The organism is Comamonas halotolerans, from assembly GCF_030162935.1.
GTDB lineage: Bacteria > Pseudomonadota > Gammaproteobacteria > Burkholderiales > Burkholderiaceae_C > Comamonas > Comamonas halotolerans.
In genome coordinates this window covers 113,509-164,851 of sequence record NZ_JASAUZ010000073.1, presented here as the reverse complement: position 1 = coordinate 164,851, position 51,343 = coordinate 113,509, and the positions used below count along the sequence as shown (strand labels likewise).

The 51,343-nt window shown below is 55.9% G+C and carries 47 protein-coding genes, 5 tRNA genes and 1 riboswitch (1 of these 53 cut by a window edge); of the genes, 26 read left to right on the top strand and 26 right to left on the bottom strand.

Going from position 1 to position 51,343, the window contains the following annotated elements; all coding sequences use genetic code 11:
- The 7 genes from QEP11_RS18365 to QEP11_RS18335 form a co-directional block, all read right to left on the bottom strand.
- On the bottom strand, window positions 1-838 hold an 838-nt coding region (locus QEP11_RS18365), incomplete at its 3' end, for a type VI secretion system Vgr family protein (RefSeq protein WP_284338081.1).
- A gap of 583 nt (window positions 839-1,421) precedes the next feature.
- A complete protein-coding gene (locus QEP11_RS18360; protein ID WP_284338080.1) occupies window positions 1,422-2,117 on the bottom strand; it encodes an ABC transporter ATP-binding protein in 696 nt (231 codons plus the stop codon).
- Window positions 2,118-2,131: 14 nt separating this feature from the next.
- A complete protein-coding gene (locus tag QEP11_RS18355) occupies window positions 2,132-2,911 on the bottom strand; it encodes an ABC transporter ATP-binding protein (RefSeq protein ID WP_284338079.1) in 780 nt (259 codons plus the stop codon).
- Window positions 2,911-4,176 (bottom strand): branched-chain amino acid ABC transporter permease, encoded by a 1,266-nt coding sequence (locus QEP11_RS18350; RefSeq protein WP_284338096.1) that lies wholly within the window; start codon window positions 4,174-4,176, stop codon window positions 2,911-2,913. Before QEP11_RS18350 ends, QEP11_RS18355 begins: the two co-directional genes overlap by 1 nt.
- A gap of 99 nt (window positions 4,177-4,275) precedes the next feature.
- Window positions 4,276-5,229, bottom strand: coding sequence for a branched-chain amino acid ABC transporter permease (locus tag QEP11_RS18345; protein WP_284338078.1), 954 nt, complete (start codon window positions 5,227-5,229; stop codon window positions 4,276-4,278).
- Window positions 5,230-5,330: 101 nt separating this feature from the next.
- Window positions 5,331-6,566, bottom strand: a complete 1,236-nt coding sequence (locus QEP11_RS18340; RefSeq protein WP_284338077.1) for a branched-chain amino acid ABC transporter substrate-binding protein — start codon at window positions 6,564-6,566, stop codon at window positions 5,331-5,333.
- Between the two features lie 244 nt (window positions 6,567-6,810).
- Window positions 6,811-8,457 (bottom strand): 3-(methylthio)propionyl-CoA ligase, encoded by a 1,647-nt coding sequence (locus QEP11_RS18335; RefSeq protein WP_284338076.1) that lies wholly within the window; start codon window positions 8,455-8,457, stop codon window positions 6,811-6,813.
- Window positions 8,458-8,662: 205 nt separating this feature from the next.
- Between QEP11_RS18335 and QEP11_RS18330 the strand changes: the two genes are divergently transcribed.
- From QEP11_RS18330 to QEP11_RS18310, 5 genes are all read left to right on the top strand, one after another.
- Window positions 8,663-10,156, top strand: a complete 1,494-nt coding sequence (locus tag QEP11_RS18330; RefSeq protein WP_284338075.1) for a protein adenylyltransferase SelO — start codon at window positions 8,663-8,665, stop codon at window positions 10,154-10,156.
- Window positions 10,153-10,572 carry a peptide-methionine (R)-S-oxide reductase MsrB gene (msrB, locus tag QEP11_RS18325; RefSeq protein ID WP_284338074.1) on the top strand — a complete coding sequence of 140 codons (420 nt, stop codon included), beginning with the start codon at window positions 10,153-10,155 and terminating at the stop codon, window positions 10,570-10,572. The genes QEP11_RS18330 and msrB overlap by 4 nt, the downstream gene beginning before the upstream one ends.
- 135 nt (window positions 10,573-10,707) lie before the next feature.
- Window positions 10,708-11,271, top strand: a complete 564-nt coding sequence (locus tag QEP11_RS18320; RefSeq protein ID WP_284338073.1) for a septation protein A — start codon at window positions 10,708-10,710, stop codon at window positions 11,269-11,271.
- Window positions 11,264-11,530 (top strand): BolA family protein, encoded by a 267-nt coding sequence (locus tag QEP11_RS18315; RefSeq protein WP_284338072.1) that lies wholly within the window; start codon window positions 11,264-11,266, stop codon window positions 11,528-11,530. Before QEP11_RS18320 ends, QEP11_RS18315 begins: the two co-directional genes overlap by 8 nt.
- 79 nt (window positions 11,531-11,609) lie before the next feature.
- On the top strand, window positions 11,610-12,395 hold the full coding sequence (locus QEP11_RS18310) for a peptidylprolyl isomerase (protein WP_284338071.1): 786 nt from the start codon (window positions 11,610-11,612) through the stop codon (window positions 12,393-12,395).
- Between the two features lie 93 nt (window positions 12,396-12,488).
- Here the strand turns inward: QEP11_RS18310 and QEP11_RS18305 are convergent, their stop codons facing one another.
- The 4 genes from QEP11_RS18305 to QEP11_RS18290 form a co-directional block, all read right to left on the bottom strand.
- On the bottom strand, window positions 12,489-13,763 hold the full coding sequence (locus tag QEP11_RS18305) for an acyl-CoA dehydrogenase family protein (RefSeq protein WP_284338070.1): 1,275 nt from the start codon (window positions 13,761-13,763) through the stop codon (window positions 12,489-12,491).
- Window positions 13,764-13,854: 91 nt separating this feature from the next.
- Window positions 13,855-14,955 (bottom strand): phosphotransferase, encoded by a 1,101-nt coding sequence (locus QEP11_RS18300; protein ID WP_284338069.1) that lies wholly within the window; start codon window positions 14,953-14,955, stop codon window positions 13,855-13,857.
- 6 nt (window positions 14,956-14,961) lie between these two features.
- Complete coding sequence (locus QEP11_RS18295) at window positions 14,962-15,681, bottom strand: Crp/Fnr family transcriptional regulator (RefSeq protein WP_284338068.1); 720 nt, start codon at window positions 15,679-15,681, stop codon at window positions 14,962-14,964.
- 431 nt (window positions 15,682-16,112) lie between these two features.
- Window positions 16,113-16,403 carry a hypothetical protein gene (locus tag QEP11_RS18290; RefSeq protein ID WP_284338067.1) on the bottom strand — a complete coding sequence of 97 codons (291 nt, stop codon included), beginning with the start codon at window positions 16,401-16,403 and terminating at the stop codon, window positions 16,113-16,115.
- Between the two features lie 663 nt (window positions 16,404-17,066).
- On the opposite strand from QEP11_RS18290, the gene QEP11_RS18285 reads away from it, so the two are divergent.
- The 3 genes from QEP11_RS18285 (at window position 17,067) to QEP11_RS18275 (ending at window position 20,329) form a co-directional block, all read left to right on the top strand.
- Complete coding sequence (locus QEP11_RS18285; protein WP_284338066.1) at window positions 17,067-17,909, top strand: DUF4184 family protein; 843 nt, start codon at window positions 17,067-17,069, stop codon at window positions 17,907-17,909.
- Between the two features lie 248 nt (window positions 17,910-18,157).
- A riboswitch (TPP riboswitch) is annotated at window positions 18,158-18,260 on the top strand.
- 76 nt (window positions 18,261-18,336) lie between these two features.
- Complete coding sequence (locus QEP11_RS18280) at window positions 18,337-19,635, top strand: purine-cytosine permease family protein (protein ID WP_284338065.1); 1,299 nt, start codon at window positions 18,337-18,339, stop codon at window positions 19,633-19,635.
- A 208-nt stretch (window positions 19,636-19,843) separates the two neighbouring features.
- Window positions 19,844-20,329: an SH3 domain-containing protein gene (locus QEP11_RS18275; RefSeq protein ID WP_284338064.1), complete on the top strand. Its 486-nt coding sequence runs from the start codon at window positions 19,844-19,846 to the stop codon at window positions 20,327-20,329.
- Window positions 20,330-20,394: 65 nt separating this feature from the next.
- Here QEP11_RS18275 and thiD read toward each other — a convergent pair whose 3' ends face one another.
- Window positions 20,395-21,273 carry a bifunctional hydroxymethylpyrimidine kinase/phosphomethylpyrimidine kinase gene (thiD, locus tag QEP11_RS18270; RefSeq protein WP_284338063.1) on the bottom strand — a complete coding sequence of 293 codons (879 nt, stop codon included), beginning with the start codon at window positions 21,271-21,273 and terminating at the stop codon, window positions 20,395-20,397.
- A 291-nt stretch (window positions 21,274-21,564) separates the two neighbouring features.
- Here thiD and QEP11_RS18265 point away from each other — a divergent pair, with 291 nt between their 5' ends.
- The 5 genes from QEP11_RS18265 (at window position 21,565) to QEP11_RS18245 (ending at window position 26,101) form a co-directional block, all read left to right on the top strand.
- Entirely contained in the window at window positions 21,565-22,668 is a 1,104-nt protein-coding gene (locus QEP11_RS18265) for an FAD-dependent oxidoreductase (protein ID WP_284338062.1), read from the top strand.
- 58 nt (window positions 22,669-22,726) lie between these two features.
- Window positions 22,727-22,924: a sulfur carrier protein ThiS gene (gene thiS / locus QEP11_RS18260; protein ID WP_284338061.1), complete on the top strand. Its 198-nt coding sequence runs from the start codon at window positions 22,727-22,729 to the stop codon at window positions 22,922-22,924.
- Between the two features lie 71 nt (window positions 22,925-22,995).
- On the top strand, window positions 22,996-23,802 hold the full coding sequence (locus QEP11_RS18255) for a thiazole synthase (protein ID WP_284338060.1): 807 nt from the start codon (window positions 22,996-22,998) through the stop codon (window positions 23,800-23,802).
- 8 nt (window positions 23,803-23,810) lie between these two features.
- Window positions 23,811-24,722 (top strand): thiamine phosphate synthase, encoded by a 912-nt coding sequence (thiE, locus tag QEP11_RS18250; RefSeq protein WP_284338059.1) that lies wholly within the window; start codon window positions 23,811-23,813, stop codon window positions 24,720-24,722.
- 326 nt (window positions 24,723-25,048) lie between these two features.
- Entirely contained in the window at window positions 25,049-26,101 is a 1,053-nt protein-coding gene (locus QEP11_RS18245) for a porin (RefSeq protein WP_284338058.1), read from the top strand.
- Window positions 26,102-26,194: 93 nt separating this feature from the next.
- Here QEP11_RS18245 and QEP11_RS18240 read toward each other — a convergent pair whose 3' ends face one another.
- The 12 genes from QEP11_RS18240 to uvrC form a co-directional block, all read right to left on the bottom strand.
- Window positions 26,195-26,887, bottom strand: a complete 693-nt coding sequence (locus QEP11_RS18240) for a hypothetical protein (RefSeq protein WP_284338057.1) — start codon at window positions 26,885-26,887, stop codon at window positions 26,195-26,197.
- Entirely contained in the window at window positions 26,884-27,876 is a 993-nt protein-coding gene (locus QEP11_RS18235; RefSeq protein WP_413788753.1) for an MlaD family protein, read from the bottom strand. The genes QEP11_RS18240 and QEP11_RS18235 overlap by 4 nt, the downstream gene beginning before the upstream one ends.
- 29 nt (window positions 27,877-27,905) lie before the next feature.
- A complete protein-coding gene (locus QEP11_RS18230) occupies window positions 27,906-28,730 on the bottom strand; it encodes an MlaE family ABC transporter permease (RefSeq protein WP_413788752.1) in 825 nt (274 codons plus the stop codon).
- 185 nt (window positions 28,731-28,915) lie between these two features.
- Window positions 28,916-28,991: transfer RNA gene (locus QEP11_RS18225), tRNA-His, on the bottom strand.
- A gap of 40 nt (window positions 28,992-29,031) precedes the next feature.
- Window positions 29,032-29,107 (bottom strand) — tRNA-His (locus QEP11_RS18220).
- Between the two features lie 65 nt (window positions 29,108-29,172).
- On the bottom strand, window positions 29,173-31,074 hold the full coding sequence (locus tag QEP11_RS18215) for a SurA N-terminal domain-containing protein (RefSeq protein WP_284338056.1): 1,902 nt from the start codon (window positions 31,072-31,074) through the stop codon (window positions 29,173-29,175).
- A gap of 240 nt (window positions 31,075-31,314) precedes the next feature.
- Window positions 31,315-31,390, bottom strand: a tRNA-Val gene (locus QEP11_RS18210).
- 50 nt (window positions 31,391-31,440) lie between these two features.
- A tRNA-Val gene (locus QEP11_RS18205) sits at window positions 31,441-31,516 on the bottom strand.
- A gap of 55 nt (window positions 31,517-31,571) precedes the next feature.
- Window positions 31,572-31,647, bottom strand: a tRNA-Val gene (locus QEP11_RS18200).
- A 17-nt stretch (window positions 31,648-31,664) separates the two neighbouring features.
- Window positions 31,665-31,937, bottom strand: coding sequence for an HU family DNA-binding protein (locus QEP11_RS18195; protein WP_043387285.1), 273 nt, complete (start codon window positions 31,935-31,937; stop codon window positions 31,665-31,667).
- 301 nt (window positions 31,938-32,238) lie between these two features.
- On the bottom strand, window positions 32,239-32,808 hold the full coding sequence (pgsA, locus tag QEP11_RS18190; protein ID WP_284338055.1) for a CDP-diacylglycerol--glycerol-3-phosphate 3-phosphatidyltransferase: 570 nt from the start codon (window positions 32,806-32,808) through the stop codon (window positions 32,239-32,241).
- Between the two features lie 75 nt (window positions 32,809-32,883).
- Window positions 32,884-34,827, bottom strand: a complete 1,944-nt coding sequence (gene uvrC / locus QEP11_RS18185) for an excinuclease ABC subunit UvrC (RefSeq protein ID WP_284338054.1) — start codon at window positions 34,825-34,827, stop codon at window positions 32,884-32,886.
- Between the two features lie 189 nt (window positions 34,828-35,016).
- On the opposite strand from uvrC, the gene earP reads away from it, so the two are divergent.
- The 10 genes from earP to QEP11_RS18135 all read left to right on the top strand — a co-directional run bounded on the left by earP (window position 35,017) and on the right by QEP11_RS18135 (window position 46,789).
- Window positions 35,017-36,108 (top strand): elongation factor P maturation arginine rhamnosyltransferase EarP, encoded by a 1,092-nt coding sequence (gene earP / locus QEP11_RS18180; RefSeq protein ID WP_284338053.1) that lies wholly within the window; start codon window positions 35,017-35,019, stop codon window positions 36,106-36,108.
- Window positions 36,109-36,263: 155 nt separating this feature from the next.
- Entirely contained in the window at window positions 36,264-36,818 is a 555-nt protein-coding gene (efp, locus tag QEP11_RS18175) for an elongation factor P (RefSeq protein ID WP_284338052.1), read from the top strand.
- A gap of 323 nt (window positions 36,819-37,141) precedes the next feature.
- Window positions 37,142-40,978 carry a trifunctional transcriptional regulator/proline dehydrogenase/L-glutamate gamma-semialdehyde dehydrogenase gene (gene putA, locus QEP11_RS18170; protein ID WP_284338051.1) on the top strand — a complete coding sequence of 1,279 codons (3,837 nt, stop codon included), beginning with the start codon at window positions 37,142-37,144 and terminating at the stop codon, window positions 40,976-40,978.
- A 71-nt stretch (window positions 40,979-41,049) separates the two neighbouring features.
- Window positions 41,050-42,210: a branched-chain amino acid ABC transporter substrate-binding protein gene (locus tag QEP11_RS18165; RefSeq protein ID WP_284338050.1), complete on the top strand. Its 1,161-nt coding sequence runs from the start codon at window positions 41,050-41,052 to the stop codon at window positions 42,208-42,210.
- 146 nt (window positions 42,211-42,356) lie between these two features.
- A complete protein-coding gene (locus QEP11_RS18160; protein ID WP_284338049.1) occupies window positions 42,357-43,286 on the top strand; it encodes a branched-chain amino acid ABC transporter permease in 930 nt (309 codons plus the stop codon).
- Window positions 43,283-44,377 (top strand): ABC transporter permease subunit, encoded by a 1,095-nt coding sequence (locus QEP11_RS18155; RefSeq protein WP_284338048.1) that lies wholly within the window; start codon window positions 43,283-43,285, stop codon window positions 44,375-44,377. Before QEP11_RS18160 ends, QEP11_RS18155 begins: the two co-directional genes overlap by 4 nt.
- Entirely contained in the window at window positions 44,374-45,231 is an 858-nt protein-coding gene (locus tag QEP11_RS18150; RefSeq protein WP_284338047.1) for an ABC transporter ATP-binding protein, read from the top strand. Before QEP11_RS18155 ends, QEP11_RS18150 begins: the two co-directional genes overlap by 4 nt.
- Window positions 45,224-45,955, top strand: coding sequence for an ABC transporter ATP-binding protein (locus QEP11_RS18145; RefSeq protein WP_284338046.1), 732 nt, complete (start codon window positions 45,224-45,226; stop codon window positions 45,953-45,955). The genes QEP11_RS18150 and QEP11_RS18145 overlap by 8 nt, the downstream gene beginning before the upstream one ends.
- Window positions 45,956-46,100: 145 nt before the next feature.
- Window positions 46,101-46,655, top strand: coding sequence for a DUF4124 domain-containing protein (locus QEP11_RS18140; protein ID WP_284338045.1), 555 nt, complete (start codon window positions 46,101-46,103; stop codon window positions 46,653-46,655).
- Between the two features lie 5 nt (window positions 46,656-46,660).
- Window positions 46,661-46,789, top strand: a complete 129-nt coding sequence (locus QEP11_RS18135; protein ID WP_284338044.1) for a hypothetical protein — start codon at window positions 46,661-46,663, stop codon at window positions 46,787-46,789.
- Window positions 46,790-47,195: 406 nt separating this feature from the next.
- On the opposite strand, the gene QEP11_RS18130 is transcribed toward QEP11_RS18135, so the two are convergent.
- On the bottom strand, window positions 47,196-47,744 hold the full coding sequence (locus tag QEP11_RS18130; RefSeq protein ID WP_284338043.1) for an HdeD family acid-resistance protein: 549 nt from the start codon (window positions 47,742-47,744) through the stop codon (window positions 47,196-47,198).
- Between the two features lie 462 nt (window positions 47,745-48,206).
- Here QEP11_RS18130 and QEP11_RS18125 point away from each other — a divergent pair, with 462 nt between their 5' ends.
- The 3 genes from QEP11_RS18125 (at window position 48,207) to QEP11_RS18115 (ending at window position 51,040) form a co-directional block, all read left to right on the top strand.
- Window positions 48,207-49,454, top strand: a complete 1,248-nt coding sequence (locus QEP11_RS18125; protein WP_284338093.1) for a CaiB/BaiF CoA transferase family protein — start codon at window positions 48,207-48,209, stop codon at window positions 49,452-49,454.
- Window positions 49,441-49,938, top strand: a complete 498-nt coding sequence (locus QEP11_RS18120) for a MaoC family dehydratase (RefSeq protein ID WP_284338092.1) — start codon at window positions 49,441-49,443, stop codon at window positions 49,936-49,938. The genes QEP11_RS18125 and QEP11_RS18120 overlap by 14 nt, the downstream gene beginning before the upstream one ends.
- 64 nt (window positions 49,939-50,002) lie before the next feature.
- On the top strand, window positions 50,003-51,040 hold the full coding sequence (locus tag QEP11_RS18115) for a Bug family tripartite tricarboxylate transporter substrate binding protein (protein ID WP_284338042.1): 1,038 nt from the start codon (window positions 50,003-50,005) through the stop codon (window positions 51,038-51,040).
- A gap of 230 nt (window positions 51,041-51,270) precedes the next feature.
- On the opposite strand, the gene rimO is transcribed toward QEP11_RS18115, so the two are convergent.
- Window positions 51,271-51,343, bottom strand: partial view of a 30S ribosomal protein S12 methylthiotransferase RimO gene (gene rimO / locus QEP11_RS18110; RefSeq protein ID WP_284338041.1) — the 3' portion only. It continues 1,313 nt past the right edge of the window; 73 of the gene's 1,386 nt are visible here — the last part of the coding sequence; its start codon lies off the right edge, out of view — the gene reads right to left on this strand; the stop codon is at window positions 51,271-51,273.

The window sequence follows — 51,343 nt, the reverse complement described above, 5'->3', positions numbered from 1 at the left end:
GGCCGAGCTCCAGCACCGAGCGCACTTGCGCGCTGGGGGCATGCAAGCGGGCGTGGTTCCACGAGGCTACGCTGATGCTGGAGGCAATTGTTTGGCGCTGAGCCTCCAGGTGGCTGATGCTGTCGCTGCTTTCTGTGGCATCGATGCGGTGAAAACGGATGGGGCTGTGTGCATAGCTGGGCAGCTCATTGCGCGCATCAAAAATGACCAGCCGGTGGCGAGAGGGGGCTTGTGGCGCATCGCCTGTGCTTGTCTGCTCTTGCTCGTGTTCAAAGCGCAAGCTCAGACCTTCATCGGCCAGCAGGCGCAGCACGAAGTCAAGGTCGCTCTCGTGGTACTGCACGCGTGTGGGATAGGGCTTGAAGGCTTGCTGGGCCTGTATCTGAAAGCAGGCGTTGGGGTAATTCGCAAAAATGTCCGCCAGGATGTCTGGCAGCGTTTGCTGGCCCCAGACATAGCTGTCACGGCGCAGTGCGAGTGCCGCAAGCCAGGGCCTCAGATACAGCCGGTGGCAGGCAAGGCCGCCGTCGCCTCCCAGGGCATCGCAACCTGTCAGCATGCCGTGCCAGGCCCGATAGCTGCCATCGGCTTTAAGCACGCGCAGTGTCAGCTCCTGGCCAATGAGGGTGCCCGGGTCAAAGCTTGCATCGGCGCACAGGGTGTCAATCTCGAATGCAAACAGTGCATTGATGCCTTCGCGACCACTCATGCGCTCAACAACCAGGGCCGGAGCTTGTGCACCATCAGGAAGCTGCAGCTGCAGCAATCGAGCGTGCTGGCGGGGCAGTGTGGCGCTAAGGTTGCTGTGGCTCCATAAGGTCTCGGTGATGCTGGGCATGGGCGATCTGAATCAGGCTAGGGAAGAGGGATCGTCGGATTGGCTGTGCTGCCTTTGGCTTGATGCGTTCACGCAACCGAGCTTGCAGACAGGCAGCAATCGCCTTTTGTAGCAGCCAGAACCAACAAGCTTGTGCGCTAGCGCAATAGATGGACAGTTGCCTGGCAATACGAGTGAGCACTTGCTGCCTGAGCGCTACAGTGAGGGCACTTTCTGGCTGGGCCCCTGCTCTGGCGCGCCATGCATTGCGCCTGAGGCTATGCAGCTGGTTCGACTCGCGGACTCCTGCGAGACGACGGGTTTGCTGCCAGCAAGTGCCGCCAAAGCAGCCTAATCAGCAGCCCAAACCTCATATAGACATACCGTCTACCACCCTGCGCCCAGATCCCCGCCCCCTATTGCGCATTCAGGCTGATAGGAGCCAAGGCGGTTCCAGCTGACCAATCTGCAGCTGGTAGGTATGGGGAATCATTGGCATCGTTATGTTGAACGGCAGCAAGCAGTGGCGAATTCAAGCGTTAGGTGCCACCTTCAAACGGCTCTACGCTGTACTGCTGCTCCGCCCACCCGATCTACACTGCCCCTAAACTTCCAGCCATTCCTTGCGAATGCGCTGATTGGCGCTGAGTGACGTGGGCGTGCCGTCAAACACCACTGTGCCGTGCCCCATGACCAGCGCACGATCAGAGATGCGCATGGCAATCGTGAGTTTTTGCTCAATGAGCAGCACGGACACACCGCGCTCCTTGATCTTTTTCAGGTATTCGCCCACCAGTTCCACAATTTTGGGGGCCAGCCCTTCGGTGGGTTCATCGATGATGATGAGATCCGGGTCGCCCATCAGGGTACGGCACAGGGTCAGCATTTGCTGCTCACCGCCTGACATCACACCGGCTTCGGTGTGCTGACGCTCCTTGAGGCGCGGAAACATGGCATACATATCGTCAAAGCCCCAGCGACTGCCTTTGCCCCTGCCCTTTTGACCCAGCAACAGATTCTGGTGCACCGTGAGGTTGGGAAACACATCGCGGCTTTCAGGCACATAGCCCAGGCCCAGATGCGCAATCTCGAATGCCTTTTTGCCGTCCAGGCGCTGCTGCTTCCACTCGATATCGCCCTCCCAGTCCACCAGGCCCATGATGGCTTTGGCCGTGGTGGAGCGGCCCGAGCCGTTGCGCCCCAGCAAGGCCACGATTTCACCGGCCTGGACGGCAAAGTCCACTCCGTGCAGCACATGGCTTTTGCCGTAGTAGGCGTGCAGATTATTGACCTTCAACATGGCGCATTTCCCTCTCAATGCAGCGCTGCCTGCTCATCGGCCACAGAAGAGCCCAGATATGCTTCTTGCACGCGTGGGTCAGCACGCACTTTCTCGGGCGTGTCAAACGCAATCACCTCGCCATAGACCACCACGGCAATCTTGTCAGCCAGTCCAAAAACCACCCCCATGTCATGCTCCACGGTCAGCAGCGTTTTGCCGATGGTGACTTCACGAATCAGCTCGATGAAACGCGCAGTTTCACTGTTGCTCATGCCAGCGGTGGGCTCATCGAGCAGCACCACACTGGCACCTCCTGCAATGGTGATGCCGATCTCCAGTGCACGTTGCTCGGCATAGGTCAGATTCACGGCCAGTACGTCGCATTTTTTCTGCAGGCCGATTTGCTCCATCAATTGTTTGGCACGTTCATTGACGGCATCCATGCGCGAGAGAAAGCGCAAAAAGGTGTAGCGGTAGCCCATGCTCCACAAGACGCCACAGCGCAGGTTTTCAAACACGCTGAGCTTGGGAAAGATGTTGGTGATCTGAAAGCTGCGCGAAAGCCCTGCGCGATTAATTTCGTAGGCCTGCTTGCCGTCAATACGCTGGCCGTGCAGCAGCACCTCACCACTGCTAGGCGCAAAACGCCCGCTGATCAGATTGAACAAGGTACTTTTGCCTGCGCCATTGGGGCCGATGATGGCCACACGCTCTCCGGCCTGCACTGCCAGATTCGCGCCCCGAATGATTTCGGTCTTGCCAAAGCTTTTGTACAGATCGCGCAGCTCCAGTGCATAAGGTGTTGTCTGCATCACATGCCCTCCGCGCGCTGAATATCGTGCTCGATCTCTTCCTGAATCTGCCCCCACTGGCGCACATACTCTCGGCGCACCAGCTCGAACAGCCCCAAACCAGTCAGAAAAATCAGGCCAGCGCCCAGCCAGCTTTCCAGATGATGGACATTGAGGGTGCTGCCCATGAATTGCAGCTCACTGCCCATGGCGCTGTTGAGCTGCAGGTGATAGAGCATCTCCACCAGCGCCGCCAGTCCCACCAGCATGGCGATGCCGGTGCCCGCCAGCGCCAGATAGGCACCCACCATGCGGCCCAGCTTGCCGTATTTGGCCAGACGTAGATTCATCATGATCAGGCTGGCAATCCCGCCGGGCGCGTACATCACCATGAACAGGAAGACCAGCCCCAGATAGAGCATCCATGCCTTGGTGATTTCAGACAGAAACACCGTGGCAATCACCATCAGCACGCCACCAATGATGGGGCCAAAGAAGAAGGTGGCTCCACCGAGAAAAGTGAAGAGCAAATACGTGCCTGAGCGAATGATGCTCACGCTGTCCATGGCCGTCACGATCTCGAAATTGATGGCTGCCAGTCCCCCGCCCACACCTGCAAAAAAGCCTGCAATGATGAACCCGAAGTAGCGTACGCGCTGCGGGTTGTAGCCCACAAAAGCGACGCGCTCCGGGTTGTCGCGCACCGCGTTGAGCATGCGCCCCAGGGGCGTGGTGGTGAAGGCAAACATCAAGGCCGTGCAAATAAAGCAGTACACCGCAATCAGGTAGTACACCTGAATGCCCGGGCCAAAGTCCCAGCCCAGCAAGGGCGTGCCGTAGACACGGTCGGTGGTGATACCGCCCTCCCCACCAAAAAAGCCCGGAAACATCAGCGCCATGGAGGCAACAAGCTCTCCCACCCCCAGCGTGATCATGGCAAAGGTGGTGCCAGACTTTTTGGTCGTCACCCAGCCCAGCAGCGCGGCAAAGAACATGCCTGCCACGCCACCCACAATGGGAATGAGCCACACAGGAATGGGCAAACTGCCATCTGCGGCGCGGTTCATGGCGTGGATGGCAATGAACGACCCCAGCCCGGTATAGACCGCATGTCCAAAGCTGAGCATGCCGCCTTGCCCCAGCAAGATGTTGTAGGACAGACAAATGATGATGGCGTAGCCCATCTGGCTGAGCATGGTCAACCCCAATGAACTGGTGAACACCAGAGGTGCAATGATCAGCAACAGCGCAAACACGCTCCACACCACAATACGCCCCACATTCATGGGTTTGAACCGGTAGTAGCGGGGCACTTCATGGCTGGATGGCGCTGCGGGCAGTGTGGCTTGCGGCCTGACCTGCGAGAGTGGAATGGCAGACATGGCTTAACCCTCGCGCGTACCCATCAAGCCCTTGGGGCGAAAGATGAGCATGAGTACCAGGAACAGATATGGCAGGATGGGCGCCATCTGCGAGATCGTGAGGCTGAGTACGGGCCAGCCAAAGCTATCGGGGGTAATGTGCATACCGAGCGCGTTGAACATCGAGGCCCACGAATAATCCAGCGCCACCGCGAAGGTCTGCACAATGCCGATCAGAAGCGACGCCAGGAAAGCACCTGCCAGGGATCCCAGGCCACCCACGACCACCACTACAAAAATGATGGAGCCGACCGACATGGCCATGGACGGCTCCGTCATATAGGTGTTGCCGCCGATCACGCCTGCCAACCCGGCCAGTGCGCAGCCACCACCAAACACCAGCATGAACACCCGGGGCACGTTGTGCCCCAGCGCTTCCACCATTTCAGGATTCTTCAACGCAGCCTGAATCACCAGGCCAATGCGCGTGCGCGTCAGCAACAACCACACGGCCAGCAACATGAGCAAGGCCACCAGCATGATGAATGAGCGTGATTTGGGAAACTGCGTGCCGTACAGCGTGAACAGCGGACCTTGTAGCGCTGTCGGCAGGCCGTAAGGCACGGCACTGCGGCCCCACACCAGTTGCACCACTTCCAATATCAGATAAGACAAGCCAAAGGTGACCAGCAACTCTGGTACATGGCCGTATTTGTGCACCTTGCGCAGACTGTAGCGCTCAAACACCGCGCCCAGCATGCCAACCAGCAAAGGCGCAATCACCAGTGCAGCCCAAAAGCCAATCACACCGGAAAGCATGTAGCCAAAATACGCGCCCAGCATGTAAAAGCTGGTGTGCGCGAAATTGAGCACCCCCATCATGCTGAAGATAAGTGTGAGACCCGAACTCAACATGAACAGCAACAAGCCGTAGCTGATGCCGTTGAGCATGGAGATAACAAAGAATTCAAGATTCATCGATCCTGCCCGTGCAAAGAAAGAACGTGGTGACTGGCAGCGCCACGGCGCAAGAAGCGGGTTGCGCATCAGATGGGCTGCAACCCGCTGGCTCTCAGTGCTCAGGAGGGGCGTTTCATGACGCACGATGTGGGCGTGCTGGCCACATACGGCTCAAAGTACTTCACCTGTTTGAAGGTATAGCCCGTGTTTTCGTGGTCCAGCGGATTCTCGGCATCGGTTTTTTCCCAGCGGCTGATGTACAAGCCTTGCTGCAACTGGTGGTCACTCTTGCGCATTTCCACTTCGCCGTTGAAGCTCTTGAACTTCATGCCTTCCATCACGGCGGCCACCTTCACCGGGTCGGTGCTCTTTGCACGCTGGAAGGCCTCGGTCAACATGGCATAGCCGTGATACACGGCTGCGGTGTACATGTCATCGTTGACCTTGGCCTTGAACCCTTTAATGATGTTGTTGATCGGCCCAGGCATATTGGTGTAGGAGTAACCCACCACGTACACCTTGCCTGCTGCCGATGCCCCCATGGCGGTGGGCGCGCCGGTCGCAACGCCGTAGTAGGTATAGAACTTGACGTTGTTCAGACCCGCATCGTTGGCAGCCTTGATCAGCAGTGCCAGATCCGAACCCCAGTTGCCGGTGATCACACTGTCCGCCCCAGACTGCTTGATCTTGGCAATATAGGGAGCAAAGTCACGCACCTGCGCCAAGGGTGCCATATCGTCCCCAACGATTTCCACGTCGGGACGTTTGCGCTTGAGCATCTCCTTGGCGTACTTGCTGACCTGATGACCGTGCGCGTAGTTCTGATTGATCAGATAGACCTTCTTCACATCTGGAAGGTCTTTCATATAGGTGGTCAGTGCCTCCATCTTCATGGATGTGTCAGCATCCAGACGGAAATGCCAGTAACTGCATTTGCTGTTGGTCAGATCTGGGTCAACCGCAGCATAGTTCAGGTACAGCACTTCCTTGCCCTTGTTGCGAGCATTGTGCTTTTCCAGCGCATCGATGATGGCCAGCGCAGGACCCGAGCCGTTACCCTGCACCACATAGCGCACGCCCTGGTCCATGGCGGAGCGCAGTGCGCTGGTGGTTTCCTGGGGACTGAGTTTGTTGTCGATCGGAATGATTTCAAACTTCACTCCCGCCGCATTGTTTTTACTGAACTCCTCGGCCAGATACTGCCAGCTCTTCATTTGATTCGTGCCAAGTGCCGCCATCAGCCCTGACAAAGGATCCAGCCAGGCAATCTTGACGGTCTCACCTTGTTGCGCCAGCGAGGCACCTGCGCCACTGAGCAATACGGAAGCGGCCACGGTCTTCAACACAAACTGCATGCTTGTCTCCTGATTCGTAGGAATGAGGTGGGTTGGAACTTCACCGGAACACCCTGCAAGCGTAGTGAGCCCGGGGAAAAAACCGCATGGTGGTTTCACTCTCGGGAATATCCCCCTCCGTAAGAACACGCATCAAAAAAGAGCACCCATCGCTAGACCGCTCAAGACTGGAGATGCTTCTCCTGTCTCAAGTCGGGCCATCGCTTGGTGCTCTGCGAAGCAGGCGAAGCGGCGGTTTGCGTGATCAAGCTGCTGTCAGAGATGGCAGCTTGTAGTCCTTGAGCTGCTCACGCAGCTTGGTTTTGAGCATCTTTCCTGTAGCGCCCAAGGGAATCGCGTCCATGAATACCACATCATCTGGAATCTGCCATTTCGCAGTTTTGCCTTCATAGAAGGCCAGCAGTTCTTCACGAGTCACTTCTGCCCCAGCTTTTTTGGTCACGGCAATGATGGGGCGCTCATCCCACTTGGGGTGCGGCATGCCAATGCACGCAGCCATGGCTACAGCGGGATGGCCCATGGCAATGTTTTCAATGTCGATTGAACTGATCCATTCCCCACCAGACTTGATGACGTCTTTGGTGCGATCGGTGATCTGCATAAACCCATCTTCATCGATGGTGGCCACGTCGCCAGTGGGGAACCAGCCCAGCCCTTGCTCGTCTTTCACCAGTGGGCTGTCGCCCTTGAAGTAGCGCTCCAGAATCCATGGGCCGCGCACCAGCAGGTCACCATAGGTTTTGCCATCCCAGGGTTGCTCCTTGCCCTCACTGTCGACAATCTTCATCTCCACGCCATAAATGGCACGGCCTTGCTTCTGGTTGAGTCTGAACTGCTCTTCCTTGGACAAATTCAAGTGCTTGTTCTTGAGCGTGCACAACGTGCCCAGCGGGCTCATTTCAGTCATGCCCCAGGCATGCAGCACCTTCACATCCAGACCCTCTTCAAAAGCAGTGATCATGGCGGGCGGGCAGGCTGCGCCACCAATTACCGTGCGGCGCAGCGTGCTGAATTTGAGGCCGTTGGGCTGCACATGCCCCAGCAGCATTTGCCACACTGTAGGCACGCCAGCGGCATAGGTGACGCCTTCGGATTCGATCAGTTCGTACAGGGATTTGCCATCCAGGGCTGGCCCGGGAAAGACCACCTTGGCACCTGTCAAAGCCGCCGAGTAAGGAATGCCCCATGCGTTGACGTGGAACATGGGCACCACAGGCAGTACGGCATCACGTGCCGAAAGTCCCATCACATCCGGCAGTGCCGCCGCGTAGGCATGCAGCACGGTAGAGCGGTGGCTGTACAGCGCTGCTTTCGGATTGCCCGTAGTGCCACTGGTGTAGCACATGCTGGAGGCCGTGTTTTCATCAAGCTGAGGCCAACGGTAGTTTTTGCTCTGATCGGCAATCCATGCCTCATAGCTGATCAGGCCCGGGATGCCGCTGTCTACGGGCAGTTTTTCTGCATCGCACAGTGCCACCCACTGGCGTACCATAGGGCACTTTGCATGCACGGCCTGCACCAAAGGCAGAAAAGTCATATCAAAGCACAGCACCTGATCTTCGGCATGGTTGACAATCCACGCGACCTGATCCGGATGCAGTCGAGGATTGATGGTGTGCAACACCCGGCCAGAACCACTGACACCAAAGTACATCTCCATGTGCCGGTAGCCGTTCCAGGCAATCGATGCCACACGGTCACCGTGCGCCAGCTTCATCTCGTCCAGGGCATTGGCCAGTTGTTTGGCACGACCTGCCAGATCTGCGTAGGTATAGCGATGGATGTCGCCTTCCACGCGGCGCGAGACGATTTCTGCATCACGATGGTGGCGCCCGGCAAACTCTATCAACGACGAGATCAGCAATTGCTGGTTCTGCATCAATCCTTGCATGGATATGCTCCTTTTATGTTGTGAAGTGCCGCCATGCGCGCCCAGGCGCCAGCCAGCACTTTTGTGCACACATCCTAAGCGCAGGTTTTGCCAAGCAGAACACGGGCTTTCCTGTAGGCATATGTCGCCCATGTGCCAGTTGGGCGGCTTTTCAGGCAGATTGCCTAAAACCCAAAGGGATTCGTGACTTGGACACAATGACCAAATGCATTCCACCGCCGGATCCCCCGCCATCACATGGCAACCAGGCTTTGCCCGCCTGGGAACAGCCTTTGTTACCCACCTGCAGCCAACACCGCTGCCCAACGCCCAGTGGGTCGCCCGAAGCCCGGACGTTGCTGCACTGGCGGGTTTGCCCGACGGCTTTCTAGAATCCGATCTGGCTTTGCAGGCTTTCACAGGCAATGCCGTGCTGCCAGGCAGTCAGCCTTATGCCAGTGTCTACAGCGGCCACCAGTTTGGTGTATGGGCCGGACAGCTGGGCGATGGCCGGGCCATCCATCTCGGAGAGACTGCTTCAGGCTGGGAGCTGCAGCTCAAAGGCGCAGGACGCACACCCTACTCTCGTGGAGGCGATGGACGCGCCGTGTTGCGCTCAAGCATCCGTGAATTTTTATGCAGCGAAGCCATGCACGCACTGGGTATACCCAGCACACGCGCCTTATGCCTGACCGCTTCAGACGCTCCGGTATATAGGGAAACAGCGGAGACAGCGGCCGTTGTCACCCGTGCCGCCCCGAGTTTTGTGCGCTTTGGGCATTTTGAGCACTTTGCCGCACGCGATATGCAAGATGAACTGCGCGAGCTGGCTGACTACGTCATTGAGCGCTACTACCCTGAATGCAAGCACGGCTGGGCCAACACAGGCGGCTCCAGTCAGGGCAATGCCTATGCCGCGTTGCTTTACGCAGTGGGGCAGCGTACGGCCCAGATGCTGGCCCACTGGCAGGCCGTAGGCTTTTGCCACGGTGTGATGAACACTGACAATATGAGCATTCTGGGGCTGACCATCGACTATGGGCCGTTTCAGTTTCTCGATGCCTTTGACCCTGCGCATATCTGCAACCACAGCGACCATCAAGGCCGCTACGCCTTTCACAAGCAGCCACAGGTGGCGTACTGGAATCTGTTCTGTCTGGGGCAGGCATTGCTGCCGCTGATTGACGATGAAGAAATCACCGTGCAGGCCCTGGAAGCATACCGCCCCACATTCAGCAACGCATTTCGCCAACGCATGTGCGCCAAACTGGGGCTGCCGCTGACCGCAGACTCCCAGGATGCTGCAAGCACTCCGGTGATTGGTCAGTTGCTGGAAATCCTGGCAGCCAACCGCATTGACCACACCATCTTCTGGCGCCGCCTATCTCATTCCGCGCAGGACGGCAACTTTGAAAGCACCCGTGAGCTATTTCTGGACACAGAGGCTTTTGATCGCTGGCTGCTCAGCTATCAAGCGCTGGCTACGCAGTCAGGGCAGCATATTGATACCGATCTGATGCTTCGCACCAACCCTGCTTTTGTCTTGCGCAACCACGTCGGCGAATTGGCCATTCGCGCTGCGCAAGCAGGTGATTACAGCGTGGTGCAATCATTGCACCATGTGCTCAGCCAGCCATTCAGTGATCACCCTGCGCACAGCGCCTGGGCTGATTTCCCGCCCGACTGGGCTTCGTCCATTGCAATCAGTTGTTCCTCATGACCTACCCTATCCAGAAAACCGATGCTCAATGGCTTGAAGCCTTGCAGGCCCAAGGCGCCGAGCCCGTCGCCTACCAGGTCACGCGTCACGCAGCCACGGAGCGTCCTTTCACCGGCAAATACGAACAGTTCTGGGCTGACGGCAGCTACCACTGCATCTGCTGTGGTGCCAAGCTGTTTGACTCGGTGACCAAATTTGACGCAGGCTGCGGCTGGCCCAGCTTCTACCAGGCCGTGCCCGGTGCCATCAAGGAAATTGTGGACCACAGCCACAATATGGTCCGCACCGAAACAGTGTGCAGCCAATGTGGCGCCCACCTGGGCCATGTATTTGAAGACGGGCCACAGCCAACAGGTCTGCGTTACTGCATGAATTCAGCTTCGCTCAACTTCCAGGCACCGCCTGATAGCGAGTAAGCCAGACGCTCAACAGAGACCTGCTGCACTAAATCCTGCAAGCTGCAGGTTTTAGTGTCAGCACCACGCCTGCGCTATGGCATGCTTGACCCTTTTCCGCATGACTGAGGGCTGTGCACAGCCCCACCGTTTTTCATGAAACTGCTGATCGATTTCTTCCCCATCATTTTATTTTTTGCAGCCTTCAAGGTCTGGGGTATCTACGCCGCAACAGCGGTGGCCATTGTGGCCACCATTGTGCAAATTGCCTACCTGCGCTTCAAGCACGGCAAAGTGGAAACCATGCAGTGGGTCAGCCTGGGCGTGATTGTGCTGTTCGGTGGCGCCACCTTGCTGGCCCATGATGAAAACTTCATCAAATGGAAACCCACTGTGCTGTACTGGTTGATGGGCGGTGTCTTGCTTATCGGTCTGGTGTTGTTCAGAAAGAATTTCATCAAGAGCTTGATGGGCGCTCAGATGCAGCTTCCCGAGCCCGTGTGGAACACCCTTAACTGGGCATGGACAGGCTTTTTTGCTGTCATGGGCGTGCTCAATCTGTGGGTGGCCTTCAACTTTGACACCGACACCTGGGTAAACTTCAAGATGTTTGGTGGCATCGGACTGATGCTGGTGTTTGTGGTGGGCCAAGCCCTATACCTGGGGCGTTACCTGAAAGAGCCAGAGCACACCAGCAGCAAGGAGCCCAGCAATGACTGAAACCATCACTGCTGCTGCCATCGAGCAGGCTCTACGTGACAAGCTCGCGCCCAGCCAGCTGGAAGTCATTGACGAAAGTGCGGCCCACGCCGGCCACGCTGGCGCAAACGGAACAGGATTCGGTACGCACTTTCGCGTGCGCATAGCCGCTCCGGTTTTTGAAGGCAAGCGCCGCGTTGCACAGCATCGGCTTGTGTATGATGCATTGCAACACTTTATCGACCAGGGCCTGCATGCCCTGGCAATTGAAGTGCTCTGAGCATACGATTGAAAGTCTTCAAGACTTGCCAACGGTCGTTGGTAAGCACCAACCTCTAATCTTTTTCTTGGATTTCCGCATGAAAAAACAGCTTTTGCCCAGCCTCGTGGCTGTCGCTGTGTTGGGCACAGCCGCCCTTTCGGCTTCTGCGCAAAACTTGGCCATTGTTAATGGCAAGGCCGTTCCCATGGAGCGTGTCACAGCTCTGAAGCAGCAAATCGAGCGCTCGGGCCGCCAGGTTCCTGCTGAGATGGATGAGCAGATCAAGGAAGAAATCATTGCGCGTGAAGTCTTCATGCAAGAAGCTGCCAAGCGCGGCTTGGATGCAACCCCAGACTTCAAACAGCAAATGCAACTGGCGCGCGAGACCATCCTGATCCGCGAACTGTTCACGGACTACCAGAAGAAGAACCCTGTCTCTGACGCCGAAATCAAGGCTGAATACGACAAGTTCATCACAGCCAACGCTGGCAAGGAATACCGTGCTCGCCACATTCTGGTCGAATCGGAAGATCGCGCCAAGGCCATCATTGCAGAACTCAAGGCTGGCAAAAAGTTTGAAGACATCGCCAAGAAAGAGTCCAAGGATCCTGGATCGGGCGCCCAAGGTGGTGATCTGGGCTGGGCCAGCCCTGCCAACTATGTGCCTGAATTCACGGAAGCCATGCTCAAGCTGAAAAAAGGCGGCCTCAGCGATGCGCCTGTGAAGAGCCAGTTCGGCTGGCACATCATCCGCGTGGATGATATGCGCGATGCGCAAATGCCAGCTCTGGACGATGTCAAGCCTCAGATTGCAGAACAGCTGCAACAGCAGAAGATGATGCAGTTCCAGGAAGAGCTGCGGGCCAAGGCCAAGGTTGAATAAGCCGCACCCGGCTTCAGCTAAAAAAAGCGACCCGCTGGGTCGCTTTTTTTGTGGCCTGAACTGCTATTTCAGTCAAAGCAGATCAGGCATCACTCAGGCACCGCGCGTGATTGGAACTTGGGCATCACGACCGTAATTGCCGTACTTGCCCAGCTCCCATTTAGCAATCGCATTGCGGTGCACCTCGTCCGGGCCATCAGCAAAACGCAGTGTGCGCGAATTGGCATACGCGTGCGCCAGCGGAAAATCCTGGCTCATGCCACCGCCACCGTGCACTTGCATGGCCCAGTCAATCACATCGCAGGCGAGCTTGGGCGCCACCACCTTGATCATGGCAATTTCAGTGCGAGCAACCTTGTTGCCAACGGTATCCATCATCCAGGCGGCCTTGAGTGTCAGCAGACGCGCCATGTCGATGCGGCAGCGAGCTTCGGCAATGCGCTCCTGGGTTACGGTTTGCTGCGCAATCGTCTTGCCAAATGCCACACGGCTGGATGCGCGCTTGCACATCAACTCCAGCGCACGTTCTGCCTGCCCGATCAGGCGCATGCAGTGGTGGATGCGACCAGGGCCCAAACGGCCCTGAGCAATCTCAAAGCCTCGGCCCTCACCCAGCAGCACATTACTGGCTGGCACCCGTACATTGTCGAAATACATTTCCATATGACCATGGGGTGCATCGTCATAGCCCAGCACACTCAAGGGGCGCACCACACGCACACCGGGCGTGTTTGCGGGCACCAGCACCATGCTTTGCTGCGAGTGCCTGGCTGCCTCGGGATCGGTCTTGCCCATGGTGATGTAGATGGCGCAGCGTGGGTCACCCGCACCAGAAATCCACCACTTGTGACCATTGATCACATATTCATCTCCCTGGCGCTCAATGCGCGTGCAGATATTTGTGGCATCGCTGGAGGCCACCTCGGGCTCCGTCATGGCAAATGCAGACCGGATCTCGCCATTGAGCAGAGGTTTGAGCCATTGCTCACGATGTTCTGCAGTGCCATATCGCGCGATGGTCTCCATATTGCCGGTATCTGGTGCTGAACAGTTGAACACCTCCGATGCCCAGCCCACACGCCCCATGATTTCGGCCAACGGCGCGTACTCCTGATTTGTCAGACCTGCACCCTGCACCCCTGCGATCTCGGCAGAATCTTTTGGCAAAAACAGGTTCCACAAGCCCTGCTCTTTGGCCTTGTCTTTCAACCCCTCGATCAGCTGCAGTGGTGTCCAGCGCTTGCCTGCCTGGGTGTTGGCTTCCAGTTCTTGATGAAATGCCTCCTCGTTGGGATAGATGTGCTCATCCATGAATCGCAGCAAACGTGCCTGCAATTCCTTGGTTTTTGGGGAGTAATCAAAGTCCATGGAGCGCTCCTTTTGGTTTAACTAGCCAACATGGGCGTGCACTGCCCCCGGCAGTTGCAGCCGACTTACACATAAGGGAAAGACTTGCAATTCAGCGCTGGCTGGCGCTGTGTTTTTGCGCATAGGACCAAGCCAGCTGGGCCATCGGACGTGCCGTGTCACCTGATGCTTTGGCCTGCGCGCTGGAGGCCGTACCTGCCTCCACACGTTTGGCAATGCCCTGCAAAATGGCCGCGATGCGGAACATGTTGTAGGCCAGATAAAAATTCCAGTCCGCCTGGAGCTGCTCCGGCGTCGCCAGACCCGTGCGCTCGCAATATAGGCGCATGTACTGTGCCTCTGAGGGAATACCCAGGGCTTCAATATCCACGCCACCAATGCCACGCCCCAGACTGGCAGGGATATGCCAGGCCATGCAGTGGTAGCTGAAGTCCGCCAGCGGGTGCCCCAGCGTGGACAGCTCCCAGTCCAGAACCGCAATCACCTTTGCTGCATCTGGCGCGAACATGACGTTGTCGAGGCGGTAGTCCCCATGCACGATGGAGACCTTGCGTTCATCTTTGGCGCTCTCGGGCAAATTGGCTGGCAGCCAGGCCATCAGCTTGTCCATTTCCTCAATGGGCTGCGTGATGGAGGCCACGTACTGCTTGCTCCAGCGGCTGATCTGGCGCTCAAAGTAATTGCCGGGCTTGCCATAGTCCGCCAGACCTTGCTGGTGCACATCCACAGTGTGCAAAGCAGCAATTACACGGTTCATCTCGTTGTAGATGGCTGCACGCTCCGTGTTGCTCATGTCTGGCAGGGATTGGTCCCACAACACGCGGCCATCCTTGAACTCCATGATGTAGAAGGCGCGGCCAATGATGGCCTCATCTTCACACAGCGCGTACATGTGCGGCACCGGCACATCGGTGCCCGCCAGACCACGCATGACCTTGAACTCGCGCTCAATCGCATGCGCAGAAGGCAGCAATCTGGCCACTGGCCCTGGTTTGGAGCGCATGACATAACTGCGCCCCGGCGTGACCAGTTTGTAGGTCGGGTTGGATTGCCCACCCTTGAACATCTCCACCGTCACCGGCCCTTCAAAGCCAGCCACGTGCTGCGCCATCCATTGGCTCAGTGCTGTCACATCAAAAGCATGTGTTTCAGAGACGGGTTTGGTACCTACAAAATGATCAAAGTTGCTCATATGTCTTTAAAGGTCAGTTTCCACGATGCGCAGCAGCCCATCGCGGTCGCGCACCACCAATCCGCCCGGTTCGATGCGGATGATGTTTTCGCGCTCCATTCCCTTGAGCTCCTGGTTCACGCGCTGGCGTGATGCCCCGAGCAGCTGGGCCAACTCTTCCTGCGCAAGCTGCAGGCCGATTCGAATTTCCTCGCCATTGGCAAGACTGGGAATACCGTAGCTGCGCGCCAGGTGCAGCAACTGCTTGGCCAGCCGTGCACGCAACGGCAAAGTATTGAGGTCTTCCACCAAACCGTACAGCTGGCGAATGCGACGTGCTGCCAGCCACAACATGGCTTCGTAAAACTCGGTATGCGTCGCCAGGATGCGTTTGAAGTCGGCCTTGGCCACGCACAGCAACGTGGTCGGCCCGTGTGCATACGCATCGTGTGTCCGTCTGTCTCCGTCGAAAATCGAGGTATCGCCAAACCACAGCCCCGGCTCTACGTAGGTCAGCGTGATTTGCTTGCCCGTGATCGATGTGGAACTCACCCGCACCGCGCCCTTGGCGCACGCAAACCATTCCTCCGGCACTTCGCCGCGGGCACACAAGAGTGCACCATCTTTGAATCGTTTGACGTAAGCGCATCGCAGGATGTCGTGCCTTAGTGAAGGGGAGAGTGAAGAAAACCAGCGACCTGAGTTGATCGCTTCACGTTCTTCGATAGTAAGAATCGGGTCGTCCATGGTCTGTCGTTTCTGTGACTGAATACCGAACCATTGTCGCGTCAGAGACCGGCGCATTTCACACTCCGACGACTTCACATCCCCCAAGTTGTCCAAAAAGTGACAGCCTTTGCTTTACCGATGGAAAATCCCTAGGGTTAACCCTTTGGCGTTTGCAAACAAATGCTCGTCAGGTCCTCTCCAGCGAATTACTGTCTCCACGTCTTCTGCTTTTTCTCAACGAGTTTTCTGCCCTGCGGAATATGAAAGGCAGCAGCCTGCAATTGCTTGATTGACCAAGCACGCATCACACCTTCGGAGCTTCACCGCCAATCCGGCAATGCAGCCCATGTGGAAATAAAAAAGCGGCAGCGCCTGAACCATCTCTGGCCCGGCGATACCGCTTTGCTGCATCACACGCCAACACCTGTAAGTCGGTGCTGGATAGCAACTTACTCCGGCTTGTTCTCTGACACCTCGGGGCTGCCCAATGTCACCGGAATACGCTGACCGTTCACATCCACCATGCAACTCACATCCGCTTGCTGCACCACAGCGCCATGAAAGCTTTGCTCCCAGCCTGGCGTTAACTTGAAATTCATGGTGTCGTTGACCAGCTTGCGCTCGGCCATCAACGCTTGGAAATCATTGGCACTCAACTCAATGCGTTGAGGGTAGGCATTGTTGTGACTCTTCCAATGCTCACGCAAAAGACCGATCAGAGCTTCATAAAGATTTGGCATGACCTGAAGTTTAGAGTCTTTGAACCAGCGTCTTGCCGCAACAGCGTCAAGGCAACATTTCTGACCTGCTAATCCCTATCGCACAAGCAACCTCCAAGAGGCATCAACCAAGGACTTGATTGCGAAAATGTACAGATCGGTGACCTTAACCGTTACACGGCACGCACCTGTGCACTCCGCAAATGCTCAATCAGTTCGTCAAGCCTGCATGTTCAACCTGCTGCAAACGAATCACTGGAATTGTTCAAACGGGCAACTTCCCTACAAGCGGTCAGACACCTCAGCCATAGCACCTTGTCGGTTACTGCTCAGACCAGCACAAAGTGAGCTTTGCGCACACGCAGGCTGCAGTTACCTGGCCCAGGCTGCTCATTTTTTAGCCTCGATGTTCCCCTCGCAAATGTCCTCCATAGATGACAAGGATCAGACTGTAAAAAACGCAAACTCTCCTTCAACGCCGGGTCGATTCATGCATCACACACTGAAGTCATAGAGCGCTACAGCCTTCCCTGACCCTCGTACGGCAGGTGTTTTGACAACAAACCCAGTCCGTAATTCAGGCTATTTGTTCATCACGGTCAAACTTCACGATTCCCTCAAGCAACTACTTGACGAGCAATCACAAAGCCTCGAACAACAAGCTGTGTCTGCTAGGCTTGCAAGATGCCCTGGACCTTTGCCCACCCCGCTGCCATCCTGCCTCTTCGTTGTCTGGGATGGGGCCGTATACCGCTTTGTGCCTTGGTGATCGGCAGCCTGTCTCCAGACTTTGCGTACTACTTGAATCAGTTGCCATGGGCTAGGCTTTCACATTCCTGGCTCGGTCTTTTCGTCTTCTGTTTGCCACTGGGCGGATTGGTGCTGCTACTGTTGAACCTGTCACGCGACGCATTGATTAACCTGCTACCCGAGCCACATCGCAGCGCAATTGCATACGCTTCCCCACCAGCTGCACATGGGAAGAATGCAGCCACAACCGTGGCGGCTTGGCCATGGATCGCGCTAGGATTAATGCTGGGCGCGGCAAGCCATATTGCATGGGATTCGCTCACCCACGCGTCAAGTGCTGTCGTCAAAGCACTTCCCATCCTGCAAGCCCCAGTATTCCAAATAGGTGCGCGACAATGGCATGTCTATCATCTGCTCCAGCATGCCAGCTCCCTGCTCGGCGTAACAGCTCTATTGCTGGTGTATCGGCGCTGGCTGGCAAAGAGCTTGCCTCTTCTGGATACCAGCCCTGGCAAACAGGCCACTGCAATGCGGCGAGCATCCACCGCATCCCAACCCAATCCGATTCGCTATGTGCTCCTCGCAGCAAGCATTTTTGCTGCCTGCACCATCGGATACTTGTTTGAGCGACATGGCAAACCCTGGGTTCTGCAGCCTCAGGATTTGAATCTCTTTCGCATCGCCGTAATCTCAACCAATGCCTTTGCGCTATTCATACTCGCCAGCGCCTATGGTCTGCGCATGTGGGAGCAGCGCAATACAACGGGCAAATCGTGAGAATTGGGCACTGCGGCGTACTTGTTTTGTTACATGCGCAAAACACTGCTGGTGATGGGAATTTGAAGGCAAAGCTGTACGACCTAACAACCATTTCCGGGTGAGATAGCCGAGAGCCCCTCGAAGCTCACGTCTAAGCTTCGGTGCCATCTGCAAGAAAACCAACAACATCAGGAAAACAGGTCAACCCAGCCAAAGCGCTGGCCTTTTTTCTTGGCCCCAGGCAAAATCCGCCCGCCACTTTGGTGGCAATTCGCTAGGGGTGCCCTTGCTGTCACAGCAGCGGGCTGAGAGAGTCCCTTTGAACCTGATTGAGATCATCCTCGCGCAGGGAAGCTGTAGTTGGTTACCGGTAGCTGCATGCACGTATGCTGCGTGTGGTTGCACGTCAGTCACGGCCCCTGCTTCGTAGGCTTACGGAGCACACATGCATTCCTCTTCTTCAGCGTCTGCCAACCAGGCGCTTTCACCCACCTCCCCATCAGAGCGCGTTTTTTCCACCCGTGACCATGCAGCGTTGTGGTTCAGCTTGGGCGTTGGCCTGCTGGTCATGCAGGTGGGGGCATATCTTCTACCTGCACTATCCACCCAGCAAGCAGTTCTGGCGATCTGCCTGGGATCATTGTTGGGTGCCGGCCTGCTTGGCTGGATGGCCAAAATCGCATGTGATACCGGTCTGTCCAGCGCTGCGCTAATGACCCACGTCTATGGCCGTCAGTTTGCCAAATTACCGATTCTGCTGAACCTGGTGCAGCTCATTGGATGGGGCACGTTCGAGTTGGTGGTGATGCGCGACGCCAGCGTGGCCATTGCCCGTCAGGCAGGCACCATGACCGCTGATTTCTGGCCCATCGCCATGACGTTGCTGTGGGGCGGAGTCATTGCCTTGCTGATCAGTGGTTCCATGCTCAAGCTTGTGCGCCAGTTGATTGCACGCATTGCACTGCCGCTGGTGGTGCTGTCCTTGCTGTGGTTAAGCTGGCACTTTGTGAGCCTGTCCATTACACAAGGCTGGCAAAGTCTGTGGCAGCGCGAAGGCACGGGCGGCATGGGCTGGCTGCCCGCCATGGACTTGGTGATTGCCATGCCCATTTCCTGGCTCCCGCTGGTTGCAGACTACGCACGTCATGGGCGAGATGGCCACAGTGCCATGCGCGGCACATGGCTGGGTTTTGCGGTTGCGAACATATGGTGCTACGGGTTGGGTGTGCTGGTCACCCTCACACTGCCCAGCCAGGATCTGGTGACTGCTTTGCTGCTGGCGCAGGGTGGCTTGATTGCTCTGACTCTGATTCTGATTGATGAGGTGGACAATGCTTATGGTGACACCTATTCCGGCGCTATGGCTGCCCACAGCATTGCACCGCGCTGGAGCCTGCGCCGCTGGGGCTTGTTGCTGACCGTGGTCTGCGTTTTGCTGGCCCTGGTGCTGCCCATGCACAGTATCGAGCCTTTCCTGCTGATGCTGAGCTCCGTGTTTGTACCACTGTTTGGCGTGATTCTTGGTCGCTTGGCGTGGCAGCCCGCTGCACAGCGTCTGGTTCAGGCTCCAAACTGGATGGCACATGCACAACCTGTGCAATGGCCTTACGTCGCCTTGTGGCTTGCCGGTATTGCGCTTTATCACTGCATGCCTTTGGTTTTTGCCAATGCAGGCAGCGCACTTCCTACCTTGCTGATGTGTTTCGTATTGGCACGCAGCTTTCCAAGCAAGCACACTTCTTAGGACAGATCAATACTCTGAGGGGTGTAAGTTGTGCCAACTCGTATCGGTGACTAATATCGCTCACAACGCAAAAATGTCGGGGTTTGATTCATTGTTTTGCGGGCTTAGACCGTAGCCCACGGTTTAACCCAGGCATGATGCAGCCCTTTGTTGGCACTGCGTTTTTCATGTGAGTGCCCTCACATTCATTCACAGGAGTTATCGCCGCGTGTTGTCCGCTTATGCCCATCACTTCTCTCGCCACCTACGTCGTGGCGGCTTTGCTGCCCTTTTGTTCACAGGTGCATTTGTCTGCACAGCTACATTGGCTCATGCACAAGAGTTTCTGAGCATCAAGGGCAATACAGTCAACGTCCGAGCAAAGCCATCCACCCAGGCTGTCATTGCCTGGGAGCTGATCAACGGCTACCCCGTGCAGGTGGTATCTCGACAAGATGACTGGGTACAGGTCAAGGATTTTGAAGGTCCTCTGGGCTGGGTGCATAAACCACTTACATCGACACAGCCACATTTTCTGGTGAAGAGCAACAACGTCAATCTGCGCTCTGGCCCAGGAACGAACCACAGTGTGGTGACCAAACTGAGCAAGTACGACATCCTCCAGACGCTGGAAAAGAAGAACGGCTGGGCCAAGGTCAAGACCCCTGATGGCATGGAGGGCTGGCTGCTGGAACAACTGGCCTGGGGTTGGTAAATAGCCCTTATTCATCAACAAAAAAGCGCCTGAAGGCGCTTTTTTGCTTTCTGACAGTAGCCCAATTACTGCATGACTTCGTTGGTGAGAATGACCTGTGCCAGTGGTGCAAAACCATGATTCAAAGGCCCGTGCCCATGCCCTGTGTGCACTTGTGCACCGGAAGCAATGGCTCCCAAGATATAGGTTCGCGCGCTCTCCACGGCTGCCTCCAGATCGAAGCCCAGGGCCAGATGCGCAGCAATCGCAGACGACAGCGTACACCCTGTGCCATGGCCGTTGTGCGTTTGAATCCGTTGGGAACCCAGCTCCTTGCGCAAACCATCTTTCCCCGCAAGCAAGTCCACCACCCAGTCACCAGGCAAATGTCCACCTTTGAGCAACACGCGCTGCGCCCCCATCTTGAGCAACGCTTGCACAGCAGGCTCCATCTCTGAGACATTGACAATTTTGCGCCCAATCAACCAACCGGCCTCATCTAGGTTCGGCGTGATGACCGAAGCCAGCGGAAATAGCTCGCGCACCAGCACATCGACTGTTTCGTCGTGAATGAGCTTGTCACCACTGGTAGCCACCATCACCGGGTCCAGCACCACGTGTCCAATCCCGTATTCACGAATCGCCTGTGCCACCACCTGCACTACGTCTGGTGCATGCAGCATGCCGATCTTGACGGCATCCACACCGATGTCCTGAACAACGGCATCAATCTGCGCTTTGAGCATATCGGCTGGTATGCCGTGAATACCTCTAACACCCAAAGTGTTCTGGGCCGTAATCGCCGTAATGGCGGTCATGCCATAACAGCCAAGTGCACTGAACGTTTTCAGGTCTGCCTGAATACCTGCACCACCGCCGCTGTCAGAGCCGGCAATGGAAAGCACGCGCGCATAGCGCGGCAAGGAAGATGTGGCACTGCATCGGGGCAGTTGTTGCATAGTCATGGCAAAAATTATGACCCAAGCCAAGGCTTGTTCACATGTTGGCACCACTGTTGTCCCCGCTATGCTGTAATTGTGGCTTGCGGACGAAACAGGGGTGTCCCGCTGGCAGTGCCTTCACTGCGCAGCGTGCGGCTGAGAAAAACCCTGGGGCAACCACCACAGTCATGTGTGCCCCGCTACCCGATCCAGATCATGCTGGCGTGGGGAGTTTCACCAGAGCGGCAGCTTGTCACAGGCTGTGATGCCCGTTTTGTCCATCGGCGACACTTACAAACGGACGAAATACTGACCATGATCGCTCTCACCGCACCTTCACACATTGCCATTCTGGGCGCTGGCTTGATGGGCCGTTTACTGGCTTTGGAGCTTGCGCGTGAAGGACATCGCGTGGAAGTTTTCGAAGCCAAAGGACCACAGGCAGATGGTGCTGCAGCCCGTGTGGCAGCTGCCATGCTGGCACCGCTGGCCGAGTCTGCCATCACCGAGCCTGGCGTGGTGCGTATGGGCCAATACGGTCTGACGCGCTGGCCAGAGCTGATTGCCCATCTGGATGAGCATGTGTTCTTTCAGCAAAACGGCACGCTGGTGGTATGGCACCGTCAAGACACCGCTGATGCCAACCGCCTGTGCGGACTGTTTGAAAAAAATCGACGCATCAACCCCAGCCTGCCCGCCTTGGAAGCACTGGGCGCCGATCGCCTCCGTCAGGTAGAGCCAGCATTGCAAGGACGCTTCAACCAGGGTGTCTACCTGCCCCGCGAAGGCCAACTGGACAATCGCCAATTGCTGGCAGCGCTGGAGACCACGCTCACACGTCTGGGCGTTGGCTTGCACTGGCACAGTCCCCGCGAAACCACCGATTTCACACCCGGCGCCAGCGGCCAGCCAGATTTGGTCGTGGATTGCCGTGGCCTGGGTGCCCGCACCCAATGGAAAGACCTGCGCGGCATTCGCGGCGAAGTGGTGCGCGTGCACGCGCCAGAAGTCACATTGCAGCGCCCTACGCGCTTGGTGCATCCACGGTATCCGCTGTATATCGCTCCCAAAGAAAATCACATCTTTGTGATTGGCGCTACTGAAATCGAGTCCGACGACATGGGGCCCGCCAGCTTGCGCTCTGTCATGGAGTTACTCAGTGCGCTATATACCGTGCACTCGGGTTTTGCAGAGGCCCGCATTCTGGAAATTGCCACCCAATGCCGCCCTACATTGCCCGACAATCTGCCTGCCTTGCGCTGGCTTGACGAGCGCGTCTTGCAAGTCAATGGTCTGTACCGACATGGTTACATGATCTCGCCAGCCATGCTGGACGTGACATTGCAAATCCTGCGCACCGGAAGCTCGGAACTGGCTACCTCATTTGATGTGGCCGTGCACAGCAACGCCAACGCCTAACTGTTAACTGATTGACACAGGGTTTGGGTCTTGTCCCCCGTTTCCCTGTCCTCGCACCATGAACATCACCATCAACCAACAACCTGTGGAACTTGCTGCCAATGCCACTGTGGCTGACGCCGTGACGCAATGGCAGGCCAAGCCTCCATTTGCGGTCGCAGTGAACACTGAATTTGTGCCCAAATCACGCCACGCCACGCATGTGCTTGCTGAAGGTGACCGCCTCGAAATCATCTCCCCGGTCACTGGTGGCTGAGTACCACTGCACACACTATCTGCTTCAGGCCCTGGCACTGCCAGCCACAGCAGCCCACCCGAGTAAGAGTTATGAGCGAAAACACATCTGCCAATGACAGCCTCGTGCTGTACGGCCAAACCTTCCAAAGCCGCCTGTTGCTGGGAACCTCACGTTATCCATCACCAGCTGTGTTGGAGTCTGCAGTCTCCCGGGCCAGGCCCGCCATGGTGACTGCGTCGCTGCGCCGCCAGGGAAGCAACGCCGCGGAAACCGGTGCCAGCTTCTGGGAGCTGCTGCGCAAGCTGAATGTGCCAGTACTACCCAACACAGCCGGCTGCATGACCATTCAGGAAGCTGTGACCACCGCACAGATGGCCCGTGAAGTGTTTGAAACACCCTGGATCAAGCTGGAGTTGATTGGCGACGACTACACGCTGCAGCCCGACACGCTGAACCTGGTGGAGGCTGCATCCATCCTGATCAAGGACGGCTTTCAGGTTCTGCCCTACTGCACCGAAGACCTGGTTCTGTGCCAGCGTCTGGTGGATGTGGGCTGCCAGGCTGTCATGCCCTGGGCCGCGCCCATCGGCACCGGCCGTGGCCCTGCCAACCCCTATGCCATGCAGACCCTGCGCGAACGTCTGGACGTGCCGCTGATCGTGGATGCTGGCCTGGGCCGACCATCGCATGCCTGCACGGTCATGGAATGGGGTTTTGACGCCGTGTTGCTCAATACCGCTGTTGCGCTGTCTGAGGACCCAGTGCGCATGGCGGGCGCTTTTGCCGATGCAGTACAGGCTGGCCGTGATGGCTATCTGGCTGGAGCCATGGCCGAGCAAACTGCCGCCCAACCCAGCACCCCCGTGCTGGGCACGCCATTCTGGCACCATGAATAAGCAAAACCATGCTCGCTAGCGAAATCCAATCCTTGGCAGATGCAATCTGCCACCATCACAGTGCCACATTTGCCAGTGCTGGCCTGCCTGCACAACCAACACCGCCCGCACTGCGCAACGAACCAGCCTATCTTGCGGCACTGCAAGCTTGCAGCCGCCTAGGCTTTATTGCCGTGGATGCTGAATGTCTTGCCCAAGCATGGCAGAGCCAGACCGAACGCTGCAACCACTTTGACGCAACGCACTGGCCCGACGATCCGCAAGATTTCGGCCTGGCTGGAGCCAGCCCTGAGCAGGCATTCCCCGGTTGTCCACGCCATCTCGGCCTGTATGGCGTGCTTCCCACTGCCGAATGGGTGGGCCGCATGGCTCATGCTGGCGTACCCACAGTGCAACTGCGCTTCAAAAGCGAAGACCAAGCGGCTATTCGCCAGGAAATTGCTGCTGCAGTCGAGGCTGTGAAGGGAACACCAGCGCGGCTGTTCATCAACGACCATTGGCAACAAGCGATTGAAGCTGGTGCCTACGGCATTCATGTGGGACAGGAAGACCTTGACGCGCTCGAAGGCCCGCAGCTGGATGCAATCCGCGCCAGCGGTCTGCGCCTGGGCATCAGCACGCACGGATATGCAGAAATGGTGCGAGCCCATGCTGTACAACCAAGCTATATTGCCTTGGGAGCCGTCTTTCCAACCACTCTCAAGAAAATGGCTACGGCGCCGCAAGGTCTGGCACGTCTGCAGGCCTATGTACGCCTAATGCAGCAGTACCCACTGGTCGCCATTGGCGGCATCTCCGCCACACAGTTTCCTGAAATTCTGGCTACGGGTGTGGGCTCCATTGCCGTGGTACGTGCCTTGGTCAATGCAGAAGATCCTGAAGCAGCCGCTGCACATCTGCTTGCCTGCATGCAGACCTAAGAATCTGTTTACGATCTCTACGCTGTCACGTTGGAGCGCAGCCGGGATGAGTTAAAGCGATGGCTCTCAGCTTGCAAGGCATGCGCCTTGCTACGCACCTGCGGCGAACATCTCATCCAGCATTAGCCACAGTCATGGCGCGAGGAATCGCAAACATGTTCTAAGCCAACTCTTCCCCTCGAAGCCCAAGTAGTTACCACAGCGCTGAAACAACTTGGCACAACTTATGCTTTGTATACAAAAGCAGGCCCAGCATTGCTGCAATGCACTGAAAGTGGGCATGCGATTTGGCACAAGTTTTAATTGACCTTTTGAGGGGATCCCCCGTGAAAAAAACTCTGATCGCTTTTGGCGCCGCCTTGGCGTGCCTGGGTGCAGCACAGGCGCAAAGCAATGTGCAGTTGTCCGGCCTGGTTGACATGTATGCAGGCTCAATGAAGCTGGCGGGCAATGAGCGCACCAGCCAAGTCGGCTCCGGCGGTATGACCACGTCCTGGTGGGGCATCAACGGCACTGAAGACCTGGGCAATGGCATGAAGGCCGGTTTCACACTGGGTGCCTTTTTCCGCGCCGACACCGGCACGCCTGGCCGTTTCGACCAGGCATTTGGCGAAACATTCTTTGCCCGTGATGCGAATGTATCGCTGTCCGGTGGCTTCGGTACGTTGAAGCTGGGGCGTTCCATGGCTCCCAACTTCCTGCCCACCATTTTGTTCAACCCCTTTGGTGATTCCTTCACTATTTCACCTTTGGTGCTGCATGCGAATATGAGCAGTTCGTCGGCTTACAAGACCACTGTGTCTGATACCGGCTGGAGCAATCAGATCACCTACTCCACGCCTTCTTTCGGAGGTGTCTCGGCCAATTTGCACTACCAATTTGGTGAGCAAGCGGACAAAAGCAGCGCCAACAATGTCGGCTTGAACGTGCTGTACTTCAATGGACCTCTGTCGCTGACAGCGTTCTACGAAGCCGCTGATCTGCTGAACAATCCCAGCCCCAGTTACGCCGATGGCACCAAAAACAGCAACTGGATGCTAGGCGGCAGCTATAGCTTCAGTGCTGCCAAACTGTACGCCACCTACGGTGAGTCCGAAAAAGATACGGCCAGCGTTAAGACGTTGGAGCAAAAGACCTACTCGTTGGGCCTTGATGTTCCAGTGAGCAAGGCCGGCACCATCAAGGTGGCCTATGCACAGACCAAAACCGACTGGGCTGCTGGCAGCGAATCCAAGCGCAAGACAGGCACTATTGGCTATGACCATTTCCTGACCAAGCGTACCGATGTCTACGCTGCGGCCATGTATGACAAGGACAGTCGCTTCACCGAGAACAAGTCAGGCACCAGCGTTGCTGTAGGTATGCGCCACCGCTTCTGATCCCTGCACATGCTGCACCAGCAAAGGCTCCGAATTCGGGGCCTTTGTTTTTGTATGCGCGGCTGAGCAAAGACTGGTGGCAGCATATGGCCACTATTTTTTCGACGCTTTAGACGTTTCCTGTTCTTGCAGCACCTGCAAGCGCAGCTCCAAGGCCTCTGCGGCTTGCACATCCCCTGCTTCTTGTGCCCAGCGCTTTTCCACCAGAAGCCAGGCTGTCACGGCTCTGCGCCATCCCTGCTCCGATGCAATTCGTACAGCCTCACGCACCCCTTGCAAATCGATCGCCCCTGCACGCAAAGCAACACCCGCAGCAGTAAGCTGCGACAAAGGCTCCGCACTTGCCGGCAAGGTGATAGCCAGGGATTGCGATAGCAATTGCACAGCCACTTGCTGCTGAGCCGCCGGCAATAAGGGCACGTCCTCTGCGGTGTGCCGGTGGTTCAAATACCGGGCATAGGCTTGCTCAGCTTCATCGGCTCCTGCGGCATAGCGCTGATAACGGGGGCAATCACTTACCTCCAAAGCCGACACCTGTGCAGCACACTGCAGCAATGCCATGCGCGCCATGGCGCTGGGCTGGCCTGTTGCGGCGACTTCATTGAATGCTTTTTGCCACTCCACCTCGGCTACACGTGTCTGTCCTTTGAAATAGGCCTTGACCGCACGCTCTGACGCTGAATGCGCCTCAAGCTCCCAGCTGGGTGTCGGAGGCTTGCTGACACAAGCGCTGAGCAACCCTGCAAGCGCCGCGCCTGCAAGTGCATATGCACGCAATGTCTTCATGGCAACTTCACCTCTGCTTCTTTGGCAAATGGCCATTTGCGCTGTAGCTCGGCAAGCAGATCTTCGATTTTTCGCAAATTGCTCTCCACCTCATTGCGCAGCTGACCGACATCTGCACTGGCATCATTCACATTGGCACTGATGGATTCCGCATTCACCAATACCGCATCCAACTTTTTCAAGCTGCCGCGCGTGTCCTGGAGCAGTTGATTGAGGGTGTCCACCGTCGCTTTCACCTGCGGCATCACTCCATTGGCATCAAAAACCTGCTGATCTGCACGTTGCACCACTTTGTCCATGCGCGCCAGCAACTGATTGGCGCGATCAAGCATTTCAACGGTTTTGCGCGCATTCTCGGGACTACCCAAAAGTACCTCCATGGCACCGCTTTCACCATTGAGCTTTTCTCCGAGCTGGCGAATTTGATCCATAGATTTGCCCAGTGCCGAATCCTGTGCCGTCATCAGGCTCAGGTTGTTGAGCAAGTCTTTGGCCATGGCAACGATTTGCGGGATCTCAGCTGTGGCATCACCACGCAGCACCGGCCGCTCAGCTCCATCGGGTAACGGTGGATCATCCAGCATTCCGCTGTAAGCCTTGATGGTGGTGCCTCCGACAATCCCTTTGACCAAGGTAAAAACGCTCGATACCCGCAGCCAGTGGGCATCCTTGCTAGACACCGCCACCAAGATGCGCACATTGCCATCAGGAGCCAATTCCAATTTGCTAACGCGACCAATCGGAAATCCGGAAAACGTCATATCCATGCCCACACTCACTCCTTCCGAGTCATCGGATGTCAGCACCAGTGTCTGCGTGGATTCGAAAGCACCGCGTGCATAGAGCAAGTACACCGCCGCTCCTACGATCAAAGCAATCGTCAGCAACAGCAAGGCCGCAGCCTTGCGCTCCAAATGCGCAACAGGACGCAACTCCGGCATCGCTTGAGGAACTGGATTTTCCGTAGATGGCTTGTTTGGATCAGACAAAATTAATACGCCTTTCCGCTCGATCAAACCTAGTAGTAATTGCCCATCAGAGAAGCGAGCTCAATCAGCAGCAGCACCGCGAACATTCGCACCAGGCCATCCAGCTCATCGCCAGGACGCATCGCATAACGTCTGCGCTTGGCATACAGGCCTGTGGAGACGGGGATGATGGCCACCGCCAAGCTGGACAGCCAAGTCTTCAAAACAAACACCAGAGTGACGGATGGGTTGAACACGTGACCAAACATGCGTGTATAGCCCTCCACCCCAGCCAAGGTAAAGCCGTACACACCGATGTAAGCCATCACCAACGCCACCACGCACGACAGAGCTGCCAGCGTCACGCTGGCATACAAGCCTGACACTACACGCGGCAGCACTTCGAGTCGCATCAAGGCTTCGCCCCGTTGTTCGCGAGCCGCCCACTCACCAGAATGTCGCATGACTTGCAACTCTGTGGCATTGGGAATAGTGCAACGCATGGCAACAAACAAGCTCGCAGTCAGTGGGATCAGTTCCAGCACCAACACACGAATCACCATTTCCAGGGCATACCGTGAAAGGCCATAACTGATGGCCGTCACCACCACGATGCGGGTGATGACCAGGCAAATCAAGGCTGCCAGGATGGTAAAACCAAGCAAGATAGGCGCCGTATCGCGGTACATGCGCTGCAATATCGGCCGTAGCGAATGCCATCGGTAGGTAGATGGAGACAGCAGCAGCACCCACACCATGGCACCCAGATAAAAAATACGCGCCCATGCCACTGTAGTATCACGGGCTGCTTGCCAGATACGTAAAGACAGAGGAGGATCAACCGGACGCATGGTTGGCATCATAGGCAAAGCCATGCTTTTTACCAACGGTCTACAAAGACCCGCCAGCCCAGAATTCGTCTTGTGCAATACTGCGTTTAGTCTGTCACTGCCTCAACCGACATGCATGCCTAGCCCCTGTTCAGCATCAGCGCTTACTGGCTAGCAGCCACAGCAAGGGCAAAGAAAAAGCCCATCTTGCAAGCAAGATGGGCTTTACCTGGGGCGATCAATGGGGCTCGAACCCACGACAACCGGAATCACAATCCGGGGCTCTACCAACTGAGCTATGACCGCCATAACTGGCGCTTTAAATTCTGCGAATTTAAAGCAAATTTGGGGTGGCTGATGGGGCTCGAACCCACGACAACCGGAATCACAATCCGGGACTCTACCAACTGAGCTACAGCCACCAGCAGAGATTTGAATTATAGCTGAATTATCTGTCCAGAAAGGAAATCAGCTATGAATTCTTCACTCAGGGACGTGCCACCTTGAATTGAACATCGAACTTCTTCTTCAGCAACTCGTAGTATGCAGCGCCTTCCGCAGTGCTCATCAATTGTACATACTGCAGCGAGGCTTGGCGGGCAAAATCCTCAGTTCTTTCAGTTTGAGGAACAATTTTATTGACCTTGACGATGGCATAGCCTGCTTCGCCCAAATCTACACCAGCCCATGCAGGCAGCGTATCGGTCTTGGCCTGCAAGGCGGCATCCAGCACTTGGCGCGGCATACCCACAGGGTTATCGCGCGCTATCACCACGGCAGGCAGCAAGCCTTGCGCCTTGGTTGCATCGGCCTTCCAGGCTTGCAGCTTGGCCTCACCTTCCTGGCGAGCCAGTACCGCAGATTGCTGTTCCACATACAGGGTCTTGACTCGGTCAGCAACCTCATCAAACGCCAGCTGCTTGGCAGGCTGATAGCTCACCACACGGCCCGATACCATCTGGTTGGACCCCAGTTCAATCGCATCGGTGTTGCGCTTGTTGTCAATGCTGTCCGCTGCAAACAATGCTTCCAGGAACGAGGCATTGGCCAATGCACCCTCTGTCCCAGGCTTGGGCTCACGCGTCACGCCGTCCGCGGTATGCAGCTTCAAGCCGAGCTTCTCAACGGCAGGCTGCAAGCTATCGGCCTGCTCGTACACCGTATTGGCGAACACCTCAGCCACTTCCGCAAACTTGCGTTGTGCTTGCTGGTCCTTGAGGTCGTTCACAATCTTTTCACGTACAGACTCAAAGCTGGGGACTTCTGGTTGCTTCACATCAGTAAGCGCAATGATGTGAAAACCGAACTCAGATTCCACCACGGCACTGATTTCGCCCTTTTTCAAAGCAAACGCAGCCTGCTCAAACTCAGGCACCATGGCACCACGGGCAAAGAAACCCAGGTCTCCACCCGAAGCTGCGGAGCCCGAATCTTGCGATTCGGTTTTTGCCACTTCAGCAAAGCTTTCAGGTGCTGCCTTGACCTTGTCAGCAATCGCTTGCGCCTTCGCCTTGGCAGCTTCACGTTCGGCAGCAGGCATGCTCTTGGGCGCGTTGATCAGAATATGACTGGCGCGACGCTCTTCCTGACCACCAGACAAACGCGCTGCGTTTTCTTTGTAGTACGTCTGCAAATCCGACTCGTTGAGTTCAATGCTGTTACGCACGGTTTTCAGATCCAGCACCACATATTCAACCTTGGCTTGTTCTGACTGCTGAAACTTGTCGGTGTTGGCCTGGTAGAAGGCCTTCAGATCCTCATCCTTGACTTGCACCCGATCCGCAAAATCCTTGGCCATGAACTGGGCCACCTGAATCTCACGACGCTGCAAGAAAGCATCCATCGCAGCATTGGCAACAGCCGACGTAGCCAGCGATGTGTTCATCACATTGCCAACCACCTGACTCAAGGACATTTCACGGCGCAATGAAGCCTCGTAGCCTTCGGGGGTCATACCTTGTGCAGCCAGCAAGGCGCGATAGCCATCTGCATCCAGACTACCGTCTGGCTTGCGCAAACTCGCAATTGCAGGAATGCTTTGCAGCGTACGAGCCAGGGCTGCATCACTGGTCACCAGGTGCATTTTCTGAGCTGCAACCTGGAATACGCGATCACGCACCATACGCTCCAGACTGGCATAACGAGCCTCAGGTGAGTCCAATAGTTTGGAGTCAATGTTCGGATTCTCAGCGCGCAGTCGATCACTTTCGTAGCGGTGAGCGTTGTCCCAATCGTTTTGGGTGATCTCTTGCCCATCCACCCGTGCGACCGTCGGACTAGAGCCCGAAAAATAGCTCTGGTCGATACCGACAAAAATGAACGAGGGAATGATCAGCAAGAACAACAAGATCATGACGAACTTGGAATGCTTGCGGATTGATTCGAGCATAGTCAATCTTTCTGAGGATGCATAAAAAAAGGCGAACCCTCGCTCGCCTTTTCAATGGAATGGCGCTGCCGCAGTTACGGCGCGCAAGAACCGGATAGGGAAACCTGAAGATTCTACCTGCACAGCCAACGAACACAGTTGCTGATATTTGTTTGTCAACAAAGCGGATCACAAGCTGTATGGACATATGCAGCAAAAAAGCACCTTGGCTGTTGCGCAAGGTGCCTTGTGTGATTGAAGTGGTGGGTGCTAACGGGGTCGAACCGCTGACCTACGCCTTGTAAGGGCGCCGCTCTACCAACTGAGCTAAGCACCCACTGCAATCTCGAAAATTTGACATCCATTGGACAGATGCCTCACAGCGAATGGTGGGTGCTAACGGGGTCGAACCGCTGACCTACGCCTTGTAAGGGCGCCGCTCTACCAACTGAGCTAAGCACCCGCTGTGAAATGAAAAAAGCATCTAGATCACTCTATATGCTTTTTACAGTGGGAAGTGGTGGGTGCTAACGGGGTCGAACCGCTGACCTACGCCTTGTAAGGGCGCCGCTCTACCAACTGAGCTAAGCACCCCACTGTTAAAACTTTGATTAGTTCAAAGCATCCTTCAGTGCCTTACCTGGACGGAATTTTGGCACCTTGGCAGCCTTGATCTTGATGGTGTCGCCAGTACGGGGATTGCGACCAGTACGCGCTGCGCGCTTGCCAACGGCAAAAGTGCCAAAACCTACCAAAGAAACTGTACCGCCCTTCTTCAGGGTTTTCTTCACTGCGTCGATTGTCGATTCCAGTGCACGAGCTGCTGCGGCCTTGGAAATATCGGCGTTGTTAGCAATGTGCTCAATCAGTTCAGTCTTATTCACAAGATGCCTCTCGAGAAATGGTTGTTGGAGCGCTTTTGTGACCGATTCTTCCAAAGAAGTCTCAACACCGGTTGGTGCTTGTCAGCGTTAGGCGCAATTCTAGACAGGTTTCCCAGGCGTTTTGGCGAAAGACGAGATTTTTTTCAAGCTTTTGCATGTCGTGACTCAATGCATTGACAAATACCTGCGCCAGCCCTCCTGAGCAACATCCACTTTTTTACACTGCCGAGTGCATTCGGGCAACAAAAAAGCGCTGAGGGTGTTCCCTCAGCGCTTTTTTGTTGCAATGTGCATGCTCAAGCTAGCGTTTCACACGACTCTTGATTTCAGGGATAGCTTTTTGCAAGTAATACACCATGGACCAGACGGTCAGCACAGCAGCGATCCAGATCAAGATTTGCCCCCACAGGCGAGTTTCCACTACACCAAAGAGCACCCCATCAAACAGCAAGAAGGGGATAGCCACCATTTGCACTGTCGTCTTGACCTTGCCAATCATGTGCACTGCCACGCTTTTGCTGGCTCCGATTTGCGCCATCCATTCACGCAAGGCAGAAATCGCAATCTCACGGCCAATGATGATCAAGGCTACAAATACATCAGCACGCTGCAAATGCACCAGTACCAACAAAGATGCACAGACCAGGAATTTGTCTGCTACCGGGTCCAGGAAAGCACCGAACGAAGAGGTTTGGTTCAATCGCCTAGCCAAAAAACCATCAAGCCAATCGGTCGCGGCAAACACGATGAACATCAACGCCGCAAGGAGGTTGCGGGTTTCTGGCGCAAATGGCGCATAGAACACGCCAACAATCAAGGGGATCGCGACAATGCGCGTCCAGGTCATCAGCGTGGGAATGGTGAAGAACATGGCCGCGATTGTGTCACGGCTGAAGCACTTTGGAAGCAACCTAGCACATGGTGAAAGTGCTTAGAACGCTCGACGTCAATGCAGGGCCCGGTAAATATCCTCTGCCAGACTGGCAGAAATACCGTCCACTGTCATCAAATCTTCGACGCTGGCATTGGCAACACCACGCACTCCACCAAAGCGCTGCAACAGTCTTGCTCGTCGTTTTGGTCCCACACCGGGAATTTCTTCCAGACTGCTTTGCCCGGTTCTGACCTTGGCGCGCTGGGCACGCATGCCCGTGATGGCAAAACGGTGCGCTTCGTCACGAATTTGGGCTATCAGCATCAGTGCCGCTGAGTCATGTCCCAGGTACACCTTGGCCCGACCATCTGCAAACACCAACTCTTCCAGCCCCACTTTGCGACCTTCACCTTTTTCCACACCTACGATGCGGGACAGATCCAGGCCCAAATCAGTGAAGACTTCGCGCGCCATGCTGACCTGCCCTTTGCCACCATCCACCAAAACCAGATCCGGCAGTCGAGGGGCTGCAGCATCTAGCTCTGCGCCACCAGCGGCCTGAATGGCATCTGCCACCGGCTTGTAGCGCCGGGTCAGCACCTGCCGCATGGCGGCATAGTCATCTCCCAGCGTAATGCCAGCAATATTGAAGCGGCGGTATTCGCTGTTTTGCATTTTGTGGTGGTGGAAAACCACACACGAGGCTTGCGTACTCTCCCCCGCAGTGTGCGAGATATCAAAACACTCGATCGTCAATTCATCCAGCCGATCCTGCGGCAGATCCAGCGCTTCTGCCATGGCGCGTGTTCTCGCCTGTTGGGAGCCCTCTTCCGCCAGCAAGCGGGCAAGCTGGATGGCGGCGTTCTGCTGCGCCATCTCCAGCCAGATGCGTCGTTGCTCACGGGGCTGCTGCACGGCAGTCACCTTGTAGCCCGCTTGCGTTGACAGCGCCTGCATGAGCTGCACATCAACAGCCTCACTGACCACCAACACCGGCGGAATGGGCACATCGATATAGTGCTGTGCCAAAAACGCCTCCAGCACCCGCACCTCAACAGTTTGCTGCGCCACTTCATCGTCAGACTGATAAACGCCCATGGCATCATCGAGCTGTGATGGGAAATAAGCGCGATCTCCCAAGTGTCGTCCACCGCGCACCATAGCCAGATTCACACAAGCTCGACCGCCCTGCACTTTAACGGCCAGAATATCGACATCCTTGTCGTCGGTGGTTTCAATGGCTTGTTGATGCAGAACGGTGGACAGCGCCGACATCTGATTGCGTATCTCGGCTGCCTTCTCATACTCCAGCTTTTGCGCATGTTCCATCATGCGCGTCTCCATGGTCTGCAACAGCTCTTGCGTTTCGCCACGCAGCATGGCCTCGGCATTGCGCACATCCGCGGCATAGTCTAGTGGAGTGATGTGACCCACGCATGGGCCCGAGCAGCGCTTGATTTGGAATAGCAAACAAGGTCGTGAACGATTGGCGAACACGGTGTCTTCACAGGTACGCAGCCTGAACACTTTTTGCAGCAGCTGAATGCTTTCCTTGACGGCCCACGCGCTGGGGTAAGGACCGAAGTAGCGATGCTTCTTGTCAGTGCTACCGCGGTAGTAGGCAATGCGAGGAAAACATTGACCCGCAGCGCTGCGCACATCGCCATCGTGTGCCGCCGTTCCCGTGAGTTTGAGGTAGGGATAGCTTTTGTCGTCCCTGAACAGAATGTTGTACTTGGGGTGCTGTGTTTTGATGAGGTTGTTCTCCAGCAGCAATGCCTCGGCCTCGGATCGCACCACCGTCGTCTCGAGCTTGGCGATCTTGCTGACCATGTGGCCAATGCGCGAGCCGCCATGATCTTTTTGAAAATAGCTGCTCACACGACGCTTGAGGTTGCGTGCCTTGCCTACGTACAACAACTGTTCTGTGGCATCGAAATAGCGATAGACGCCCGGCAACGAAGGCAGGGCAGCCACCTGGGCCAAAATTTCTGGAGAGTGCTCAACAATCGACATGGCTGCATTGTGGCGTTTTGCATATAACCCGCCTAGCAAACGGCTGTGCCAATGCCCACAAAAAAGTCTGCACTACACACCCACTTGCGCCTCAATTCCCAATATTCCGCAATCACAGCCCCTCTTATGGTTACCGGGGTGCGCTACCATCGCCCGCCTTGTGCTTGTTTGTATGCTGTTTGCCGCGCCATGACTGAATGCCCCATCACCAACGCCCCTCGCTGGGAGATTTTTTGCCAAGTGATCGACAACTTTGGGGATATTGGTGTGTGCTGGCGCCTGGCTGCCGAACTTGCTGCACGTGGCATCCATGTCACATTGCGCATTGACGATGCTTCAGCTCTGGTCTGGATGGCGCCACAAGGCGCACACAACGTACGCGTGATCCCCTATGACGCGGCTTATGAACCCCACCCGGATGTGGTGATTGAAGCATTTGGCTGCGAAGCGGGCAGTGCATACCTTGCGGCTCTGGCACAGCGCCACGCACACCAGCAAAGCCGGGAGCAACCTCTACCAGTTCTGGTGAATCTGGAATATCTTTCCGCTGAAGATTATGTGCAGCGCTGCCACCGCCTGCCTTCGCGCATCATGTCAGGGCCAGCCTCCGGCATGACACGCTGGTTTTTCTATCCTGGATTCACCCGACAAACAGGCGGACTGATCAGAGAAAGGAATCTGGCCGAACGCAAATCCGCCTTCAACCGCCCTGCCTGGCGTGCTTTGCACGGCATACAACCTGGCGCTTGCGCTATCTCGCTGTTTTGCTATGAACCCCCTGCCTTGCCTCAACTGCTTGGGCAATTGGCGAAACCTGCAACAGGGTTCTCGCCACAGCTACTGGTAACTCCGGGGCGCGCGACCGCCGCAGTGCAAACGGCCAAAGGCGCTGGACGGATTGACCCCATTTATTTACCCACTTGCACACAGCACGAGTTTGACGAAATGCTCTGGGCCTGTGACCTGAATCTGGTGCGCGGAGAAGACTCTCTGGTACGCGCTCTTTGGGCTGGTCAACCCTTTGTCTGGCATATCTACCCGCAACACGACAACGCCCACCACGCCAAGCTGGATGCCTTTCTTGACTGGCTGGATGCACCAGCCAGCTTGCGGGCTTTTCACCATGCCTGGAATGGCATGACAGGCAGCGATACTTTGCCAGCAATCACCCCTGCACTGCTGCAGGAATGGCAGGCTTGCACCCTGCGTGCGCGCAGCAATTTGTACGCGCAAAGCGATCTGATCGCACAGCTGCAACCGTTTACCGCTGAAAAAAGCTAAAATCTCCTATTTACCGCTTTGAAGGCTCTGCGCGCAGCGCGCAAGTGTGACCTCTTTGCGGTTCCCGCCGCGGAACATGCGGCAGGCCCACCGCTACATCAGCGACATGCTTGCCTGCCGTGTTGAGCGGCTTCACCCAACCAGCTAAGCAAGCTATGAAAATCGCTCAAGAAATCCGCGCCGGCAACGTGATCATGTTCGGCAAGGACCCCATGATCGTCCTGAAGACCGAATACGCTCGTGGCGGCCGTGGCGCTGCCACCGTGCGCATGAAGCTCAAGAGCCTGATTGGCAACTTCGGCACAGAGAACGTATTCAAGGCCGACGACAAGATCGACAACGTCATCTTGGACAAGAAGGAATGCACATACTCCTACTTCGCTGATCCCATGTATGTGTGGATGGACGAAGAGTACAACCAGTACGAAGTGGAAGCAGCCAACATGGGCGATGCCATCAACTATCTGGAAGACGGAATGGTTGCCGAAGTGGTGTTCTATGACGGCAAGGCCATCTCCTGCGAACTGCCCACCACCATCGTGCGCGAAATCACCTGGACTGAGCCTGCTGTGAAGGGCGACACTTCCGGCAAGGTGCTCAAGCCTGCCAAGATTGCTACCGGTTTCGAAGTGGCAGTGCCATTGTTCGTGGACCAAAATGACAAGATCGAAATCGACACACGCACCGGCGAATACCGCAAACGCGTGTAATGACGGTGTAGCCCAGGCGGCTGCCCCTTCATTATCGAAATCAAAAGGCTTCCTTCGGGAAGCCTTTTTTTATTACTACTTTGCCTTCCCTCCTGGAATGCACAAACGTAAGCGCCTGCGCGCTACTTGCCACCACCACATGCTGCATCAACAGCAATGTTTACAACAAACACGCCCTAAAACGCATAAAGGTTAACCAACGCACACTCATAGGTTTCACCAATTCATTAACAGGTAAACCCCAATACCTGGATTGGTTGCACCTTTTTAGAATCGCTCCACTTTTCGCAGTAAAAAGCTTTTTCAGGGAGAGGTTTGCGGTTATGGCCACAACAACGATTGGCATCAAGGTCGATGAGTTAATGCGTGACAGGCTCAAGGCTGCAGCGCAGCAGCTTGGCTGCACTCCCCACTGGCTGCACAAACAGGCTCTACACAGCTATCTGGAGGCCATCGAGCAAGGCAAACCGCTGCCGGAATTACAGTACCTGGGCACAACCAATGCCATGGAATCGGTAGAACCTGAAACCATTTCCGAGGCTGCTGCACCTTACGCACCGTTTTACGCACTGGCACAGGATGTGCAGCCTCAAAGTGTTTTGCGTGCAGCCATCACAGCCGCATACCGCCGCCCTGAAACTGAATGTCTGCCGCTGCTGATTGCACCCGCCAGCAGCACTCAACCAGAGGGCGTGCAGACGTTGGCCACCCGTCTTGTGCACGCATTGCGTGCCAAACGCCACAAAAAAACCTCCGGAGTGGAAGCCCTCGTACAAGAGTACTCGCTGTCCAGTCAGGAAGGTGTGGCCTTGATGTGTCTGGCTGAAGCATTGCTACGCATTCCCGACCGTGCCACACGCGATGCACTGATTCGCGACAAAGTCAGCAAAGGTGACTGGAAGTCCCATACCGACTCTCCCTCCGTGTTTGTGAATGCAGCCACCTGGGGCCTGATGATCACGGGCAAGCTGGTTGGTGTACACAGCGAACAAAAGCTCAGCTCTGCCCTCACCCGTCTGATTGCACGCGGAGGAGAGCCCCTGATTCGACAGGGTGTGAATACGGCCATGCGCATGATGGGCGAGCAATTTGTCACCGGGCAAACCATTGGAGCCGCCCTGGCCAACAGCCGCAAACTGGAGGAAAAAGGCTTTCGCTACTCCTACGACATGCTGGGCGAGGCGGCCACCACGGAAGAAGATGCTCTGCGTTATCTGCAATCGTACGAGCAGGCCATCCATGCGATTGGCCAAGCCTCTCAAGGGCGTGGCATCTATGAAGGGCCCGGCATCTCCATCAAGCTCTCTGCCCTGCATCCACGATATAGCCGCGCCCAACGCGAACGTGTCATGAACGAGCTGTATCCCCGCCTGCTCAAGCTGGCGGAGCTGGCACGCCATTACGACATCGGACTGAATATCGATGCCGAAGAAGCCGATCGTCTGGAGATCTCGCTAGACCTGCTGGAGCAGCTGTGCTTTGCTCCCTCGCTGGCGGGATGGAATGGCATTGGCTTTGTCGTGCAAGCCTACCAGCGCCGCGCTTTCTTTGTGCTTGACTGGATCATTGATCTTGCGCGTCGCAGCCAGCATCGTCTGATGGTACGTCTGGTCAAAGGCGCTTACTGGGACAGCGAAATCAAGCGAGCGCAAGTGGATGGACTGGAAGACTTCCCAGTGTTCACGCGCAAGATACACACCGATGTGTCCTATCTGGCCTGCGCTCGAAAGCTACTGGGCGCACCCGAGGCCATCTTTCCGCAATTCGCCACTCACAACGCCCACACACTGGCCAGCATCTACCACATGGCGGGTAACAACTACTACCGCGGCCAATACGAATTTCAGTGCCTGCATGGCATGGGCGAAGGCCTGTATGAAGAGGTGGTGGGTGACACGGCCCACGGAAAGCTTGCTCGCCCCTGCCGCATTTACGCACCTGTGGGCACGCACGAAACCTTGCTTGCCTATCTGGTGCGTCGTTTGCTGGAAAACGGCGCCAACAGCTCGTTCGTGCACCAGATCGGTGACGAGAATCTTGATATTGCACAGCTTGTGGCAGACCCGGTGAAGACAGCACAGGCCCTCACACCACTTGGCCGCCCACATGACCGTATTCCGCGCCCTGCCGACCTGTATGCAGCTCAAGCACGCAGCAACTCTTTGGGTGTCGACCTGAGCAACGAACAGCGTCTGGCCTCTTTGTCTGCCGCCTTGCTCAGCAGTGTGGCGCCGCTGAATGCAGAGCCTGAGCAAGCCCTGCATTTGCCAGCGCAACCGGTAGTCAACCCAGCGCACAATGCGGACGTGCTCGGTGAAGTCCGCATGGCAGGTCCGGATGAAGTGGCCCAGGCCATGGCCCAGGCCCAGCACACCGCACCCATCTGGCAAGCCACCCCGGTCAGCGCCCGTGCACAAGCCTTGCAGCGCGCAGCCGATCTGATGCAGGCACAGCTGCAGCCATTGATGGGACTGCTGTGCCGCGAGGCCGGCAAAACCCTGCCCAACGCCATCTCCGAAGTGCGTGAAGCCATCGACTTTCTGCGTTACTACGCCCAGCAGGCAGAGCAACATCTGGACAATGACAGCCATCGCCCTCTGGGTGTAGTGGTATGCATCAGCCCATGGAACTTCCCGCTGGCCATTTTTACCGGCCAGATTGCGGCAGCACTGGCAGCCGGTAATGTGGTGATTGCCAAGCCAGCCGAACAAACCAATCTGATCGCTGCGCAGGCAGTGGCCATGCTGCACCATGCAGGCATCCCGACGCACGCTTTGCAAATGCTGCCCGGAGATGGCGAAACTGTAGGCGAAGCCCTGGTGGCGCACTCTGCCACCGATGCTGTGGTGTTCACCGGCTCTCATCCCGTGGCACAACATATTCACCGCACGCTGTCACAGCGTCTGGGCAGCCACGGCAAACCCGTGCCGCTGATTGCCGAAACGGGTGGCATCAACGCCATGGTGGTCGACTCCTCCGCGCTGTCCGAGCAGGTCGTGGGCGATGTACTGATGTCTGCCTATGACTCTGCAGGTCAGCGTTGCTCAGCCCTGCGCCTGCTGTGTCTGCAAGAAGACAGTGCCGACCATGTGCTGCACATGCTGCGCGGTGCCATGCAGGAGTTGCGTGTGGGCAATCCAGACCAGCTGGCCACTGATGTGGGCCCGGTGATTGATGCACAAGCCAAGGCTGATATAGAAGGCTACATCGACAGCATGCGCAGCCTCGGCCACCGAGTCACCCGCCTGGAGTTGCCAGCAGAATGCCGCCACGGATATTTCGTAGCCCCCACGCTGATTGAAGTCAACCAGGTACAAGACCTCAGCCGCGAGGTTTTTGGCCCGGTTCTGCACGTGCTGCGCTATGCCCGCAAAGATATGGATGCGCTGCTGGAACAGATCAACCAGCTGGGCTTTGGACTTACCTTTGGCGTACACACACGGCTGGATGAAACCGTGGCCCATGTCTCCCAGCGCATCCATGCAGGCAATATCTATGTGAACCGCAACATCGTGGGTGCCGTGGTCGGTGTGCAACCCTTTGGCGGCGAAGGCCTGTCCGGTACAGGCCCCAAAGCCGGAGGCCCGCTGTACCTGTTCCGCCTGCTTGCACAAGCGCCAGTGCTTCAGAGCATCCCTATCATCACTGCACGTGGCCCCCACACACTCACAGTCGCTGCGGGCGAACAAGTATTGCTGGATGGACCTACCGGCGAAACCAACCAATACGGACTGCAGCCACGCGGCCTGATCTGGTGCATGCCGCAATCCGAGGAAGGTTTGCAGGCGCAATGGCAGGCTTGCCAACACACCGGCAACACCATGGTGCTGCAAGACAGCCCTCATCTGCGCGAACTGGTAGCGCAGTGGCAACAACAGATGCCAGACAGCAAGCACGCCAGGCTGCAATGGGCTACGGAAGCAGCGCTCATACAACTTCCCTTGCAAGCCGCACTCGCTGAAAGCGACACTGATGCCCTGCTGCACCTGCAGCAGCAGCTCAGCGCACGCAGTGGTCCGCTGCTGCTGGTGCAAGGTCTCACGACCGAAGAAATCTGCAGCGGAGAACGCTACCGCCCCGAACGCTTGCTGCGTGAAGTCAGCATCAGTACCAACACCACAGCTGCAGGCGGCAACGCCAGCCTGATGATGGTGGGTTAAGCCCGCATTCCCCTAACCGGATAGCCTTTTTACAGTCCCTCTTTCACTTACCAACCAAGGAGCAACGCAGCATGACCTCTTCTCCATCCTTTAAGACCCTGGCCAGTACCGTGGCCCTTGCCTGCGCCTTTGGCGGCCTGATGAGTGCCGCCCACGCAGAAACCAACGTGCGACTGGGCTTTGCAGCGCCGCTGACCGGCCCTCAGGCTCACTACGGTGAAGACATGCGCAATGGCCTGACTCTGGCCCTGGAAGAGGCCAATGCCAAGGGCATCCAGCTGGATGGAGACAAGGCCAAGTTTGTCCTCGTCTCCAAAGATGATCAGGCAGATCCACGCACTGCGGTGCAGGTCGCGCAGCAAATCGCTGATGCCAAGGTCAACGGCATGCTGGGACACTTCAACTCGGGTACCACCATTCCTGCATCGCGTGTGTACAACGACGCAGGCATTCCCCAAATCGCCATGGCCACGTCACCTGAGTACACCCTGCAAGGCTATGACACCACTTTCCGCATGATGACCAGTGACACCCAGCAAGGTGCGGCCGTTGGCGTTTTCATGGTCAAGGATTTGAATGCCAAGAAGGTCGCGGTGATCGATGACCGCACGGCCTACGGCCAAGGTCTGGCCGACCAGGTGATTGCCGCCGTCAAGCGTGCAGGTGGCACAGTGGTAGCCCGCGAGTACACCACCGACAAAGCCAGCGACTTCACTGCCATTCTGACCAGCATCAAAGCCAAGGGCGCAGACGCCATCTTCTTTGGAGGCCTGGATGCGCAGTCCGGCCCCATGCGCCGCCAGATGCAAACACTGGGCATCACCCAGCCACTGGTCTCCGGTGAAATGACCCGCAGTGACACCTTCCTGAAGCTGGCCGGCGAAGCCGCCAATGGCACCTACGCCTCCCTGGCAGGCGTGCCTTTGAAAACCATGGCTCAAGGTGAAAAGTTTGCTGCCGCCTACAAGGCACGCTTCAAAGTAGAGCCCGGTGTATACGCCCCCTACGCCTATGACGGTGCCTGGAACATGATCACAGCCATGGAGCAAGCGGGCTCTGCCAAGAGTGATAAGTACCTGCCCAAACTGGCGGCACTCAAACGCAGCGGTGCCACCAGCGCCAACATTGCGTATGACAAGAAAGGCGACCTGAACGAAGTGGCTGTCACCATCTACACCGTCAAGGGCGGCAAGTGGGAAGAAGTCAAGACCATTGTTGATTCCGGCAAGTAAATGCCGCTCTGCCACAGCACTTTGAAAGCGCTGTGGCGGCTGCCCAGTCAGCCTCTTGTGGTGCCCGCCACCGCAATCTCTCGGACTTGCCACCCACAACAAGTCCACTTCTTTCCGACTGCCTACGCCGCAAGGGCGCGCCTGTCATGGATATTTTTCTGCAACAAATCATCAACGGCCTCACTGCCGGCAGCGTGTATGCGCTGGTGGCACTGGGCTACACCATGGTCTACGGCATCATCGGCCTGATCAACTTCGCCCATGGCGATGTTGTCATGGTCGGTGCAATGACTGCCACCAGCGTGGTGCTTGCACTGCTTGGTCACTTTGGTGATGTTTCCGTTTTCGTCGCACTGGGATCAGCGCTGCTGGTGTCGATTCCCGTGTGCATGGCCCTGGGCTGGACCGCTGAACGCATTGCCTATCGGCCTTTGCGGCGCGCCCCACGGCTGGCGGCCTTGATCACAGCCATTGGTGTGTCCATCATCATCCAGAACGTAGCCATGATGTTCTGGGGCCGCAACTACCTGAATTTTCCTCACATCATCGAGCCCACGGTGTTCCAACTCGGTGATGCGAGGCTGAGCATGCTGCAAATTGCCATCATGCTGGGCTCTGCCCTGATCATGGTCGCCTTGCTTCTGCTGGTACATAAAACCCGCCTTGGCATGGCCATGCGCGCCACAGCCCAAAACCGTGAAGTGGCAGGGCTGATGGGTGTGAACATCAACACCGTCATCTCCGCTGCATTCCTGATTGGCTCTGCCCTGGCGGCCATTGCAGGCGTGATGATCACCAGCTACTACGGCGTGGCGCAATACACCATGGGCTTCATGCTGGGTCTTAAAGCTTTCACTGCCGCCGTTCTGGGAGGTATTGGCAACCTGGGTGGTGCCATGCTGGGTGGCTTGCTGCTGGGTCTTATTGAAGCCCTCGGCTCCGGTTACGTCGGCAACCTCACCAACGGCGTGTTTGGCAGCCACTATCAAGACGTATTCAGCTTCATCGTGCTGGTAGTGGTATTGATTTTCCGGCCTTCCGGCCTCTTGGGTGAACGTTCGGGAGACCGCGCATGAGTCACACGCTTTCAACATCCAAAGACCGTACGCCAGCCAAAGTCTGGCTGGGTGCTTTTGCCATTGGCGCCGTGCTGCTGGTGCTGCCTTTTTTGCTCGGAGCCACCGCAGGGCAAGGCTGGATTCGCATTCTGAACTTTGCACTGCTATATGTCATGCTGGCGCTGGGCCTGAACATTGTGGTGGGCTTTGCCGGTCTGCTTGACCTGGGCTATATCGCGTTCTATGCGGTTGGCGCCTACGCCTGGGCGTTGCTGGCATCGCCACACTTTGACCTGCACCTGCCATTCTGGATCGTGCTGCCTATTGGCGTGGCACTGGCCGCCATGGCGGGCATAGCGCTGGGTTTTCCGGTACTCAAATTGCGGGGAGACTATCTGGCTATCGTGACGCTGGGGTTTGGTGAAATCATTCGCATCTTCATGAACAACCTGGATGCACCGGTCAACATCACCAACGGCCCACAGGGTATCAACCGCATCGACACCTTCAGAATCGGTGAATGGGCACTGGGCAAACCCGAAACCATTTTGGGCTTTCGCATCACCGGGCCTGAGAAGTACTACTACCTGCTGATGGCGCTGGTGATTGTCATCATCTTCGTGTGCATCCGCCTGCAGAACTCCCGCGTGGGGCGCGCCTGGGAGGCTGTACGTGAAGACGAAGTGGCCGCCAAGGCCATGGGCATCAACACACGCAACATCAAACTCATGGCCTTTGGCATGGGCGCCAGTTTTGGTGGTGTGGCCGGCTGCCTGTTTGCCTCAATGCAAGGTTTTGTCAGTCCCGAAAGCTTTGGTTTGAGCGAATCCATTGCCATCTTGTGCATGGTGGTGCTGGGCGGCATGGGCCATGTGCCCGGTGTGGTGGCAGGAGCACTGCTGCTTTCCATCTTCCCTGAAGTACTGCGCAACGTGGTAGTCCCTGTGCAGCAAACCTTGTTTGGCGACGTGCTCGTCGATCCCGATGCCATTCGCATGCTGCTGTTTGGCATTGCGCTGGTGGCAGTGATGATCTTCCGCCCCGAAGGCCTGTGGCCTTCCAAGGTGCGCAAACGTGAACTTAACCGTGGCAAGGAGCAACAAGCATGAGCGCAGCGCCATCCACCACACCCTCCCGCGAGCCTTTGCTCATTGCTCAGGGATTGAGCAAGCGCTTTGGCGGTCTGCAAGCCCTCAAGGATGTGAGTTTTGAAATCCGCAAAGGCGAGATCTTTGGCCTCATCGGACCCAACGGTGCAGGCAAAACCACGCTGTTCAATGTGATGACAGCGCTGTACATCCCAGAGTCCGGTAGCTGCAATTTTCAAGGCGTCGAACTGACCCGGCTCAAACCGCACCAGATTGCCGAAAAAGGCTTGGCGCGCACTTTCCAGAACATCCGCCTTTTTTCGGCACTCACCGCGCTGGAGAACGTGATGATCGGGCAGCACTTGCGCACCAAGGCAGGCCTTTGGGGTGCCGTGGTACGCAACAAAGCCACACGTGAGGAAGAAGCACGCACTGAAGCGCGTGCGCTGCAATTGCTGGATTATGTTGGCATCAGCCATGTCGCCAACGAAGTGGCATCGTCCTTGTCATACGGTGACCAGCGCCGCCTGGAAATTGCCCGAGCGCTGGCAACAAGCCCCGCCTTGCTGGCACTGGATGAGCCCGCTGCAGGCATGAATCCATCCGAGACCGTGGTGCTACGCGCGCTGATTGAAAAAATCCGTGATGACGGCATCACCGTGCTGCTGATTGAGCACGACATGAAACTGGTCATGAATATGTGCGACCGCGTGCTGGTGCTCGAATATGGTCAGGTTCTGTCATATGGTCAACCGCACGAGGTGCAGCATGACCCCCGCGTCATTGAAGCATATCTGGGCAAGGGCGCAGCCCAGGACCCACTCCTACATCCAGAGTTAGCCACTCCCCACAAGCAAGAGGATCGCCATGATTGAAGCAAAGGCCTCCACCCCGATGCTGGAGATTCGCGGCATGGACGTGGCCTACGGTGGCATTCGAGCCGTGCGTCACCTGAATTTGCACGTCAACCCTGGTGAACTGGTTGCCCTGATCGGTGCCAACGGCGCCGGAAAAAGCACCACGCTGCGTGCCATTTGCGGACTGGTGCCACTAGCGGCAGGCAGCATTCACTACAAAGGTCAAAACCTGGCCGGCCAAGCGGTTCACTCCATGGTGCGCCAGGGATTGGTGATGGTGCCAGAGGGGCGCGGCATCTTCCCGCAATTGACCATTGAAGAAAACCTGCACATGGGGGCCTACAGCCGCAGTGACAAGGCAGCCATTGCCCAAGAAGTTGAGCAGGTTTACACGCGCTTCCCACGCTTGGCCGAACGCCGCAAGCAAACAGCGGGCACTCTGTCCGGTGGTGAGCAGCAAATGTTGGCCATGGGCCGTGCCATCCTCTCCAAGCCACAATTGCTGCTGCTTGACGAACCTACCATGGGCCTGGCCCCCATCATGGTGGACAAGATCTTTGAGGTGATTGAAGACATCTCCAAGCAAGGCGTGACCATTTTGCTGATTGAGCAAAACGCCCGCTTGGCCCTTGAAGCAAGCCAGCGCGGCTATGTTCTGGAGTCGGGTGAGCTGACCCTGGAAGGCCCAGGCCACGACCTGTTGCACGACCCCAAAGTGCGCGCAGCCTACCTGGGGGAATAAGCCCTCCTGGCTCCTTCCAAAGGCTTCCATCCGGGAGCCTTTTTTGTTGCCACCGCAGCCCTTCATTCACTGCGCTTTGCGCTGTGGCATCCATCGCCCAAGCACCTTGTGCTACAAGCGTTTGATACTACGACGGGAGCAAGCAATGAAAACGCTTCAACTGACTTTGGTAATGGCGCTGGGCATGCTCAGCCAGCCTTCCATGGCCATGTACCAATGCACCGCGAGCAATGGCCGTGTTAGTTATCAAGACACGCCATGTGTGGGAGATGGCGTCAAAGAAAATCGTCTGGAGATCAAAAGCCCCGCTCCTGCAACACCACCGCAGCACAACCCAAACGAAGCCTCAGCCCTGCCTTCAGCCCCCACGGAAACCCAGCGCTTGCGTGCGCAATCCGATCGGCTGAGCAAAGAGCGGCGCCTGCACGAACTGGTTGAACTGCATATTCCTGGCGCCCAGGCTCGCATACGTGCTGCCGCCAACAATTGCGACGCGCGGTTGAAGGCGGTGCGCAAACAAAAAAATCTAGCGCAAGACAACTTGGCTGGTGCCACTTGGGAGCAATCCATCAGCACCGAAATGCAAGCCATTGCCACACAGTGTGCCACTGAGCAAACACGCTTTCAGACGGAACTCGATCGCCTGCTCAACGAGCAGCGTGACCTGGAAAAAGATCTGAAACAAGAGGACAACACATGATGTGATTGCCCGGCACTCCCCACCACCGGGTGGCCCTGGCTGCAAACGTACCGCAGGGACACATGGCGTACTACTTTCAGGGCATGAAAGACCTGCTGCAGAAAGCCTTCTTCAAGCTGGCCGACACCATGTAGGAACAGCTCAAAGCCACCATGAAAGCCGCATACAGCAAGGAGCAAGCGTGCCAAATTCTTATTGATTGGGCCTGCAACGATTTATGGACGTCGAAGCGCAACCTGGTGCCAGTATTTGAGCTCTCTGCATTTGCCACACGCGAGGCCGACATGCCTCCTTGCTGCAGCATTGGACGGACGTGAGTGGAGGCTGTCTCAGCCATTATTTTGGTATCACGACTACAAGAATTCCGGATGCTTTGATGGACGGGATCACAATGCATAACACCGTCAGCAAGAACCACAACAGCCGCGAAATAGTGACAGCATTTATCAATAAAAAATCAGTGTCTGAAACCCGGCCACATTACCAAACAAGTTTTAAAAAAGGCTTCCTGATAGAAGCCATTTTCCATTCTCAACGACCTTATCGCAGCAACTTGCGAATACGCAAAGCCGCAAAAATCTGCAGTGCCCCGTAGATCAGTGCTCCCACACCAATCCAGACAACCGCCAAAATCAGTCCTGCCAACGGAGCGAACAGCATCAAAGCACCCAGCAGCACAGCCACAACGCCACTGAGAATCAGCAGCCACTCATTGTCAATATCCTTGCGGATACGCACGGCCAGCACAATGCGCAACACCCCGGCAATGACCAGCCAAATGGCCATGACCATTACAAAAGATGTGGCCATGGAAACCGGATTGATCACCGCCAGTACACCGAACACAAGAGAAATCGCAGCGTACAAGAGCATCCAGCCCAAGGAGACTGGAGCATCCTTCTTGAAAGCTGCCAGCAGCGTGAAAACTCCTTCGACAATCGCCAATATACCGATAGCCCAAGTCATGCTGGCGCCCATCTGCACGGGATCAAACATACAAAACAAGCCGAACAGCACCGCCACAATGCCGAACAGCAAAATCAGCCACCAGCTGCGGCCCACGGTGTTGGGGAAAATAGGTTGGTTCATGCTTACACCTCCAGTGCAGTGTGTTTGTCTAAGCCCCATTATTGGCAACAAACAATATGTGTCAAAGGCTTGGCAGAGCAAACCAAGCTGGGAAACGCTGCAGGCAACGATGTCGGAAAACACTCTTTACATGAGCCAAACTGCATCTCATAGGCAGGCGAGCTAGAAAAATCCTCCCCAAAATGGATGAGGCAATTCGCTTGAGATTCTCTTGGCTCAGCATGTTTTTGATATTGAAAGAGTATCAGAAAGAGTTTTTTTAATATTGGACTGATTAGAGAGCGTCCATCTAAAGTGATCCTGCATCACACATTTCACAGACAAAAACCGTGAAATACCAAGAGGAATCTCTATGTCAATCCGCACACAAAAGCGCAGCAAGTACTTCACATCTTTGTATCTTTTGAGCTGCAAAAAACAATATTCAATGGAACAGGTGTTTTCTTTGTGAAAACGTACTCAATGCTTCCTTTGCACGGGACCGTTGTTGTGGATTTATCCACCGTGGTATTTGGACCATTGGCAAGCCAGATTCTGGCGGACTATGGCGCAACAGTCATCAAAGTAGAAATGCCTGCAGGAGACTCCACGCGGCATACCGGCCCCACGCTCGAAGATGGCATGGCGGCAATGTTTTTAGGTTGTAACCGCAGCAAGCACAGTGTGGTGCTAGACCTCAAGCAAGCGGCTGCACGTCAGGCACTCCAGCAACTGGTGGCAAGTGCGGACGTTTTCATGCACAGCATGCGCCCACTGAAACTGGCCAAGCTGGAGATTGATCCGCAGACGCTCCATGCTCGTCATCCACGCCTTGTGTACGCGGGTCTGCATGGCTTCTCCCAAGATGGGCCTTATGCTGGCCGACCTGCATATGACGACGTGATCCAGGGAATGTCAGGAGTTGCTGACCTGATGTTGCAGCAAACAGGTGAAGCACGTTACTTACCAATGGTGGCTGCAGACAAATCATGTGGTCATGTAGCTGCACATGCAATCTTGGCAGCGCTGCTGCGACGCGAGCGTACCGGGCAAGGTGGGTTTGTTGAAATCCCCATGTTTGAGTCCATGGTGGCCTTTAACCTGGTTGAGCATATGTACGGTCAGCATTTCGTGCCCGCACGCTCCTCCACTGGTTACCCAAGAGTCATGGCTGCTTCGCGCAGACCTTACGCAACTGCAGATGGTCATGTCGCGTTGATGCCATATACCGATCAGCATTGGCAACGCTTTTTTGCAGAGGTGGGGCAACCGGAGCTTGCTCAAGACACACGTTTTTCCACCATGGCACAGCGCACCATTCACATTGGAGAGTTGCTGTCTTTGGCGGCTGAGTTCATCCGAGAAAAGACGTCGGCACATTGGCTGGAGACTTGTGAGCGGCTTGAAATACCTGCTGCCCCCATTGCACGTCTGGATGAGTTGCAGACAGACATTCATCTACAGGCCACAGGATTTTTCCAAACCGTGCAAGACCCCTCCATGGGAGAAATACGCTTGCCCGGTGTGCCTGTGCGCTTTGATGGGCAGCGCCCACCCGTCAGCATGCCACCCCGACTAGGCCAACACACCATTGAGCTTCTGCAGCAATGTGGCCTCGCAGATGCACATATCCAAGCCTTGCTAGCAAGTGGGGCAGCCGTGCAAAGCGATACGCATTGCCTTGATAAGGGAACGAATGAAAAACGGAATCAACATGATGCCTCAAGCTGAATTTGCCAAATCACCATCAGCCGCTATGCAGCGCCTCGGTCAAGGCTTTTTCTGGCAGGACCTGCAAATTGGGCAATGTTTTCAGACCTTCAGCCGCACAGTGACAGAAGCAGATCTCGTGAATTTCATTGGGGTCACCGGCATGCTAGAGGCCATCTTTATCGAAGAAGGTTTTGAAGGTGCGGCTATGTCAGGCCGTCCCGTACCAGGAGCGCTGACGTACAGCCTGATTGAAGGACTGATATTGCAGTCCATGATTCAAGGGACGGGATTAGCCATGCTCGAGCTGCAACAAAAAATATTCGCTCCTGTTGTTGTTGGTGACACCGTTAAAGCGGTTGTGGAAGTTACGGACATTCGCCCCACTTCGCGCAGTGGTCGTGCCGTCGTCGACTCACGTATCGATGTATGGAATCAGAGAAAGGTCTTGGTCATGAGCTATGCCGCAAAACGCCTTCTGGCAGGCCGTGATGAAGGGAGCTAATACCATTTTTTCCTTAGCTGGTATCAGCTGACATGCCAATTAATACTTAATCAAGGAGACAAGCATGTTGCAAATTTCTACTAAAACCTTCGTATTTCATAAACTGCAAGCAAATAAATGCGAGAAACGCAAGCTCGCTAAATTAGCTACCGCTGTGGTCATTGGCTGTGCATTACTTCCAATACCAACGTTGGCACAGAGCACGTGGCCCAGTGCCAAACCAATTACTATGGTTGTTCCTTTCCCGCCTGGTGGACCTACTGATATTGTGGCCCGCTTGTTAGCTCAGCATATGTCTCAGCAACTAGGACAAAGCATTGTTATAGACAACAAACCTGGCGCTAACGGCAATATCGGAAGCAGCTACGTTGCGAAGGCGGCAGCAGATGGTTACACGATTCTCTACAACACCTCCTCCATTGCACTGAGTCCGGCCTTATACAAAAAATTAACCTACGATTTGAATAAAGAGCTAACTCCCGTAGCGTTGACAGCTGTGGTGCCATTGGCGCTTGTCACACACAAGGATGTACCAGCCAAGAATGTCAAAGAATTCTTTGCTTACGCAAAGGCAAACGCAGACAAGCTGTCATATGGATCTGCTGGAAATGGCAACGTCACGCATCTCGCAGCATTTCAGATGCTCAATGCTTTGGGGATTGAGGCAACCCACGCTCCTTTCCGTGGTAGTGCTCCTGCTGATTTGGCTTTGGTTGGAGGACAAGTCACCTTCTTGACTGACACCATCAACACAGTCATCCCATTCATCAAAGACAAGCGGATGAATTTGTTGGCGGTAACCACACCTCAGCGCATGAGCTTGTTTCCTGACGTTCCAACAATGGCTGAATCCGGCCTACCTGGATTTGAAGCTGGTGCATGGCAAGGCATGCTGTTGCCAGCAGGCACACCCAAGGAAATAGTTCAAAAAATCAATTTCTCCGTGAACAAGGCTCTTAAGGATCCTCAGGTTTTGGAAAAATTGGCCCAACAGGGCACAGAGGCTTTAGGTTCAACACCTGAAGCATATGGTACTTACCTGCAAAAAGAGCTCAAACGATGGCAAGAAGTTGTAAAAGCAACCGGCCTTAGCCTTGATTGAATTGACAGGCTCTTAACAAACACCATCTGCTAGTTAATAAATCCAATATTGAATTTATAAAATTCAAGGATTGATAGTTAATTAATATTTAAGTAATAAAAGAAGCCGCTATATCAGCGGCTTCTTTTATTTTCATTTTTATTTAACTATTAAAAATAGAATCTGGGTTGTGCAAACCGAATCCAGGAGTTTGCCCGCTTGTGGATCGCTCTACACGGAGATACTTGGCTTCAAACTGGAATACCTACCAAATCGTGACCCTGCACCGCAAGAATGCGCACGCTGATCAAATCGCCGGTTTTG

What these genes read in the sequence shown, in the direction of transcription:
- QEP11_RS18165 (WP_284338050.1), top strand. Translation starts at nt 41,050, where the DNA reads ATGACCTCTTCTCCATCCTTTAAGACCCTGGCCAGTACCGTGGCCCTT.
- QEP11_RS18215 (WP_284338056.1), bottom strand. Translation starts at nt 31,074, where the DNA reads ATGCTCGAATCAATCCGCAAGCATTCCAAGTTCGTCATGATCTTGTTG.
- QEP11_RS18150 (WP_284338047.1), top strand. Translation starts at nt 44,374, where the DNA reads ATGAGCGCAGCGCCATCCACCACACCCTCCCGCGAGCCTTTGCTCATT.
- QEP11_RS18340 (WP_284338077.1), bottom strand. Translation starts at nt 6,566, where the DNA reads ATGCAGTTTGTGTTGAAGACCGTGGCCGCTTCCGTATTGCTCAGTGGC.
- QEP11_RS18140 (WP_284338045.1), top strand. Translation starts at nt 46,101, where the DNA reads ATGAAAACGCTTCAACTGACTTTGGTAATGGCGCTGGGCATGCTCAGC.
- QEP11_RS18130 (WP_284338043.1), bottom strand. Translation starts at nt 47,744, where the DNA reads ATGAACCAACCTATTTTCCCCAACACCGTGGGCCGCAGCTGGTGGCTG.
- thiE (WP_284338059.1), top strand. Translation starts at nt 23,811, where the DNA reads ATGCTCGCTAGCGAAATCCAATCCTTGGCAGATGCAATCTGCCACCAT.
- QEP11_RS18360 (WP_284338080.1), bottom strand. Translation starts at nt 2,117, where the DNA reads ATGTTGAAGGTCAATAATCTGCACGCCTACTACGGCAAAAGCCATGTG.
- pgsA (WP_284338055.1), bottom strand. Translation starts at nt 32,808, where the DNA reads ATGTTCTTCACCATTCCCACGCTGATGACCTGGACGCGCATTGTCGCG.
- QEP11_RS18300 (WP_284338069.1), bottom strand. Translation starts at nt 14,955, where the DNA reads ATGAGCAACTTTGATCATTTTGTAGGTACCAAACCCGTCTCTGAAACA.
- QEP11_RS18345 (WP_284338078.1), bottom strand. Translation starts at nt 5,229, where the DNA reads ATGAATCTTGAATTCTTTGTTATCTCCATGCTCAACGGCATCAGCTAC.
- QEP11_RS18120 (WP_284338092.1), top strand. Translation starts at nt 49,441, where the DNA reads ATGCCTCAAGCTGAATTTGCCAAATCACCATCAGCCGCTATGCAGCGC.
- thiS (WP_284338061.1), top strand. Translation starts at nt 22,727, where the DNA reads ATGAACATCACCATCAACCAACAACCTGTGGAACTTGCTGCCAATGCC.
- uvrC (WP_284338054.1), bottom strand. Translation starts at nt 34,827, where the DNA reads ATGTCGATTGTTGAGCACTCTCCAGAAATTTTGGCCCAGGTGGCTGCC.
- QEP11_RS18285 (WP_284338066.1), top strand. Translation starts at nt 17,067, where the DNA reads ATGCCCTGGACCTTTGCCCACCCCGCTGCCATCCTGCCTCTTCGTTGT.
- QEP11_RS18230 (WP_413788752.1), bottom strand. Translation starts at nt 28,730, where the DNA reads ATGGCTTTGCCTATGATGCCAACCATGCGTCCGGTTGATCCTCCTCTG.
- QEP11_RS18330 (WP_284338075.1), top strand. Translation starts at nt 8,663, where the DNA reads ATGCATTCCACCGCCGGATCCCCCGCCATCACATGGCAACCAGGCTTT.
- QEP11_RS18115 (WP_284338042.1), top strand. Translation starts at nt 50,003, where the DNA reads ATGTTGCAAATTTCTACTAAAACCTTCGTATTTCATAAACTGCAAGCA.
- QEP11_RS18265 (WP_284338062.1), top strand. Translation starts at nt 21,565, where the DNA reads ATGATCGCTCTCACCGCACCTTCACACATTGCCATTCTGGGCGCTGGC.
- QEP11_RS18290 (WP_284338067.1), bottom strand. Translation starts at nt 16,403, where the DNA reads ATGCCAAATCTTTATGAAGCTCTGATCGGTCTTTTGCGTGAGCATTGG.
- QEP11_RS18320 (WP_284338073.1), top strand. Translation starts at nt 10,708, where the DNA reads ATGAAACTGCTGATCGATTTCTTCCCCATCATTTTATTTTTTGCAGCC.
- QEP11_RS18160 (WP_284338049.1), top strand. Translation starts at nt 42,357, where the DNA reads ATGGATATTTTTCTGCAACAAATCATCAACGGCCTCACTGCCGGCAGC.
- msrB (WP_284338074.1), top strand. Translation starts at nt 10,153, where the DNA reads ATGACCTACCCTATCCAGAAAACCGATGCTCAATGGCTTGAAGCCTTG.
- putA (WP_284338051.1), top strand. Translation starts at nt 37,142, where the DNA reads ATGGCCACAACAACGATTGGCATCAAGGTCGATGAGTTAATGCGTGAC.
- earP (WP_284338053.1), top strand. Translation starts at nt 35,017, where the DNA reads ATGACTGAATGCCCCATCACCAACGCCCCTCGCTGGGAGATTTTTTGC.
- QEP11_RS18155 (WP_284338048.1), top strand. Translation starts at nt 43,283, where the DNA reads ATGAGTCACACGCTTTCAACATCCAAAGACCGTACGCCAGCCAAAGTC.
- QEP11_RS18295 (WP_284338068.1), bottom strand. Translation starts at nt 15,681, where the DNA reads ATGGACGACCCGATTCTTACTATCGAAGAACGTGAAGCGATCAACTCA.
- QEP11_RS18125 (WP_284338093.1), top strand. Translation starts at nt 48,207, where the DNA reads ATGCTTCCTTTGCACGGGACCGTTGTTGTGGATTTATCCACCGTGGTA.
- QEP11_RS18310 (WP_284338071.1), top strand. Translation starts at nt 11,610, where the DNA reads ATGAAAAAACAGCTTTTGCCCAGCCTCGTGGCTGTCGCTGTGTTGGGC.
- QEP11_RS18350 (WP_284338096.1), bottom strand. Translation starts at nt 4,176, where the DNA reads ATGAATGTGGGGCGTATTGTGGTGTGGAGCGTGTTTGCGCTGTTGCTG.
- QEP11_RS18145 (WP_284338046.1), top strand. Translation starts at nt 45,224, where the DNA reads ATGATTGAAGCAAAGGCCTCCACCCCGATGCTGGAGATTCGCGGCATG.
- QEP11_RS18255 (WP_284338060.1), top strand. Translation starts at nt 22,996, where the DNA reads ATGAGCGAAAACACATCTGCCAATGACAGCCTCGTGCTGTACGGCCAA.
- efp (WP_284338052.1), top strand. Translation starts at nt 36,264, where the DNA reads ATGAAAATCGCTCAAGAAATCCGCGCCGGCAACGTGATCATGTTCGGC.
- thiD (WP_284338063.1), bottom strand. Translation starts at nt 21,273, where the DNA reads ATGACTATGCAACAACTGCCCCGATGCAGTGCCACATCTTCCTTGCCG.
- QEP11_RS18280 (WP_284338065.1), top strand. Translation starts at nt 18,337, where the DNA reads ATGCATTCCTCTTCTTCAGCGTCTGCCAACCAGGCGCTTTCACCCACC.
- QEP11_RS18355 (WP_284338079.1), bottom strand. Translation starts at nt 2,911, where the DNA reads ATGCAGACAACACCTTATGCACTGGAGCTGCGCGATCTGTACAAAAGC.
- QEP11_RS18305 (WP_284338070.1), bottom strand. Translation starts at nt 13,763, where the DNA reads ATGGACTTTGATTACTCCCCAAAAACCAAGGAATTGCAGGCACGTTTG.
- QEP11_RS18240 (WP_284338057.1), bottom strand. Translation starts at nt 26,887, where the DNA reads ATGAAGACATTGCGTGCATATGCACTTGCAGGCGCGGCGCTTGCAGGG.
- QEP11_RS18315 (WP_284338072.1), top strand. Translation starts at nt 11,264, where the DNA reads ATGACTGAAACCATCACTGCTGCTGCCATCGAGCAGGCTCTACGTGAC.
- QEP11_RS18335 (WP_284338076.1), bottom strand. Translation starts at nt 8,457, where the DNA reads ATGCAAGGATTGATGCAGAACCAGCAATTGCTGATCTCGTCGTTGATA.